Consider the following 57671-nt stretch of genomic DNA (forward strand, 5'->3'; position numbering starts at 1 on the left):
CCGCTCAAACCCGCAAAGACATGACGCCCAAAGAAGAAGCCGAACAGCAACAGAAGCAAACAACAGCGATTGCCGTTGCCGTGGGTATAGCCGTGCTTGGCGGTATATGGCTGTTTTCGCGTAGTCAGCGCTCGTATGTACCAAGTACGTACGATAAAATGAAATATCGATACAAAGCGAATAAAGCGGGCCGGACGGCGAAAAACGCGTTAGACAACGTAGCGGATTCCGTTAAAGGGTCGTACAAGCGTGCCAAAGACACCGTTGACGATGTATTGGCCTAAGCGCCTGCCTGCTACGTATTGATTTTGGTTAAAAAGCGAAACCACTGATTCCGAATCAGTGGTTTCGCTTTTTACCTATAGATGGTGAGCAGGAAACTTTTAGTAAACAGCCATTAGATATTAGGGGTGGGCGTGATAGTGAACGCATACCGCTGACAATAAGGATGAATCAGGGTGTCGACCTGGTTGCGATGAACCGTTTGGAAGGGGATGACGCACACGAACATCGGCTCCTTAGTTTGCGTATCTTTTCCTGGATGATGAATGAAATTAGGTTTGCTACCCACTTTAGCCTGAGAAAAGTCACGGCTAATTTGATCGGCTAGCGATTCGGGTAGCGCTACAGTTAGTGTTGGCATAGCTTTTGGTTGTAAACTTGAGAAAATTGGTCTATCGCATATTTGAGTTGTATACTAGTTGTGGTACGTTAAAAGTAGCTTTCCATGTAGTAAAATAAGAAAGAGTGCTTACCGAATGCCACAGCTTTTACGTAAGATTCTAATCTATACGATAAATTAAAGCGCTATAATACATATATATTATAAAATACGCAAATTTTGCCTGTAGGGTGAGCTTAATAAAAGGTATTTCACAGTAAAGGCGTGGTTGTTTAGCGCTAGTTAGTCAAAGAAATTAAGTCACAGATAGTCTCCCTTTTCTTTGCTTCCAGCCTGCAAGTCTGGTAGTGAATTCTGTTGCTCAGACTGCCTTAGACAATGTTTGATAAGCTCCTATATCTAATACTAGCATACTGCCATTCACCCCTGATTTTTACCGTTGATACAGTCTGCAAAAAGATAATAGCAAAGTACCTTGCATCACATAGTACCTTATGCTACCTTTGATGTAAGAAATTAACGAAATCCTATACACCAATGAATATTGAAAATGCTCAGGTGCAAATGCGGAAGGGAATCCTGGAGTTCTGCATCCTGCACATCATATCGAGGGGCGAAATTTATGCCTCCGATATGCTTGAAGAGCTGACCTCCGCCCGAATCATGGTTGTAGAGGGTACCTTGTACCCGCTGCTAACCCGGTTGAAAAATGCTGGTCTGCTCGATTACAAATGGGTCGAGTCAACCTCTGGGCCACCACGAAAATATTACCTCCTGACCGACCTCGGCCGTACTTCATTAGAGTCGCTAAATGAAACCTGGCAGGAGCTTGCCGAATCGGTTACCTCCATTATTGAGAAGGTTGAACTGCACAAGAAAATTGCTAATGGGGCAACACCTGTTTCATTGCCACCTACCCCAAATCCTTCTGCCAACGCTTAACCTAATCTCTTCTACATCGCCATGAAAAAGACCATCAGCATTAACATTAGTGGCGTCATCTTCCATATCGAAGAGGACGGCTACGACAAGCTTAGAAATTATCTGACAACGGTACAGCAGTACTTTTCCACCTACGAAGACAGTCAGGAAATTGTAACGGATATTGAAAACCGTATTGCCGAGAAACTGCTTGCCAAACTCAAGTCGGCCGACAAACAGGTTGTTTCCCTTGAGGACGTCAATGAACTTACCGCAGCCATGGGTACGGTAGCCGACTTCGAAGCCGTAGAGGAAGAAGAGGTGCTGGTTACCAACGGTGGCCGTAATTCGGCGCCGGGCATTGGGCAGGCGGCTAAAGCTAAAACAGGCCCTGGTACGACAGAAAACCCTCTGCCCCAGGCCCCAGGCCCCGAGCCTTTTCCACGCCGACTGGTGCGTGACCTGCGCCGGAAAACCCTCGGGGGCGTTTGTGCGGGTCTGGCTCACTATTTCAACATGGACGTAGTGTGGGTCCGGCTGATTTTTCTGGTGCTGTTCCTGGCGCTGCCGCCATTGGGTCATGAGTTTGGAGCAGGCGTGTCTGGGTTTACCTTTATACTCTACATTGCCATGTGGATTGCACTGCCTGGCACCATGGGTATTGAAGAAGATAAAACCGTTAAAAAATTCTTCCGGAATCCCGAAGACAAAGTGCTTGGGGGCGTTGCCTCGGGTATTGCGGCCTACTTTGGCGTCGATACGGGCATCATCCGGTTGTTGTTTGTGCTGGGTATAGTCTTTTTCGGGGTGGGTTTCCTCCTCTACATTGTACTCTGGATGATTGCGCCACAGGCCAATACGCTCACGGAGAAAATGGAAATGCAGGGGCAGCCCATTACGTTGACTAACATTGAAAACAGCATCAAACAGAATCTGAACATCAATGAAACGGCCAACAATGAAAGTACGCTGACCCGGGTTTTGCTGTTTCCCTTTCGTGCGATTGCTACCATTATTGGCGGGCTGGGCCGTGCGCTGGGACCGCTGCTGAATGGCGTCGTGGCATTAATTCGGGTGTTTGCCGGTGTGCTGATGTTAGTGGTGGCCTTTGCCTTAATGGTTGCGTGCTTAGCGGTTCTGGGGGCTTTCATTGGACTTGATGGCATTCAGATGGGCAACTTGCCCATCGACATGATCCGCAATGATGTTACGTTTCCAATGGTTCTGGCTGCATTCCTGACGGGTATAATTCCGGCATTCGGTCTGGCTATTTTAGGCGTCATGCTCATTATGGGACGTAGTGTGCTGAGTGGCCGTACCGCGCTGACCCTGGCAGGTGTGTGGCTTGTGAGTCTGGTTATTTTTGCCGGAACCGTTACTCCATTGATTAGTAGCTTCCAACGGCGCGGAACGGTAGAAGAAACGAAGGTGCTGAACGTGGCCGCAGCCATTCCCACCTTCGCCATGAGCGATGTGGAAAATGACGATAATTGGCGTCCATCTATTGATGTGAAAGGATACGACGGTACGTCCATAAATCTTGTCCAATCGTTCCGGGCGCAGGGCAGCACCCGTGCCGAAGCACAAGCCAACGCCCGCCAGATCAAGTATGTGTATACGGTGAAAGACTCGACGGTGAGCTTCGATGAAACGCTGGAATTAGCCCCCAAAGCTCGTTTCCGGGCGCAGGACCTGGATATGGAGCTGATGATTCCCTACGAAAAACCGTTCCGCATGACCCGGGAATTTGCTCGCTTCATCCGTAATGAGTTTGGCGAAAAAGAGTTTGATCGCATGGGCGAAAGTGTCTGGAAATTCACCAAACAGGATGGCCTGGTTTGTATCAACTTCCCCCGGGAAAAAGATCGGGATGATAATGATGAAGACAACGACGTGACCGACATTACCGACGATGTTCAGGATGCCGTAGCCAACGAACTGGGTGACGACTTCGACCATATTGGTTCGCATACCCGTCAGTTTAATGTTACGTCCTTCTCGAAAGTAGATATTTCGGGTGCATTTGTGGTACGTTTCCGCAAGGGCGATTCGTATAAAGTGGTTGCCGATGGCCGTGAAGACGACATGAGTGACATGGACGTTCGGGTCAATGGCAATATGCTCGAAGTGAAAATTGATCGTAAAGGAGGGCTGTTCAACTGGGGCAATCGCAAACGCGTCGGGCTGACCATTACGGTGCCTGGTATCGATGAACTTAAATTGTCAGGAGCCTCGAAAGCCAGCCTGGTTGGTTTTGGCAACTACAAGAAGCTGGACATCGACATGAGTGGTGCCTGCCGCACGGTGTTCGATGGGTCCGTAGAAAAGCTCTCGCTCGACTTATCGGGTGCGTCGAATGCCGTACTACGTGGACACGTAGATGAACTGGAAGCTGACCTGGGCGGTGCCAGCAAAATTGAAGCAACCGGGCTGAGCGTAGACAAAGCGTCGGTTGATGCCAGCGGTGCCAGCCATGCCAACTTCGGTCATGTTGGATCACTGGATTCCGAAACCTCCGGTGCCAGCAAAGTGACACGTCAGTAAATAAATTAATGATGAAGTATAAATGATGAATAATTTTCAACAAGATCCATTCATCATTTATACTTCATCATTCCACAATACGTTCCCCACCATGTTTCGCCTACCTCAAGTAGTAACAGTATTCCTCTTTCTCTTAACCGTGTCTACAGGGTTCGCGCAGCAGCCCGATACGTTGTGGACGCGCTTACTCAACGAAAATACATCTTCATTAAGGCCTGTCTCCAATGGTTTTGTGGGAAAAGGATGGGAACTGATTCAGGCGGGTGTACAGCAAAATCAATACGTATTGATTGGCGAAGATCATTTTATGGCCGAGATACCCTATTTTACAGAACAGGTGTTGAAAACCAGTACGTTCAATACGTTTGCCCTTGAAGTAGACCCTTATATCGCGCAGATTCTGAACCAGAAACTAGCGCAGAAAGATACCACTTCGCTAATGAAGTGGGTTTCCCAGACCGGGGCAGCTCTTTCGTTTTATGGACTTCGGGAAGAATTTCAGATGTTACAGGCCGCAAACCGAACCCACACTACGTTTATTGGGCTCGACCAGATTGCGATGATATCTGATCCACTGCTGTATGAGGAGCTTTCCCGTACGGCCACCCGAGACAGTTCGCGCAAGCAGTATGCCGCTATGGCAGAGCGAGCCAGAGCAGCCGCCGACAAGTTTACGTCGGATATGAGCCAGCCCACCTACATGCAAAGTGCTACGTTTGATCAGGACGTAGCGGAGCTGGAAAAAGGGCCGTTGTCGGCTCATGAGAAAGAGATACTGGACGCCATAAAACTGTCGGCTCGTATCTATAAAACCCAAAGCCATGCCCTGCGGGTACAACTCATGAAACATCAACTCATGATGGGCTATGAGTCGGCAATTAAAAACAAGAAGGTACTCGTCAAAATGGGGGCCATGCATTGCGCCCGTGGGGAGAGCTACTTACGCGGATACGACTGTGGAAACCTGCTCAGCAACCTGGCCGATAGCGAGTATAAAACCTCGTTTCACATCGCTATTTTTGGAAAGGATGGCGTACAGGGAAGCCCCTTCAAAAGTTTACCCGCTCAAAAACTTGATCCGTATAACGGCGATCTGAAGTTTATAAAGCCTTTTTTCGATGCCACACCCAAAGAGGAGTGGGCCGTATTCAACTTACTCCCGATACGGAAAGCGTTACAAAGCCAGAAGCTTAAAATTGACGACATCGATCTGCGCCGGACCATCCTGGGGTACGATGTACTTGTCATTTTTCCAACGGCGCATCCGTCGCATTCCATAAATTGAGGACTAGCCTCCGTAATTCAGCCTTAAGCTCATTACTCTCGAGCTTAAGGCTGAATTTTAGTATGTTACATGCGACAAATTGTTTGCCGTCAAGAGAATCACCACAAAAGTTGATTACTTTTTGCTCTGTTCGGCGGCTACTTCAACCTGTTCCTGGGCTATGGCGACTTCCTTTTCCTGCTTCTTGTTTTCGCGTTCGAATACGTCGATCAGTACAATGAAATAGGATAGGAGCAACGGGCCGACGACCAACCCCAGTATGCCGAATATCGGTACGCCTAGCACAATGCCCGCCAACGTAACGAGCGGGTGAATGTCGCCCATACGTTTGGCCAGCATGATACGTAGCAGATTGTCGATGTTGATGATAACAATAACACCGACCAGCAAAATGCCAACACCCTGACCCGTATTGCCCTGCGAAAGTTGAATCAGCCCGGCGGGTCCCCAGACCAGGGGCGTTCCCAACACTGGAATGAAGGCCATAAAGAACGCTACGGTACCCCAAAAGAGAGCATCGGGTACCCCAAAAATCCAGAGTGTCGCTCCCGTTAATATACCTTGTACTAAACTGACCAATGCTTGCCCCAGTACGTTGGCATTGACGTTATTTTTGAGGGATTCACCCAGTTCTTTTTGGGTGTCCCGCTTGAAAGGCAGGTATTTCTGTAACCCCTTTTGAAAACTTTCCTGCTGCACGAACATGAAATACAGCGTGAAGAACATCAGGCCGAGTATGACGATAAAGTCCAGTGCGCCCCCCGCTATTGATGGAAGAATCCGGCTGGCATAGGTGCCGCCCTGGCGCAGAACAGTCTGAATATTTTGCTGGCTGGTAATCTTGTAGCCGGTGAGCTCTTCGGCTTTCTTGACCAGATTCAGGATGTCTTCGGTATGCTGGCTATAATATTGAATTCGGTCGATGAGCAACAGGCTCAGCGTCAGGAACGGCATAATGATAACAACGACCGAGAAAATAATCAGGAGCGTTGTAACGAGGGATCGATTCCAGTTTCGCTTAATGGCCAGTGCCGTAAACCAGGGTCGGAAGACAACGTAGAGAATACCCGCCCCCAGAAACGCCGATATGTAGCCACTTAATCCAAATAAAATAAAACCCGCAATAATGATCAGGCTCGCAATGAGCAGAATCCGTTGTTGCTGGGGTGTGTAAATATTAGTCATAATTCAGTGCTAAATCACGGTAAGTCGTGACGTTCAATTAAAAACGGATTAATAGCACTGAATTGTTTAGAATACTTAACATTCGGTGGCGCTGAGAGCCAGTCCTGCTTCGGAAGTTTCCTTGTACTTGGTCGACATATCGCGGCCGGTGGCTTTCATCACTTTGATGACAGCATCGAGCGAAATCTTCTGGAACGAAGCCGCTCCTGATGTTGCCAGCAGATAGGCATTATAGGCTTTCACAGCGCCCATAGCGTTTCGTTCGATGCAGGGGATTTGAACGTAACCGCCAATGGGATCGCAGGTCATGCCGAGGTGGTGCTCAATACCAATTTCGGCAGCCGCTTCAATCGGGCCAATGTCGCTAACGTTCTGCGCACAGCGCGTTAAAAAAGCAGCTCCCATGGCCGAGGCCGTGCCCACTTCACCCATGCAACCCATTTCGGCCCCCGAAATACTGGCGTTATGTTTCACTAAAAAACCAATAGCCGCAGCTGCCAGCATACCCGAACGTAGCGTTGCCTTGTCGTAGTGAAAATGATGTTTGGCTAAATACGTCAATCCTGGGATGACGCCCGATGCGCCCGAGGTTGGTGCCGTTACGACAATGCCACCCGCTGCGTTTTCTTCCGAAGCGGCTAAACAGTAGGCATTCAGGAAAATCAGGAAACTGTCAGAGGACTGGCTCATGCCTTTGGCCTGCTGAAACAGAATCGGCGCTTTTCGGCTGAGTTTAATGGAGCCCGGCAGGATGCCCTTATGCTTGAGTCCGCGCCGGACGGCTTTGTGCATAAAATCTAAGATCTGGTCGAGCCGCTGATTGACTTCGGCGCGACTTCGGTTGGTCAATGCCATTTCGTTGGCCATCAATAACTCATCCAGCGAAATATTATTGAGTTTAAGATGGGCTTTCAACTCGGTCATCGACCCATACGGATAAGGCACCGACAGACTTCCGGGAACGACTTCCGGTTCACCTTTCCGAATAATGAACCCACCCCCCACAGAATAGTACTCTTCCGAATACAGTGTCTGTTCACCAAATGCGAGACGTAGCACCATCGTGTTGTGGTAAGGCGAATTATACCGGACCCGCTCAAAATGAATATGGTGTGGGCCAACGTTAATGGTTCGTTCGCCTACCGGGACGGGATAAAGCACCGACGGATCGCGCAATAAGTTCAGCATCGCGTCGGGGTCCGTCGTTTCGGGTTGCCAGCCAATCAGTCCGGCTATTACCGCCCGATCGGTGCCGTGGCCTTTGCCTGTTGCACTCAATGAGCCATATAGATGGCTGTGAATGGCATCGGCTTGTTGTTGCACGTCAACAGGCAAACCTGCCAGCCGTTGCCGAAAGTCGAAGGCCGCTTTCATCGGTCCGATCGTATGCGAACTCGATGGCCCCGGCCCAACTTTAAACAGGTCAAATACGGATGTGGTAATGGGGGAGGAAGTCATGTTGATGAAAGCGTTTTAGGTTTACAATATTCGGTTTTTGGTAGGCGGACGCAAGAGATTATAACGCCGTTCTGCCGGTCCGCCTGCCAAAAACTGAATACCGTAAACCGATAATTTATCGGTCTAGGCTCCGAATCTGAGCAAGATACTCAGTTGGTAGCAGGATCCGCTGCACGACCGATCGTAACCCCAGTCGGTTAAAGGTAGAATACAGGCCAAGGGTATAAACCAGTGGTGTTTTCCGGGGTAAACCCAATAGCTGACTCACCTTTTCCGGGACTAATATCGACTGTACCTGCCGGAGCAGATCATACCGCCAGCCACCCAATTGCTCCCGATAGCGCTGAAAGAGCTTATCTGTAAATTCACTACGTACTAAATCCCGGTTCAGGTGCGCTTCTCGATCAACTTTCCAGTCCGCATAGGTATTCGGCAGACCAGGCACGTGCATGCCTGCCCCCACTTCCCGGAAGGTACTGAATAACTCGTCCCGCTCGGGATCGGTAAGGGGGCGGTGCAGCGTTTCGTAGGCTCGTTCCGAGTAGTCGATCAGCATGTAGAGCACGTCGCGGTAGGCCCAATCAGGAATCTGGTAGCCTCGTTTTTGCTCTACACCCCCATGAATGGCGCCCATGCGGGCAATCGTTTGACGCGCCTTTTCGTCCGTGGCGAACACGATCTCCTGGGCATAACGGACGGTCGAAAACAACCGGGCAATCGGGTCGGCGGGCAATTTGCCCGTATAAAACAGCCAGTCGACGGCCCGGTTCAAGGCGAACTCAGCTGCCGATCCGGCAAACACTAGCAGAATTACATCGGCATCGCCCCAAATCTGGCGGACGATAGAGCCGGGTTTAACAAAGAAAGTCATTGGCGATTGCTGGCACGAGCCGTTGCCGCACGGGTGACCCCGTCGTGCCTTTTTAGATAGCCTGCATTCGCTGGCGTGTGTGATTCAACTATCCAGTGCGCCAGTCATTGCACAACAATAAGACAACGAATTGAACCAGTCAGTTCTTTCGAAGAGTATGTTTTTAATCGCTTAGCCGACCGCTCAAGAGTATCGGCAATGAGCTGGCAGCTTGCTGAGGAAATTCTGAATAAATCCGTTGTTCGCTGCATCTGGTGAGGACGTAAGGTATTGGGATGAATAGCCTAAGTCCTTGGGAATATTATAAAATATTGATTAATCAAGAATAAGTTGAACGGATAATAATGAGTAAATATACATTTAAAAGATTTTGGCAAACTTAATAAAGGCAATATTTATAGTAGGTAGATGGATATTTTTGGAGATAATATATTGACTTTGTCGATAATGTAATAATTTTACGGCCTTAATTAAAAATTGATTAAAGGCACTTTATCAGAAACACTTCATGAGAAAAATTTTATTCAACAGTTGGTTACTGACTATGCTGTTTTGTTTGCCTGTGCTGGCACAGGATGTGGCGGTGAGTGGCCGTGTTACGTCGTCAGAAGATGCCGCCGGATTGCCGGGTGTAAGTGTCCAGCTTAAAGGGACAACTCGTGGCACCACCACCGACGCTGATGGTAACTATCGTATTAGTGTGCCAGCCAGTGGTCATCTGGTATTTAGCTTTATCGGGTTTGCGTCGCAGGATATTGCCGTTGGTAATAAGTCGTCTATTTCTGTAAGCCTGGTGCCCGACGCAGCTAATCTGGATGAGGTGATTGTCACGACGTTTGGTACGGCCAAACGGACGTCGTTCACCGGTTCGGCGGGTACGCTCTCGCCCGAACAGATTCTAAAACGTCCGGTCAGCAACCTGGGTCAGGCGCTATCGGGCGCCATATCGGGTGTTCAGACAACGGCCGGTACGGGGCAACCTGGCGCGGCTCCGGATATTCGAATCCGGGGGTTCGGGTCAATTTCTTCAGGGAACGATCCGTTGTATGTGGTTGATGGAATTCCCTACTCGGGTAATATCTCCAACATAAGCCCCTCCGACATTGAAAGTGTCTCTGTTCTGAAAGATGCGGCTTCAACGGCGTTGTATGGCTCCCGAGCTGCGAACGGCGTGGTTGTCGTCACGACAAAGAAAGGGCAGAAAGACCGCAGCACCATTAATGTTCGCTATACAAAAGGGTTGAGCACGCGCGGTTTGCCAGAATATGACCGCGTGGGCGTAGGTGAATATTACCCGCTGATGTGGGAAATGTATCGGAACAGCATTGCGTACCGGGCCACCAATCCGGTGGCGTTGGCAACGGCTAATGCGGATGCTACCGCCCGGTTGATCAGCCTGGTAGGTTATAATGCCTATAACGTACCGGACAACCAGGTCGTCGACGTGAATGGACAGATGAATCCGAATGCTCAGTTAAGATTTTCGCCCGAGTCGCTGGACTGGGAGAAACCGATCATGCGGCAGGGCAACCGGGATGAACTGAACGTAAGCTTTGCAGGCGGACAGAACAAGTCCGATTATTTTCTGTCCCTGTCGTATCTGAACGATAAAGGGTATCTCATTCGCTCCGATTTCGAACGTATCACGGGCCGACTAAATATCAATTCGCAGTTGAAACCCTGGTTTAAAGCGGGGGCCAATCTAGCCTTAACCTTAAACAAGTCGAATCAGGCCGATGCGGGTGGTACAGGAGGAAGCACTACGTTCGTTAACCCCTTCTTTTTCTCGCGTAACATCGGGCCGATTTATCCGGTCTACGCCTACGATCCGGCCAACCCAAGTCAGTTTCTGACCTTGCCTAACGGCGACAGACGTTGGGATTACGGTAACCTGACGTCTTTAGGACTGCCCGCCCGCCCTCAGTTCGGTGGACGCCATTCGGTGGCCGAAACGGTGCTGAATCAGAATTACCTCCGACGCAATGTGGTTAGTGCCCGTGGCTACGCAGAGGTTTCGTTCCTGAAGGATTTTAAATTCACCGCGAATATTGGTACTGACCTTACGACCATTAATACGTATACCTACGGAAACCCTGAAATTGGTGATGGTGCTCCGGCTGGTCGTGCTACGCATGAATTTCAAAATATCAATAGTTACAACCTCAACCAGTTGCTGAACTACAACAAGTCGTTTGGTAAGAACAACTTTGATGTGTTGCTGGGTCATGAAAACTTCCAGGTGGGCGACAACAACCTGACGGGTTCCCGTTCGCAACAAATTGTGGATGGTAACTACGAACTGGTTAACTTCACCACCACCACAAACCTGTCTTCGGTCGCTTTCCAGCGCCGGGTAGAAGGGTATTTTGCCCGAGTAAATTACGATTACGATCAGAAATACTTTCTTTCGGGCTCGGTTCGGCGGGATGGCTCCAGTAAATTTTTTCAGGACGTACGTTGGGGGAATTTCTATTCGCTCAGTGGGGCCTGGCGCTTAGACCAGGAGGAGTTTCTGCGGTCAATTCCTACGATCAATGCGCTGAAACTGCGGGCTTCGTATGGTCAGACCGGGAACGATGGCGGTGGTAATACCGGCCAGGATGCGCAGGACAACACGATTAGCTACTACGCCTGGCAGGCACTTTACGGCCTGGGTTCCTGGAACAATGCATCGGAAGCTGGAATTTTGCAAACGAGCCTGGGTAACCGAAATCTGGCCTGGGAGTCGAGCAATGCGTTTGACGTAGCGCTTGAGTTCAGCCTGTTTAAAGGCCGTGTATCGGGTACGGTTGAGTACTTCGATCGCCGGTCCTCTAACCTGATTTTCGCTGTTCCCCTGCCGTTGTCAGATGGTATATCGACTGTTACCCGGAATATTGGAACGATGTACAACCGGGGTGTCGAGGTTGAACTGGGTATCGAGCCGATCCGTACGAAGGACTTCACCTGGCGTCTTGATCTGAATGCAACCAAGATCAAGAATAACATCACGAAGATGCCGGACGAGAATCCTGAAATCATCCCTTCTAACGACGGTACCAAGAAACTGGCAGTTGGCCGATCCATCTACGATTACTGGCTGCGGGAGTTCAGAGGAGTTAATCCCGCCAACGGTGAGGTTGAATACCGGGCAGCTAGTTATATCGCCACGAACTCCCGCATCACCGAAGCGGGCGATACGCTTACAAATAATGTCAACAACGCTCGTTACCACTACAATGGAAGCTCCGTGCCAGCTATGTCAGGTGGCTTCACCAATACGTTCCGCTACAAAGGACTGTCGCTTTCGGCGCTATTTGTATACCAGCTAGGCGGAAAAACGTATGACGCAGCCTATGCCGCCCTGATGAGTTCGGGTGGATATGGTAGCGCTAAATCGACGGACATTCTAAGACGGTGGCGGAACCCCGGTGACATCACGGATGTGCCCCGTATGGATGCCGCCCGTACTTCCGACTTTGATGCCCAGTCGGACCGATGGCTGATTGACGCCAGCTACATGAACCTTCGTTCGGTAACGCTTTCGTATACGCTCCCCAACGTACTGGCGCGTAAATTATTCCTGGAGAATGCCCAGGTTTACGTCAGTGGTGAAAACCTCCTCATCCTGTCGGGTCGTAAGGGAATGAACGTACAACAACAATTCAATGGTGTAACCGGCAACGTATTCAGTCCTGCCAAGAGTCTGGTACTGGGTGTTTCGTTTACACTTTAAGCTTTAAAGAACTCATGAAAAAAAGATATTTGTCACTAGTAATGGCGCTGGGCCTGTTGGCAACGGCCTGTGAAAAAGAATACCTGGAAACGTCGCCTACCAACAATATTGATGCCGCAGCCGCCTTTTCGACCACTAAAAATGCGGCTGCGGCTATCAACGGCATCTACCGCGCGATGGTCGTACGGTATTTAAGTTCACAAGGGCATTTCGGGCATCCTGCCATGATGATCATTCTGGATGTTCTGGGTGAGGACTTGCAGATCAATAATACCTCTAATACCTGGCATCTTCCCGAAATACGCTGGCAGGCGCACCGGTCGGAGACAGCCGTAGGCGACCAGTTGGCTTATGAACTCTATTACCGACTGATCGGGAATGCCAACATTGCGATTGCTAATATTGATGCGGCCGCTGGTGCACAGTCGGAGCGGAACCAGGTCAAAGGTGAAGCGCTGGGGATTCGGGCTTTTTCGTACTTCAACCTGGTACAACTATACGGAAAACGCTATGATGCTGCGGCCAAGCCCAATAGCCAACTCGGGGTGCCGCTTGTCTTGACGCCGACAACCGAAGGGTTACCCCGGGCAACAGTTGAGGAGGTTTATACACAGATCAATAAGGACCTGGCTGATGCGGCTGCCCTTCTGACCTCGACCCGTAGCTATAAGTCGCACATTAACCTGGAAGTGATAAAAGGATTCCAGGCGCGGGTGGCGTTAACGCAGCAGAACTGGGCGGATGCCGCCAAATTTGCCGCCGATGCACGTAAGCCCTATACGCTCATGAGTGTAGCGCAGTATCAGGAAGGATTTTCGGATATCAGCAATCCCGAATGGATGTGGGGATTCGATCACGTTGAGGATCAGTCGGAGTTTTTTGGCGCTTATCACTCCTACATCTCCAGTAATTACAACTCGACAAACATTCGCGTCGATCCGAAACAGATTAACAGCGCACTTTATGATCAGATTCCGGCTACAGATGTGCGCTCGAAGATGTGGGTTAAAACGCCAACGACAACTAACTCTGTGGTACCGACAGGAGGCATTCGGGTTCCCTATATGAACCAGAAATTCCGGCTGCCGGGTACACCGTCGACCAGTGCCATGGGCGATATTCCTTACATGCGCGCTGCTGAAATGTACCTGATTGAAGCGGAAGCGCAGGCGCGTCAGGGAAATGCAACGGCCGCGGCCACGGTGTTGTTTGATCTGGTGAGCAAGCGTGACCCATCTTACAAACTGTCGACTAAAACGGGTACGGCGCTGATCGATGAGATTATGTTCAACCGGCGTGTCGAATTATGGGGCGAAGGCGTTCGGTTTACGGACCTGAAACGACTGAATCTACCTTTGAATCGAAATAATACTAACGCTAATCCTGCTGTAGTGGTCCTCTTCGACGTACCCGCTGGCGATAAACAGTGGGAGTTTTTGATTCCACGACGGGAGCTAAACGCAAATAAGGCAATCGTCCAGAATCCGCTGTAAGTCCCGACGATTAGTTTACCAGACGCGCTCGATGGAACATTCCGTCGAGCGCGTTTTTATTGGTACTGGCGTGCGTATTTTACGCCAGCAATCCCAGATTCGTTGGCAGCCCGTCGAGGCTAACCAGGTTCTTTTCCTCTATATAATCCACCAGTCCGTCTTCGCCTTTTTTCTCGGCCCAATCGAAGTGGACATCCCGCTCGCCAACGTAGTCGAAGAACGGTACGCCAAACCCGCAGGATGTCTGAACTAACGTAATGTCGGCCACGATAAGCTGTCGGGTACTGGGATAAATCGTAAAATGGGGTGCATGCATGGACCAGTCTTCGGTATTGGGCAGCACGGTATATCCTTTGCCATATAATCGCAGAATATTTGGTGCGCCCTCAAACGAGCAGAACATGAACGTGATGCGGCCGTTTTCAAGTGTATGTGCCGATGTTTCGTTGCCGCTGCTAATCAGGTCCATGTACGCCACTTTTGTCTCCGACAGCACCCGAAAACAATCGAGTCCTTTTGGCGATACATTGACGTGACCGTCTGCACGTAACGGCGCTGTGGCAACGAAAAAGATGTGCTGTTTTTCGATGAACGTTTTGTGCGCGGGTTTGATTGAATCGTGGAATTTGCCCATGAGGTTTGAGATTATGGGGCTAAAATACAGGGTTTATTCGTTCTGTGCCGTACCGAGGGGCTGCTCTGCCTACAAAAATAAAGAAGAGAGACATAACCCGGAATTAGCGCTCCATTAACTGTACTGGTACAGGCAAACCGAAGCCTTCGCGCAGGGCAACGCGGGCTGCGTGATAGCCGCACATGCCATGCACACCTCCACCCGGTGGGGTAGATGAGGAGCAGATAAAAATGCCCGGCGCCGAGGTTTTGTAGGGAGATAAGCCAACTACAGGGCGCGTATATAGCTGCCCGATGTCGATAATGCCGCCGTTGATATCGCCCCCAATATAGTTCGGATTATAGGCTTCCATCTGTGTCGTGTTCATCGTATGACGGTCTAGAATCCGATCACGGAAACCCGGCGCAAATCGTTCAACCTGCTGCTCAATAATTTCGGTTCTATCCAGTGTCGAGCCGTTTGGTACGTGGCAATAGGCCCAGGCCGTTTGCTTGCCTTCGGGTGCCCGGGTGGCGTCGAATAAACTCTGTTGGGCCAGCAAAATGTACGGACGATCCGGATGTTTGCCGTCGGATGTAGCCTGTTCGGCGTCGGCAATTTCCTCGAACGTACCGCCCACATGAACCGTACCCGCCTGTTGAGCTTCAGGCGCGGTGAACGGAATGGGCCCGTCTAACGCCCAGTCTATTTTAAAGACACCCATCCCGTATCGGTAGTTTTCTAACTGCTTACGATAAATGGTCGAAAACCGGTCTCCGGCAATGCTAAGCAATTGTTTCGGCGTAACATCGAACAGCACCACCCGCGTCGACGGAATATCTTGCATCGATTTTACCAACGTATTGGTTTCAATTTTTCCACCAATCGACCGGAAATAAGACGTTAGTGCATTGGCAATCGACTGTGATCCGCCTGTCGGAATCGGCCAGCTGTAGAGATGTCCGGCCGTCATGAGCACCAACGCAATAGCCGCTGTGGTCAGGTTGCTCAACGGCTGGATGGCGTGCGCGGCCATACCTCCCAGTAACCCCCGCGCTTCTTTTGTCCTGAATCGCTTCACGAGTTGAGTGGCAGGCAGCAGCGCATCCAGCCCAAAACTGGCCATGTTGATTGGATGCTTCGGGAAACGTAGTGGCCCCAGAATATCCAGTGCCATCGACGGCCAGTCGCGTACTATGGGCTCCAGCAGCTTTCGATATGTCTGTTCATCAATGCCCAATGATTGAGCCGTTTCCGTTACCGACCGACGTAGCGCAGCGGCTGTCCCACCGTCGAACGGATGAGCCGCTAATATCAGTGGTTCAATAAATTCCAGCCCATGTTCAGCGAGAGGTAAGGTCCGAAAAAAAGGCGAACCAACCGCCAACGGGTGAATGGCCGAACAAATGTCGTGCACAAAGCCGGGTTGTGTGAGTTCGGCGGAGCGGAGTCCACCGCCAATGGTATCCTTCGCTTCCAGCACCAATACCGACAAACCAGCGCGTTGCATGGTGATGGCCGCACTGAGACCGTTAGGCCCGGAGCCAACGATTACCGCATCGTAATCTTGTTTGCCTTTCGTTATTTCCATGTCTCAGGTCGGTGTAGCACGCGGCCGTCGCGTTTGATTTGCCAGGCCGTTATCGGGTTCAGATGATAGCCACCCATATCGGGGCCACGCGCTTCGAGCAACTGACCAATGGTGGGTTGAATGTAACCCGTTTCATCCGTAACGCGGCTCATAATTTCGGTTTCGTCACCTTGCCACTGCCATAAATAACGAAAAGCCGTGTGTGCTTTGTCTAAAATTGGGTCCTGTAACGTAGCAGAATGCCAGGTTTTGCCCGCATCGGTACTCACGTCAACCCGGCTCACTTTTCCGCGGCCACTCCAGGCCAGCCCCCGTATCTCGATCCAGCCCGGTTGCACGGGATTGGAATAGGCCGGGAACGTAATGATCGACCGGGCGTCGATGTCGAAACTGAACTGCCTGAACTTTCCGTCTTTGATCGGCTCGGTATATTTCGACGTTTCTTCGCGGGTCATGTAGGGTTGATCCGACAATTCGAGTCGCCGGAGCCATTTCACCGACGTATTCCCTTCCCAACCCGGCAAAAATAAACGGACCGGATAGCCCTGCTCGGGACGTAGTGCCTCGCCGTTTTGGGCATAGGCGATGATGGCGTCGTCCCAGCCTTTTTTGACCGGAACGCTACGTGTCATGACGGCTGCATCGCCCCCTTCGGCCAGAAACCAGGACGCGCCCGGTTTTACGCCCACCTCCCGGAACAGCGTCGACAGCTTAACGCCCGTCCATTCGCTCTGGCTGGTCAGGCCACAAATATCCTGCGGGCTAAGTGTTTCTTTTCCGGTTCGAAAATTTCCCGAACATTCCAGAAACGCAATCCGCGATACCGATGGAAAACGCTTTAAATCGGCCAGTTTGAACACCATTGGTTTCTCCACCATCCCATGAATAAGCAACTCGTGTCTGGCTGGATCGATGGTTGGGACGCCGTTGTGATGCCGCTCAAAATGCAGGTCGGATGGCGTCAATGTACCGTAGAGATCCTGGAGAGGTGTTCGGGAGGAAATATCGGACGGTTTCTTGACAACCTTTTCAAACAACGATCTTGTACCCCGTTCGCCGGGTGGAACGCCAGGTTGTTTACTTGGATCGTCGGCCAGAAAACTAGTTTCTGAAATGCCAATCTGCACGGCTTTCGCAAATGACGTTTGGACGACAGCCACTGCAGCGGTTGCGGCTCCACCCAACAACGTCCGGCGACTGAGTTTGCCCGATGTAGACGTATTATTCTCTTGATTGTCTGTTGCTTTCATCGTTACCGGATTTCGGGACCACCGCGCCGGTCGTCGGGGAGAAATAAATTTTTGGCAGGCATCACGACCTTTGGCAGCGTTTGCGCATTGATCACGGCTTTATCGTCGATAATACGATTGGCATTGAGCAGAAACGCAGTCAGGTTGTAGACTTCCTCGTTCGTGAGCGAGCCCGGCTGGTTGAACGGCATGGCCCGCCGGATGTAATCAAACACCGTAGTGGCGTAGGGCCAATAATTGCCAATCGTTTTTTCAGGCCGTTTCCCCTGGGCCGCTAGGGTCGTCACCAACGTACCACCGGGACCACCATTACCGTCTGTACCATGACAGGCCGCGCATTTCAGGGCAAAAATGGCTTTCCCCGCCACAACTGTGCCTGATCCGGTGGGTAGTCCTTTGCCATCGGGCCGTACGTCGATATCCAGCAGCGCAATGTCGGCCTGCGTCGCAGGCCGACCCAGACCAAAACTGGTGGGCCAGGGTAACGTATCAGCTCTGCTTATAGTTGATCGCTCCTGTCCATTCGCCCGGTAACCGCTATTAAGTGTTAGCAGTAAAAACGCGCTAACAAGACAAATGCCGTATCTCGATTTCTTCATTTGTTTGTTTCTGTATTGGTTTACGGCCCGCTAGGGCCACAACAGCGTAGCGTCGGTAGGAGAACCCCCATTTTTACCATCGTTTTGGCGTGCCGTAGGTACGCAACAATAACCTAGTTGCGTACCTACGGCACGCTAAGAATCATTTTAGCAACAAATTCTACCGACGCTATGCTGTTAAGGCCCTAATGGGCCAAAACAAACCTGCTGTGTGTGACTCAAATCCCAAATTCATATCATCATAAACACCCTCTTAATGATCGCCATACCGTTTTTCACCAGCGGCAATGACCACGGCCAGTTTATTCTCTTTGGGTGGTGTTGGGCACGTAGCATAAGGCGTAAAAGCACAGGGCGGATTTGTAGCTTTGTTAAAATCCAGATGCGTATATCCGTCAGCGTCTGGGCCGGGCGCATCCAGGAATCGGCCACCGCCATAGGTTTCGTGTTTGTTGGTCTGATCGGCGAAAACGAAATGCAGGTGCTCAACGGTGCCGGTAGCATCCAGGCTGTATTCCTTGCCATTCACGGTAAACAACAATCTGCCGGGAGAATCCTGCTCACTCACGCGCCCCGTGATGTCCGTAATTGCGATTTTTTTGCCAGCCGTCGGGACGAATTTAGCTTTAATCCGCCAGTCGGTGCTGATCGGATACGTCTCAATTCCCTTGAACTCTTTCAAATACGGGCTTTCCAGATCGCGCAGACGAATAGCATATTTATCGCCCCGCTGAATGACAAACCAGCGTAACGATTTATGTTTAAGCACGATCGGTTTCCCGGTATAGGGGAAAATATCGAGCTTCGTTACCGGTTTATCTCCTTCAAAAACCGGCGCTCCGGTACTGGTTTCCAAGGTGACTTTGCCCTTATTCAGAATGAATTTTCCTAGTTGGGCATCGCTGTGATCCGATGGAAACACAATACTATTTTTGTCACTACCTCCGAACGTATTGACCCCCTCATTCAGCCAGAACAGACCTGCCAGATTAAGCCAGCCGTCTTCTTTCTTCAAGGCTTCCACTCGTTTCTCATGCCAGCTTTTGATTTCCTCCTCATATCCACTGTCTGATTTAAAGGCCAGCACGGAGCTGAACAAAATGAGGAAGAACCAGTAGTTTGAGTGCATTTTCATGAGCTTATGTTTAACTAGTTGAAACGATTTTGTTTATTCACTAAAAGTTTTTGAACACAGAGCCACAGAGAACACAGAGGTTTATATAATTAGAAATCAGCTAGTTGAAACTCTGTGGTCTTTGTGCCTCTGTGTTTGATAAATTTTTTACTACAGAGGAAACAAGTCTTTATCTCCGTGTTGGGCTATCGCCATGACGCGGGTTGCGTAGTCATTAGCTTTGGTCAGATCACCTTTTTGTTTGTAGACTGTATACAGTCCCCAGTAAGCATTGGCCGAATTGGGATGTCGTTCCAGCAGGGCGTTATAGGCTGCAATTGCCTTATCATACTTTCCCGCTTTTAAATGGGCTTCGGCCAGGCTAATCAACGCCGGACGGGCATAGGTTGGGGGTTCACTATAGCCGAGTTCATCCTCCTTTTGCTTCGCTTTTTCTAGCAGGGCAATTGCTTCGGTGTACTTATTCTCGGCGCTTTTGATAACGCCCTGTAACTCCAGCGAGGCTACGTTTAAGTCGCTAATTCGTCGGGTCGAAATCACCTCGTCCGATGACAGCTGATTGCTGTTTCGCCAGAGGGACGCGTCGAGCGCATCGGCCTGTTTTTTAGCCTCTGCCAGCTTGTTTTTACGGACGGCGTCCATGCCGGAAGCGAAATAGAAAAGCCCCTCTTTGTAAGCCATCGCTTTTGTCGAGTACAGGCTGTCTTTGTCCAGTTGAATAGCCGCCAACCGAGCGGCCGCTTTGTCATAAAACCCGAAGCATAATTCCATTTTGGCGGGTGCAATGACACCCTGATAGAAAAACCGGCCTTCGTATTTCTGCTTCCGCTCTTTGGTGGCAGGCATGTTTTTCAACTTCTCGGCGTAGTATAACGCCGTCGCATACCGACCATCTTCGGCACAGTTGGAGAGCAGATAATTGATGTTGTGGATGTAGTTCCAGGCATCTACCTCCGGAATGTGCTGCTTCTTCATATAGGCCGAATCCACTGCCAGCGAGGCCCTAAAGGCGTCATAGGCTTTTTTGTAGTCGCCCACTTTGTAATAGATATGACCGGGCATATGAACCATGTGCCCCGACGCCGGGGCCAGCTTCGGTAGGAGTTCTGAACTTTTCAGCGCCTGTTCCGGGCAGCAGTTTTCCATCAAATGAATCCAGTAGTGATGCACAGCGGCATTAGTGGGATGGGTTTTCAGCAGATCACGTAGCAGATACTCGGCGTAGAGCTGACCGTCGCGCGGATTCATGCTGGCATCGTAACCGCTCATTTTGCTCAGGGCCAGAAACAGCTTGGCGTCGACATCTTCGGGGCATTTGTAAATGATCAGTTCAAGTTTTTTCTGGTAACCCGATTTCCCGTTTTCGCTATCGGCATCACGTAGTAAAATGCCTTCAGCGTACAGTTTTTCGTGGTCAGACGCTGTGTTTTTCAGGGCTTTTAATTTTCTGATCGCCAGTTTTTTGTCGGCCTCAAAATCGGTGCCTTCAATAGCCCCAATGGCACTGTATAACCCCCAATACGGCATGATTGCCGTTGAGTCGTGCCGGATGGCTTCTTTGAACGCGCGATACGCTTCGAAATCCCAGAAGCAATGCAAGAGTGATACCCCCTGGCTAAAGAAACGCTGTGTCTGCGGTGATGTCGTCTTGATTTGCAGCTCGGACGTACCGATTCCGGGGATTAATTCGGGGGAGGGCAGATTGTGCACGAAAACCGTTTCCTTTCGATAATCCTGGATATGGTTCAGGTGATCGTGGCTCTCGCCATCGTGCGCTTCGTGCTGGTGCTCCCCTTGCCGGACACGCTGCCCCAGGGCACTACAGGCGATCAGACAGAATACTAAAAGGTGAAGTTTCATAGTAGGAAGAATCTACAAAATCAATAGAATTCAGGCAGAACTAGCTCAGCAGTAATTTATTGGTCGTGATCTCCGTATTCGGCAGTGGAAAAATGTAGTTGGCCTGCGACGGCAACACGGCGGGTGCACTGTTGGAACTGCTCGATTTGGCGGGTAGCGGCAGCAGATTACGGAGCAGATCATTGGATCGGAACCCCTCGCCGAGCAATTCGATGCGTCGCTCATTCAGAATGGTGTTGATCAGGGCGGCCTGTGTGCCGGTAGCGGTTGCCGGAAACGCATAACTGGCATCCGACCGATTTCGAACGGCTTTCAGCAGGTTGATGGCGGTTGGCAAATCGCCCGTTTGGGCTGCGGCTTCGGCATAATTCAACAACACTTCCGAGTAGCGGAGAATGGGCAGATAATCCAGAAACGGCGATGGCTTATTGTATTTTGTCAGGAATTGCACCCCCGATGCCGTGCGCGCAAATGTCCGTCTCAAATCGGTCGATTTCCATTCCGGATCGCCCCAAATGCCCGTTGGATTCAAGTTGTATTCCGAATTGGCGTTGAACACGTACGGGAAAGACGACTGCCCACCCACGTTGTCCAGCTCGGTCATTGGCACCGACAGAATCGACTCGGTGCTTGTGTAGTTGGTCGTGAAAATCTCGACGATGTTCTGTAGCTTGTGATTCACACCCGTAGCCGCCGAATAGGGCGCACTTGTCGAGACAATTTTCTTCGCTTCCTCAATTACTTTTGCCCAGTTACCGCTGTTCAAATACACACGGGTTTTTAGGGCAATTGCCGTGTTTCGGTGCGCCCGCGTCGTGTTGAGCAACGCGCTCGAATATGCAAGCGGAAGGTCGGCCTCTGCTTCGTTCAGATCTTTCAAAATCTGGGTATACACGTCGGCGACGGTGCTCCGTTTCAGGTCGTTATTTGCCGTTGTGGTTTCGGCCTGTAGACGTAGTGGCAAACCCGGCGAAGCCCCTTTGTTCTCGTTGAAAGGCCGGGCGTAGAGCGTTACGAGGCTGTAATAACTAAGCGCCCGCAGGAATTTCGCTTCGGCCGTATACTGCCTGGCCAACGTAGCGTCGACCTTCCCCGGATTGTCGGCCAGCCCTTTAATCAGGATGTTTGCGTTGTTGATGGCGGCATAACCGGCGGCCCAAAAGCCAGCCACGAAGTTCGACCCGGAGTTCAGCGTCTGATTCCAGGCTTCGTAGGCCGTGAACGTATTGCTCGTCCGGTTGATGAATTCTTCCCCGCGCGCTTCCGAATAGGTGTAGTAGTTGCCTCCGTAAAAATTGGCATTCTTGACGGCTTTATAAACGCCATTCACCAGACCCAGAATCCGGTCGGGGGTGTCGAATGCATTCGTACCACTCACGGATGTTTCGGGCGTGGGATTTAGCAATTCGGTATCGTTGCAGGCGAATAGCGATAGAAACAGGCTCAGACCGAGAAAATGGCCAAACCGACGTACTGGTATAGACGAATTAGATGGTTTCATGCTGTAATTTTTTATGATTTCGAGGATCGTTGGATGGGCTTTGCGAATGCGGAATTATGATTAAAACCCTACATTAAGACCGAACGTAATGGTTCGGGCCTGGCCAACGGAGTTCTTTTCAATGCCGGGTGTCGTGTTTGAATTACCGTTCACCGACGACTCAGGATCGGTGCCGGAGTAGGGCGTGATCAAAAAGAGATTGGACCCCTGCGCGTACACCCGAACCGAACTGAGTCCGATTTTGCTGAACAACGTAGTAGGCAGCCGGTAGCCAATCGATGCGTTTTGCAACCGTAGGAAATCGGCTTTTTCGGCGTTGGTCGATACCGGAAACGATGATCCGGTCGATAGCTGATCATTGTAAATCAGTCGCGGTACGTCCGTGATGTCGCCCGGTTTTTGCCAGCGGGTCAATACTTCGGTCGAGTTGTTGTAGGCTCGTTGGTCGAGTAGCGTCGCGCGGGTGCCGTTCATAACCAGATTACCGCCCGAATAGGTCAGATTAACACTCAGATCAAAGTTTTTGTACTTGATAGTATTGACCAGACCACCGTACCACCTGGGCAGGGCGTTGCCAATCAGATAATAATCGGCACCGGTAATGGCAGCGGCTGTTTTACCATCCAGATACGTCCACTGACTTTCGCCGGGTGCCACTACCTGGCTATACTGCACTTTCTCACCTTTGCCATTAATGAAAATCCGGCGCCCATTATCGGGGTTAACACCCGCTGTTTTAGCGCCATACAGACTGCCCACCGAATAGCCGACGCGGGTAACGTTTGTGGTTTCGTACGATACGTGTGTCGTACCCACAATGTCGGTATTTCCGTCGGCCAGCGCCGTTACTTTGTTGTTCAGATTGGTGTAGTTGAAGGCCGCATTCCACGAAAAATTACCTTTGCGCAGAATCGTTGCATTGATACCCAGCTCGATACCTCGATTGTACATCGACCCAACGTTGCCCAGAATTGAATTGCCGGGAATACCTTTCGATACGGCTTGTGGTGCGCTGAGAATCAGGCCATTTACATTGTTGTTGAAGTACGTGACGTCCACCTGAATCCGGTCGTTCAGGAAGCCCAGATCGGCCCCGACGTTGGTTTGCTCACTGGTTTCCCAACCCAGATTCTGATTGCCCGCCTGCGAAATTGCCCAGGTTGGTGCGTTGCCATACAGCGAACCGCTGTACAACTCCAGCGAGCTGTATGAATCGCTCAGGTTACCATTCCCAACGCGGCCCCAACTCGCCCGGAGTTTGATGTTGGTGAGGGTCGACGCAAGCCGGGAGTTCTTGTAAAAAGGCTCTTCACCCAGCGCCCAGCCGCCCGATACACCCCCGAAATTGCCGTATTTTTTGCCCGCTCCGAGCGCTGAATTACCATCCCGTCGGAAATTGACCGTTACGAAGTATTTTTTATTAAGGTCGTAGTTCAGCCGGGAGAAGAATGACAGGTAAGCCCGCTCACTCAGGTCATTGCCTGAGGCTGTGATAGCGCCCCAGTTGCCCTGATAATTGGTGAAAAATGGGTCGGCGGTTTGTGTGCGGGTGGCGCCCCAGGCTGAGTTATTGAACTTTTGAACATCATAGCCCGCCAGCACCGACACCGCATGTTTGGTGGTAAATGTCTCTTTGTAGGAAAGTGTATTGGTCCAGTTCCAGTTATCCCGAATGGCCGAAACATTGGTTACCGACCCTTTGGTCGAGTAGCCGTCGCCCTGAATGGCACTATTGAAGCTAACATTGTCCGTACGTAGCCGGTCGATGGCGTAGGTCGTCGCAAAGTCCAGATTCTTCAGCAGTTTTGCTGTAGCCCCGAAACTGGCTATGATACGGTCGTTTCCAGACGTGAACCGGTTCTGATCTAACAGAGCCACCGGATTGCCGAAGTTGCTAACGACCAGGTTATTACCCATGCCAATAGTATTCGGGTTCGTCTTGCTGATGTTGTAGCTGCCGTCGGCGTTGTAGGCCGGTACGTTGGGCGGAAGCGCTATGGACAGCCGGGCCGCGCCGACCAGAAAAAAGTTTGAGCCGGGCAGTGAACCCGCATACGGAGACTGGTTGTCGCTGGTGTTGTAGGAAACACTTCCCCGCAGTTTCAGCCAGGGCGTTACCTCCTGATCGATGTTAAAGCGGGCGGCTTTTCGTTTAAATTCATTCGCCACCAGGAAGCCTTTCTGATCGGTGTAATTAGCTGAAAAATAGTACGTTGTCGATTGAGTGCCGCCCGATACGCTGATGTTATGGCTTTGGGAAACGCCCGTGCGGTAGATGTAATCAGACCATCTGGTGTCTATGGCCGATCCATCCGCATTGGTATTGGGGAAAAATAACGCCGAGGCTACGTTGTCATTATTGGCATTTCCTCCCAGGATTTTCGCATTTAAAACGGCTTCATTCTTGATCGAAATGAACTGTTCGGCATTCAATAGTTTCGGCAGACGAACCACTTCCGACGCACCCACCCAAGTTTCGTACGTGATACGTGGTTTGCCCGCTTTGCCTCGTTTGGTGGTGATAAGCAGCACGCCCGCAGCCGCGCGAGAGCCGTAAATAGAAGTTGAAGCCGCATCTTTCAATACGTCAATCGACTCAATATCAGCAGGATTGATGTCGCCAAGCGGATTATTTGGTACAGCCGTACTTGCCGATACATTGCCGGTGTTGATCGGAATGCCATCAACCACGACCAGCGGGTAGGAACTCAGGGAGATCGAGTTTACGCCCCGAATCCGAATGACGGGCGGGTTGTTCAATACGCCGTTGGGTTGCGCGATACTTACGCCCGCAGCCCGACCCTGCAACGCCTGATCGAAGCTCTGGACCGGCTGTTCCTTGATGGCATCGCCGTTGACCCGTACCGCCGAACCGGTAAATTCGGCTTTGGTTTGCGTGCCATACCCAACGACCATGACTTCACTGAGTTGTCGGGTATCGGAACTGAGTGCTACGTTAAGGGTGGATTGGTTGTCGATGCTAATTTCCTGTGTCACAAACCCAATAGCGGATATCACCAGTTTTTTGGCATTCTGTGGTACCTGAATCGAGAATTTTCCATTGGCGTCGGTTTGGGCTCCCTGATTCGTTCCCTGTACGACAATGTTGACGCCGGGAACAGACTGGCCATCGTCTTTACCCGTAATGGTTCCGGTTATCACCCGATTCTGCGCAAACGCCTGCGACGTAATAAACGCCAGTAACAGCAGGGTTTTCAGTACGTTACGTACCGGAATTGTTATAGAGGTTGTATTCATTTTGTGTAGGTGGTTGTATGTAAATTGATGGTTTGTTGTCGCAGCCTGTCTCACCCCACCCCCGGCCCCTCCCCTTAGTTCAAGGGGAGGCAGACTAGCAAAAGCTCCTCCCATGTTTTCAGGGGCGGGGTTACGACGGTCGGTTGCTGCCGTGGGGTAAAGTGCCTCAATACGTTCCGGCATTGAGCGTGCTTTTCGAGAGGGCGTAAGGACGGTTTACGCGGTCCAGCACGACGTAAATGGAATCTTTGTTTTCGTTGATGCCGGTCAGCACGACCCGCGATCCATCGGTTGTTTGGTAGTTCAGAACCATATGGTTACGCTTCCCGTCTTCCTGCTTTGCTTCTGATTTGATGCCTTTACTACGACGGGTTGTCAGAGCAATGGGCTCAATTTTTGGGTATTCAGGACCGATGTTGGCGCGTGCAGCGGCTGGAATCCAGTTGGCTACTGACGCATCAGATTGCCGGTCCTGGCGGTTCTTTTGCGTTTTTTTACTGCTGGCGTCAGAGACTAAATCGGCCGATAGACGTTCTCCGCGCTCCGAAAACGGCTTGTATTTATCCTGTAAATACAGGACGTTGTTTACCGTGTCGGCATCGTAATAAAACACCCCCTGACCACCGCCTACGCCTGTCAGCTCAAAGGTTCGATTGATGTCGCGCATGGGTGAGCCGCCCCCGTTCGAGAGATCGAGTGGCACCGCACGGTTCACCTTAAACGTCAGCGTCGACCAGTTTTCAAACGTGGCTTCCTGCCACCGAACGGAATCCACGGGTGAGTAGGGAATTGATTTATTATTCAGCCTGAACTCCGTTACGTTGTAGTTACCCCGCAGTTCGCGAACCCCTTTTTGAGCGGGCTGTTTATACGGATCGTAGCGAAAATTGACGTATTGAATCCAGAATAAAAGCACTAAAAAAATGCCAATCGTTGCCGCTTTTAGGACGATTCTACTTGCCTTCTGCCAGCCTTTGGAAAACGGTGGATAGTAATACGTCGGAATCGTGAACTGCTCCCGAATCAGCAGATTGTAGAGGTCGCGGACGTAGTAAATGAGCAGAAAACCCGCGAGCAGCACAAAGTAGGAACTGTAGCCATGAACACCGCCATCGTAGGCAAAATTGACGTACACAATGTCGGCCAGCGCCCCAAAAAGCAGCACCGACCCCCAGAATGTAGTAGCTCGAAAGAAGAGAAGCGCACCCGCCAGCACCTCAACAACACCCGCAAAGACTTCGTACCAGGGTACTATTCCAACCGATAACCAGTAAATTTTCTGGGCGGTCAAATCGCCGAAGTTGGTGTTTAATAAGCCCAGCGACGGGTAAGGTAACTGGGTGGGTAGCAGCTTGGTGAAACCAAAACCAATAATGCCAATGCCCGCCCGATAGCGGACAATGACCCGTAGCCAATAGTAGAGTAAATTATAGTCCCGTGGTTCGGCCCGCCGAATTTTGATAACGGCTGTCCAGATCAGCCCACCAACGGCCGACAGAAGGAGAATAAATACCCATTCGCCATAGCCCATCCACGTTGGCCACCAGCTAACGCCCCGGCCCAGTAGGCTTGGTTGAAAGCGGGCGATGTCGTACAAATCGCGGTAGTGCAAGTGCAACCAGTCGAGCGAGAAGGTGTTTTTGTACCAACCCGCACTGGTTGGTATCGACATGGCGATGAAGAAGATAAACGCAATCCGGAAGGCAATTTTCTGAAAATCAGTCCAGGGATTTGGCGCATTTTTTGGCGTTTCTCCGTTGGTCTGTGTCTCCGCAGACCGAGTTGAGGTTCCAGAAGATTGATCACGTATAACTTGATTTTCGGTTAGTTCTTCGGGCGAAACCAGACCTAGATCCAGCCGTTCGGGATTGATGTTAGGGAGTGTCATCGTGCAGCAGAATTAAAGTTTGAGTGTACCCCGACGGCCAGCTTTGGCAGCCTCGTTCAGCAGGTATTTTTTGTCCAGTTTTTGAAGGGCCACGTAGATCGAATCGCGGGTTTCGTTCAGTCCCGAGAGAATAATGTGTTTATTGTCAGGACGTTCGTAGTGCAGTGTCAGCGTTTCCTGCTCGTCAGGATTGCGATTTTTGAGCGTCAGTCTGTGTTGAACCGAATCAAGCTGATAGCTGTAATAATGGCGTCCTGCCGAACCCGATAACTCATACCGGCGGTTGGCATCATCCGCAAGTATCTGCTCGACATTCGTGGTTTCTAGCCGTACCGGACGATTCGATTTAATGCTGATCGTGTTCCAGTTCTCAAACACTACGTCCTGCCAGCGTTTGGAATCCGTTTTCGAGTAGGGGATCGTCTCGCCAGCTAATCTAAACTCCTGGACATTGTATAGACCAGCGGCCCCGGCCAAAATTGGCTCGTCCGTTCGGGCTGATTGAGGAAACTGATACCCTCCGGCCTGATAGGCCGCGTAGGTTTTGTAGCCGTATAGAAAAACCGTAAAAACGATAAAGGCACTCTTGAGGGCCAGCCGACCGTATCGCTGCCAGCGTTCGGTCAACACGAGCCGGAATCGGTTGGGAACGGTGGGCTTTTCAAGTGAAACCAGCCGAAATAAGCGAATGGCATCGAACGCAAATAAAAACAAGGCGAAGCTCGTAAGCAGAAGACTATACACGGCTTCACCGCCTTCGTAGGCCAGATTGGATACGAAAATGTTACCCAAAAACGGAATGATAATCAACGTGCCAACGGTGGTCGTACGCCGGTTCAGCAACAATAATCCGCCGAGAATCTCGACCAGTCCAAGAAAGGATTCGTAGGAAGGAACAATGCCCAGACTGAGTGAAAATAATTTCCAGGCCGTAAAGTCGCCATAGGCCGTGTTGAGGTTGCTGATCGATGGGAGCGGGGCCTGCATGGGAAATAACTTGATGAACCCGTAGGCAATGACGCCGATAGCCAGTCGGTAACGTAGCACGACCCGTAGCCAGTAATAGAGAGTCGCATATTCGGTTTGTTTTTTGGCACGAACCGTCCAGATAATCGTCCCTACCAGTGCAATCAGCGCGACGATCACCCAGTTGATGAACATATCGTCCGGACCGAAAAAATAGGGGGCATAACGCGCCAGATTGAATAAATCGCGGTAATAAAGCGGTCCCCAATTAATCGTGAAAAGGTCGCGATAAAAATGCCAGTTGAGTGGAACGGCTTGAATAAGGAAATAGATAAAGAAAAATCGAAAGGCGATTTTCTCCGTATTTGTCCAGTCCGATGACGCTTGACTGGGTTTCATGTGTGGTTTATCTACGATGTATTTTTCATCAATATAATCCATAGATTTTATAGGTTAATAAAAATTAAAAGATGCTTTCTTGAGGAAAATGGCATCATAAGTAGTCTTCGAAATCCGTGCCACGGTTATAACCGTGGCACGGATGAATCATGGTAAAAGTCCGATTACTTAGCGAGTTCGGTTGTTCTAGGTGTCTGTGTGAGTATGACTTTACGCGCCTGTAAATCAAACTTTTGGCCTTTGCCAAGGAAGTAAAAGGGGCCGCCCGTACTGTTTTGGCCGGATGGGTATTTTGCATTGTTGGCAATCTGCCCGGCTTCGTAAATCGCTACGTACGAATTGCCGATTACCTCGAACGTATTTTGTTGCACAACTATCGCGGTGCTTTCGTCAATGGCAATGCCGAGCAATTCGGGGCGGGATTTTATGACGTCGATAAGGTCGAATTGACGGTTTCTGCGCAAAAAGTGCTGGTCAATCGTTACGTTATGAATGAAATCAAGCCCCTGCGTATGATCGCCGACCATGATTGAGTTGCCTTTAGTATCGCCCCGAACCATGAAGGAACCCTGAATGGTGGCCCCCGCCGACGTACCGCCAATGACGCCACCCCGGCTAAGTACTGCATTGAATTCCTTGTGTGCCAGTGTGTTTAGGTACGAATCGGCCAGTCGCCAGTGCCGACCACCCACGAACCAAATGCCTGTGGCTTTCCGGATCGGTGCCACGAACGATTCCTGGTTGGCGACTTTGGGATCACGCGTATGCAGGATCGTAATGTTTTTGACGCCCAGACTGACCAGTTTCTCTTTTTCACGAGGGGCGCTGCTGGCCGAGGAGTCTTCACCCGCCGTTGGAATTATGATAATGTTTGCATTGGCGGGTCCTCCGGCCAGTTCCACAAAACGGCCCCACAGTTCTGGCCCCATAGCGCCACCGCCTACAATAATCAGGGCACCTTTTTCGGGGCCTACCGTCTTGGTTTGTGCATTCGCTAACCCGGTAATTAGCGATAAAAAGAGGATGGGGAGAAAGAATTGCTTTTTCATTTAAGTAGTTTGATTTTCGTGCAATCAGACGGTTGTTGCCTGACTGGTACTAAGTTATGTCAATAGCCTGGATTTTGTGTCAGTGCTTTGTCTGCTAAAATTTCGCTGTTCGGAATAGGGAGTACATATTTATTCACATCCGTGATGCCCAATACAGCGGCCACCCGACCCGTACGAACCAGATTAAACCAGCGATCGGCTTCAAATGGAAACTCAACCTGTCGCTCGTTTTCAATAGCCAGTAGCAAGGCCTCTTTGGTAGATGCCTGTGACAGCGACACGCCAGCCCGATCACGAACGGCATTCAGGTCGGCAAGAGCCGTTGTTGTTTTCCCCAGTTGAGCACGTGCCTCCGCCCGAATCAAATACAGTTCGGCGATACGTATTACGTAGGCTGGATCGGTGCCGAGTGGCGTTCGGTAGTACAGTTTTCCATACCACAGATTGCCCGGAGGTACCGTCTTCGCGATCAGCTCGGAGCGATTTCCACCCACCGTCGGGTCGTTCAGTAACGCAACGAGCTTGTCGTTGGGCGCCCACTCACGACGTCCGCTCAGCGCTGGCGGTAACCACCAGTTGTAGTGGCCATTTTTGAATGAGTTCGTGTACGCAATTTCAAAAACCGATTCCGTTGTAGCCACGGCATTGTTGGCAAAGAAGGCGCTGTAGGGTTTCGCCAGCTTGTAGCTGGCGGCATCGTCGATGAGTTTGCTGGCGTAGGTTTCGGCCTGTTCCCATTCCTGCCGATACAAATGATACCGCGCCCGCAGCGCCCAGATGGTCTTTCGGGTGACTCTGTTCCGGTTGGTGGTGGTGCCTAGCAGGGGTTCGGCGGCAGTCAGGTCTTTCAGCACCTGCGCATACGTGGCATCCAGACTGCTACGTGTAATGCCGGTATTGTCGGATGGGGTATGGGTTGCTTTCAGAATTAGTTGCACTCCACCCCAGCCGCGCGCCAGATCAAAATACGATAGGGCGCGAAGCGCATAGGCTTCCCCCTGAATCTGGTTTTTCCGATCAGCCGTCAGTTGCGGATCGGATAACGCTGGTACGGTTTCCAGCAGGTAATTGGCTTCCAGAATCGTTTTATAGATGGCACTCCAGGCCGAACTAACGTAGCCATTATCAGCGGTTAATTTGCGGGCGGTAATCTGTTGCGGGTCCGACTGGGAGCCCGTCCACTGAATATCACCACCTGATAGGTAGGATATGGCCGGGAAATTGGAGCCATAATAGCTATCACTTCCCAGTCGATTGTATAAGCCATTGACGGCGGCCTCCGCTGTACTGGCATTCGTAATAGCCTGTGATTCATCGACCTGCAACTCAGGCTGCACATCCAGAAAACTCTGGCAACCCGTGAGCAGGAGTATAATAGGTAGTAGTTTGAAATTCTTTTTCATAAGGAATGCTAAGTAGCGGTCCGATGTGTTCAATAATCCGTAGTGAGGAGTAAATCAGAAAGTCAGGTTCAGGCCAAACTGAGCCGTGCGGGGCTGGGGGGGCGTACCCAGATCGTACCCTTGTGTAGTAGGGTTACCCGTTACGTTTACTTCGGGGTCCGGCCCCTGATAATTGCTCAATAACCACAGATTCGAGCCGCTGTAATACACCCGCGCCGATGCGATGCCCAGTTTGCGAAGGGCCGATTTGGGAATACTATAACCGAAAACAACCGAGTTCAGCCGCAGGAACGAGCCATCCTCCACAAAACGACTTGTTGGACTCAGGTTGTAATTATTCCCAATCGTCGTGACGCGGGGCACATCCGTAATGTCGCCTTCTTTCTGCCAGCGGTTCAACTGATTTTTGTTGATAGCCCGCCGGTCATCGCGCGTACCACCCGACTCCAGGAAGAAGCGGTTGTTGTTGAACACTTTGCTGCCCGAGCTGAAATTGAAGAACACCGACAGGTCGAAACCTTTGTAGGCAAACGTGTTGTTGAATCCGCCGAAGAATTTTGGCAACGCGCTCCCATAAAATTGCTTGTCGGCCACCGTGATTTGACCGTCCTTGTTCACGTCTTCATAAACCGCATTGCCCGTTTTGGGATCGACATAGAGCTGTTTGTACACATAAAACGAGTGGAACGGATAGCCCTGGGCCATGCGTTCAGTGGCATAACTGGCATCGACAGGAATCGAGAGTTTTTCAACCCGGTTGACGTTGCCGGCAATGTTAAAGCTCGTATTCCACTGGAATCCGCCTTTGTTTATGTTCTGCGAATTGATGGCAAACTCAAGGCCACGGTTACTGGTTTCACCGTTATTCTGGTAGATGCTGGCAAAGCCGGAACTTTGTGCCAGCGGCACCTGAAGCAGCAGATCGTAGGTATACTTCGAATAGGCGTTGACTTCCAGTCCAATGCGGTTGTTAAATAAACCAACGTTCAAGCCTACGTTGGTTTGGCGAGTCGTTTCCCATTTTAGTTCAGGGTTTGCCAACTGCACGGGGACCGTACCGGGATTGTCCAGATAATTGTATCCACCGCCCCATAAGCCGCGCGATGCGTAGTTGTCGATGCCATTCTGGTTGCCCGTCCAACCGACGCTGGCCCGAATTTTTAAATCATTCAGGAAGCTAACATCGCGCAGGAAGTTCTCCTGCTTGAGTTGCCAGGCCACCCCCGCCGACGGGAAATACCCCCAGCGGTGACCAACCGCAAATTTTGAGGAAGCATCGGCCCGCAGGCTGGCCTCGAAGAAGTATTTCTTGTCAAAATTGTAATCGACGCGCCCGAAAAACGAGACCAGATTGTAGCGGTTACTGGTTGATGAGGACGTCGTAACTGACGCTGACGCAATCTGCTTGAAGGCATCTGAGGGGAAGTTGGTACCCTGCGCGAGCGTTTGCGTCGCTACGTTGCCCTGGAACGTATTGCCTACCAAAGCACCGAAATTATGTCGGGTACCAAACGTTTTGCGGTACGATAAGGTCTGCTCATTGATCCAGATCGTATTCTTGCTGATACTGGACGTCGCTAGCCCTTTGCTGGCACTGCCCCGGTTGGTCAGCGTGTTCCAATATTCATATTCGTTGTAATCGTTGTAGTCAATACTCCAGCTACTGCGGAGTTTAAGGCCGCTGATAATGTCGTACTCCCCAAAGATGTTACCGATGTAGCGCGTGCTGGTCGAGTGCATATCCGTATTGTTGATCAGCACGTCCAGATTGTCGAAGCCAGCCCACTTGGCATACGTACCGTCTGTATTGAATTTAGGTAGATAGGTAGGTGTATGCAGAGCCGCCTGCAAAATTCCTCCCTGCGGCCCGTCGCCAACGCGGGCATTGGTGCGATTCGACTGCGAGAAAATGTTGCTGGTGCCGATCCGGATTTTATCGGTAATGTCCTGATCCAGATTAAGTTTAAAACTGGCTCGCGAGAAGTCATTGGTACGTAGCGTGGCTTGCTGGCTTGTATAACCGCCACCCAGATAGAAGCGGGTCTGCTTGGTTCCACCCGATACGGAGAGGTCGTAGTTCTGCAACGTACCGGTTCGGAAAATATCGTGCAGACGGTCGTAGGTTTGTTGCTCTTCGGGCAGGCCTCGCCCACCTTCCGAAACTGGCCGGAAAGGGCGCGTTGCGGCTGGCTTGCCGTCGTTTATCCAAGCCTCATTGATGATCGTCGCGTGTTCGGGGCCGGTGACCAGATCCCAGAGTTTGGGTGCCCATGCCTGCCCGACGGATGCGTTGAGCTGCACTTTTGTCTTACTATTGTATGACCCTCGTTTGGTCGTAATCAGCACCACCCCATTCGCAGCCCGCGCCCCGTAGATCGCCGTGGCTTCGGCATCTTTCAGGATCGAAATGGATTCGATGTCGGCGGGGTTGATGTCGGCCAGCGGGTTGTTGGATTGTCCCTGCGTCGTGATTTTTTGCAACGACTGATTGTTGACGAACACGCCATCCACGACGTACAAAGGATCATTGCTGGCGTTGATGGACGTAGTACCCCGGATGCGAAAGAAAATACCGTCGCCTGGTACGCCCGTGTTGGCCGCCACCTGCACACCAGCCGCCCGACCCTGCAATTGCTGGTCGAAGCTGGCTACAGGCCGGTTTTTGATTTCGTCGGCATTGACCTGGCTCACCGAACCGACCAGATTTTTGCGATCCTGTGTGCCGTAGCCAACCACGACAACCTCATTCAATTGCGAGGCCGACTCGCCTAGGAAAATATCCAGTGTAGTTTTTGCCCCGACTTTTACCTGCGTAGTTTGGTAGCCAATGGCCGAGATTACTAATTCATCGCCTTGGTGTGCATCAATGCTAAATTGCCCATTTGCATCGGTCGATGCCCCTTTTGTTTGATTTTTTAATACCACGTTTGCGCCCGGCAGTGGTTCGTCATTATCGGTCCGAACGGTGCCCGATAGTCGTGTTCCGGAGGATTGTGCCAGCAATCCTCCGCAAGAGAGTAGCCAGACTACTCCCGCAAATAAAAGTTTTTGCATTACTTTGTCTTGGTTATGTGAAAAATGAGGCCGGTCCGACGCTTCGGTTACTAGAGCCTTGTATTAGCCAGCCGGAACGGTTGCCGCCGTTTCGGCTTTTTTATTGATCTACAGACTAGTTGCCGCTGGTCTGTAGATGGGTGATTAATGAACTTTCTTACCGGATTTCCCGCACACTCACGATGCCCCGCACCGACTGTAACCGCTGTACGAGCCTACCTGTCAGCCGTTGATCTTCCCGCATCTGAACTGTCAATAATCCGTTTGCCTGCAAACCATCAGCTTCAAAGGAGAGCGCCCGGATCGTGTAACTGCCATCCTGAGGGACTGTATTGGCAATGTCGCTAACAAAATTCACCCGGTCGAAACCCGCGATTTGATACGTTACACTGGCAATGAGCCCATTGAAATCGGCATGAGCAGTCGCGTTTAAAGTGTTCATAATGATTTCAGTTTCACGAGTTAATGGGTAAAATTTGAAATATTATTTTAATCTGTAGAATAAGTAGGATAAATGAGTATTGATTAAATCATTTACTTCTGCAACTGAATTAAAAGAAAATGAATTAGGGGTATAATGCTCGAATGGCTGAGCCAGGGATCTAGTAACAGCAACAACCGAAGGCGAACGATACATCGCACATGACTATTTCCCGTAAAAGAGATTCGTCAATGTTTAAAACAGTATAAGCTGTGTGTTGAAAAGCCTTCATGGTGGTCTTGGCGGGTGAGGTCCCGACTAATCTTGTTAATTAATGGGCAAAGGTGAATAGTCGGTTCTGGAATTCCAAGAAAAATATAAAAAAATGATTATCAGCCTGTTATCTATTAGTCTATCGAGAAATACGGTTATTAGGCTGACAGGCAAAGCTAAGTCCTTGTCAGGCTTATCAGTAAGTGAAAGGTTTTTCTAATAACCACCCGGTCGATTACCTTCAATCGCCGGGTGGAAGTAAAAGAATTCAAATCACCGTTATTATTGATAGGGAGAACACCTATCTGCTACGTCTACTGTGCGGCTTTGACATTCTTGAACCGATAAATATCCAGGTTTGGCTTTAGGTCGTCGACCGTAACCTGCATGTCTTTGAGTTGTCCATCACCAAGGTCGTATACCCACCCATGCACCTTGATGTCCTGACTATCAAACAAACGCTTCTGGACGAATGACAGCTTCATCACGTTCATACACTGCTCCCGTACATTTAACTCAACCAGCCGCCGATGTCTGGCTTCGGGATCTTCGAGGGCATCAAGCTCGTCACGATACATGCGATATACGTCCTGGATGTTACGTAGCCAGGTGTTCATATAGCCAAAGTCATCGTGGGTAGTAGCTGCTTTGACGCCCCCGCAGCCGTAATGTCCGCAAACGATGACGTGTTTAACCTGTAAATTCTCAACAGCGTACTGCAACACCGCCAGCGAGCTAATGTCGTTGTTGGGTACCAGATTGGCAATGTTACGATGGATGAACACGTCCCCTGGCTTAACGCCCATAAAAGCGTCTGGCGCTACCCGACTATCCGAACAACCAATGTAAAGAAATTCAGGCGTTTGGCCTTTAGCCATGCCTGAGAAATAGGTAGGGTCAATTTGCAGTTGTTTCTGCACCCATTCTTTATTATTAGTGAATACTTTGTCGTACAAATTCATAAACTCACTTTGTTTTTAGTTAAAAAAAAAGATTTTGCTTCAATGATTATGTAAGCGTATCGCTTGTGGTATAATCAGTATGAATCACTTGGCCAGATTACCGAAAAGTAGTGTAAAAGCAGTTAAAGTACTATTTATTCAATAAAATTTATTCTATGAGCAGCCTATTCCCCGCGCCTACCTGACAAGCCTAAAAGCAAAAAAGCCAATCCGTTTCCAGATTGGCTTCTCTATCAATTGATCTTCAGCACCGCCATAAAGGCCGCCTGCGGGATTTCGACATTGCCTACCTGGCGCATTCGCTTCTTCCCTTTCTTCTGTTTTTCTAGCAGTTTGCGTTTTCGGGAAATATCACCGCCATAACACTTGGCCAGTACGTCTTTCCGGAGGGCGCTCAGGGTTTCTCTGGCAATAATTTTCTGACCAATGGCCGCCTGAATCGCGATTTCGAACTGTTGCCGGGGTATTAATTCGCGAAGCTTTTCGCATAGTTTTTTGCCCCACTCATACGCTTTGTCGCGGTGAACGATAGCGGAAAGAGCATCCACAGGTTCGCCGTTGAGCAATACGTCTAACTTCACCATGTTCGACTCTCGGTTATCAATGAATTCATAATCGAGCGAGGCATAGCCGCGTGAGATGGTTTTGAGTTTGTCGAAAAAGTCGAACACGACTTCAGCCAGTGGCATCTCGAACTGCAATTCCACCCGATCCTGAGTCAGGTAGATCTGATTCTTGAGCAGACTTCGTTTGTCCATGCACAGGCCAATGATGGCACCAACGTAATCGGCTTTAGTGATGATCTGCGCTTTGATGAATGGCTCCTCAATCCAGTCGATCAAGTTGGGGTCTGGCATTTCGGCTGGCGCGGATACCTGCAGATTTACGCCTTTGGTTGTCATGACTTCGAACCGCACCGATGGGACCGTTGTGATCACCGTCATATCAAACTCGCGTTCCAGACGTTCCTGGACAATTTCCATATGCAGCATACCCAGGAAGCCGCACCGGAATCCGAATCCTAAAGCCGCCGATGTTTCGGGTTCCCAAACGAGAGCCGCATCATTGAGCTGAAGTTTTTCCATTGCCTCGCGAAGATCTTCGAATTCGCTGGTTTCGACGGGGTAGATACCGGCGAATACCATGGGCTTCACTTCCGAAAATCCCTGAATGGCTTCTTTGGCCGGTCGGTCAAACTGCGTGATCGTATCACCAACCTTAACTTCTTTGGCCACTTTAATGCCCGAAATCAAGTACCCTACGTCACCACACTCAATCACGTCGCGCGGCACCTGCACCAGGCCCAATGTGCCCACCTCATCGGCATTATATTCTTTGCCGGTGTTCATGAACTTTACCTTGTCACCCTTGCGGATACGGCCGTTCTTAACCCGGAAGATAACCTCGATTCCCCGATAGGAATTGAAATGTGAGTCGAAAATGAGGGCCTGCAAGGCGCCGTCGGGTTCGCCTTGTGGCGCCGGAATCCGCTCGACGATAGCCGCCAGAATTTCGGGTACGCCAATACCTTCCTTACCGCTGGCCGGAATAATGTCGTCGCGTTCGCAACCGATCAGGTCAACCATTTCGTCCTTAACCTCCTCTGGCATCGCCCCTGGTAGATCAATCTTATTCAGCACCGGAATAATGACCAGATCATTATTCATCGCCAGATAGAGATTCGAAATAGTTTGGGCTTCAATACCCTGCGACGCATCGACAAGGAGTAAAGCCCCTTCGCAGGCCGCAATGGAACGTGACACTTCGTAAGAAAAATCGACGTGACCAGGGGTGTCGATCAGATTGAGCGTATAGAGCTCTCCTTTGTAGGGAAACGTCATCTGGATCGCGTGGCTCTTGATCGTGATTCCGCGCTCGCGCTCCAGGTCCATGTCGTCCAGCAACTGCGCCTGCATGTCGCGGGCCCCTACCGTTTTGGTAAATTCTAGAAGTCGGTCGGCTAACGTACTTTTGCCGTGATCAATGTGGGCAATAATGCAAAAATTACGAATGTGTTTCACGTTGGAATATCGTATCGTCGTTACGACGGGGATGTCTTTTGAATTAAGCGACAAAAATACGCAAAAAAGTCCGGCCTTGAGTTAGATACAGGATGGGCTGAAAAAAACAAACGCCGGACTCAGCGAGCCGGCGTGTTCAATTACACTTCATCAACAAACTAAAAATCAGATCGCCAACGCGATATAATGCTGTAGGAGGGGGACTCGAACCGCCCACGGTGCAGTTAGCTACAGTACAACTCTGGTGGTCAACCCCAGTCGCCACGAGGGCGGCATTATGCTGCGTTTATCCTTTATCACCACCCCCGAGACAGGAGGGCACGTCTGCCAATTTCGACATCCTACAGTGTGAGGAAACAAATATCAAGAAGACCGGCGTGTGACCCCGCTCGATCAACTTGACTTTACAAAGGTAATACAAGTGAAAATTCATTACAAATTTCACATAAAAATTTCCTGAAATTTACAATCTATTTAAAATATAGATACTTTTGTTGACACTCATCAAAAATAGGCTTAAAATGATCGAAAAAAATTTAGAAATTGATAATACCGATCTGAAAATACTGAGTTTACTAATGCAGGATGCGAATATGGCGTATACCGAAATTGGCAAGCGCATCTTCGTGTCGGGGGGGACGGTTCACGTCAGGATGAATAAAATGAAGCAGATGGGCATCGTTCGCGGTTCTCAACTGGTTATCGACCACGCAAAGCTTGGCTGGGATATCAGCGCGTTCCTGGGTATATATTTAGATAAAAGCTCTCTTTACGAAGAAGTTTCCAAACAATTAGAGAAAATCCCTGAGGTCGTCAACGTGCACTATACGACAGGAATTTATAGCATTTTTGCCAAGATCGTTTGCCGCGATACCCAGCACCTGCGCGAAGTATTACACGATAAAATTCAGAAAGTGAGTGGTATTCAACGTACTGAAACGTTTATATCCCTCGAGGAAAGCGTGAACCGGCCGATTCCATTTGCGGAGGGGCAAGGCGCATAGGGCATGAAGGACGGAGCGTGGTGTAATAAGTTTACTCGGATGGCCATGCTCCTGGCACAAGGCTCCTGGCTTTTGAACCCTAAACAGCTATCTGTACGTTATGTCCTCCAATAAACACAAGTTCATGCAACCTAAAATTCACGCAACTACCGTAGTTGGTATCCGGCACAATGGCCACGTAGCACTCGGTGCCGATGGTCAGGCTACCATGGGAAATACAGTCGCTAAAAGTAATGTTCGTAAAGTGCGCGTTCTGATGGGCGGTAAAGTACTGGCGGGCTTCGCTGGCTCCACCGCCGACGCCTTTACGCTGATCGAACGCTTCGAAGAAAAACTCAACGCCTACGGTGGTAACCTCAAACGGGCGGCCATCGAACTGGCCAAAGACTGGCGCACCGATCGGTACCTCCGCAAACTCGAAGCGATGCTGATTGTCGCGTCTAAAGACGATTTATTGCTGGTATCCGGTACTGGTGATGTGATCGAACCGGATGCAGATGTGGCCGCTATCGGCTCTGGAGGCATGTACGCCCAGTCGGCGGCATTGGCTTTAAAGAAACACGCGGCTAGCCTTTCAGCCGAAGAAATGGTACGGGAAAGCCTGCATATTGCGGCTGATGTATGTATCTATACGAACCATAATCTGGTCGTCGAAACATTATAATGTAACTGATTCCAACTTTGGTTGGTCGTAGCATTTCCGGCATTTACCTGTTCTTTTTCTATCTTTGTGATAGAGTAAGTTATTTAACGTTATGCGAATTCCCAATCGATTTGCTCCCAGACTAATGAGCCGACGCATTGCGTTGAGTTTCATTATCGCTATGGTGCTGATTGCGTCGGGTTTTGCCATATCGTTTTATAGCTACAATCGGTATGGCGAAGATATGGAGTTGATTCGGCGTACGTATCAGGTGACAGGTGCTCTTGAAAATACCCTTTCCCTCATTAAAGATGCCGAGACAGGCTCCCGTGGCTACGTTATCACCAACGACACTACGTATCTGGAGCCCTATCGGACAGCGCTACGTTTGTTGCCAGAGAAAATACGCCAATTACGGGCGCTTATTGTTGATAATAAAGTGCAGATTCAGCGCCGGGTTTTACTGGAGAAACTCATCAGCGATAAACTCGCCGTAACTCAGGTTCGGCTGGGGGTTAAAGTTGCCAGTGCCAAAAATCTGGCGATCAGTGCGGAAAGTAAGCACCGCATGGACTTGCTCCGGCGGCACGTTGCATTGATGGTTGATACGGAGCAGACCCTAATGGGCGTTCGATACCGACAGGCCGAACGTTCGTTTCGCAATACGCTCATACTTATTTTCGGCCTGTCGATGATGACGTTTCTTGTCCTGGCGCTTTCGTATCGAATGCTTGAAGAAGAATTGGCGCGACGACAGAAAAACGAAGATCAACTGCACGAATACGAAGATCAATTGAAAGGACAAATTCGACAACTGGAATCCTCGAACCAGGAACTGGAGCGCTTTGCTTTTGTGGCCAGCCACGATTTGCAGGAGCCCCTGCGTAAGATTCAGTCGTTTGCCAATCTGATTACCGATCGATATGGCAACTTGTTCGATTCGGACAGCCTCCTGTTTATGGGCAAAATCTCGCACTCCGCTGAGCGAATGTCCAAACTCATCAAAGATTTACTGAATTTTTCGCGGATTTCAACTCATCAGGATACGTTCAAAACGGTGCAGCTTAGCGAAATTGTTCAGCGCATTCTGGACGATCAGGAGTTGCGCATTAAGGGGCTGGATGTTCAGGTCGAGGTGGGTAGCCTACCCGCCATTTCGGCAGTAGCCAGCCAAATGGACCATCTGTTCAACAACCTGATCTCGAACGCACTCAAGTTCATACGGCCCGATGTCCGGCCATTGCTACGTATTCAGGCGCAAGCCGTAGACGGTGATAAGTATGACGGCCTGATTCCGGGTCGCCAATACGTTGAAATTATCATTGAGGATAACGGAATCGGATTCGAGGAGAAATACCTGGAGCATATTTTTAAAGTTTTTCAACGATTACACGGCAAAAGCTCCTTTGAAGGTACCGGTATTGGGCTGGCTATCTGCAAGCGGGTTGTCGTATATCATCATGGCTACATAACAGCCCGTAGTAGACCAAATGAGGGAGCTACTTTTGTGGTTGTTTTGCCAGAAAGTCAATCAATACAACATTATGACAGACCAACTTCAACCGAAGCCTATTCATATCCTGCTGGTTGATGACGACGAAGACGACCGTTACCTGACGCGAGAGGCTTTCCATCAACACTATCCATCCAGCCGTATTTCATTTGCGGAAGATGGAGAAGATTTACTGAATTTTTTAAACTACGAGGGGCGCTATAGTGGCGCACCCCATCCGCTGCCGGAACTCATTCTGCTGGACCTGAACATGCCCCGCAAGGATGGCCGTGAAGTCTTGCGCGAGATTAAGGCCAATGAACAATTTCGCCACATTCCAATTGTTGTGCTGACTACGTCGGATGCAAAAGAAGACATTGAAACCTCGTACTTCAATGGGGCTAACAGCTTCATTACCAAACCACCAACCTTCCAGCGGCTTAGCGAAGTCACGAAGGCCATTGGCCAGTACTGGTTTAACGTAGTGACCATCTGCGAACACGCCGATGAGGAATAAAAACGGGTTACGGTATTCGGTTTACGGCGGCCCGTCGTAAACCGAATACTGGAAACCAATTTATAATCCACGTACCCCAACCAGCGCCACAAAAATCTTTTCCAGTTCGCGGGTTACGGTGCGGTTTTGGCCGGGTGTGAATTTGTTCACCAGAAGGCAGAAACTCATCCGCTCTCCGTCGGCGGCTGTGAAATAACCCGCGTAGGCCCGGACGCCCTCAATAGATCCGCTCTTAGCCCGAATATTACCGGCTGCTGGTGTGCCGCGGGCCAGCCAGCGGACGGTGCCCGTCTGCCCCATAATCGGTATGGTTTCATAAAACGTCTGAAACACTTTTTCGCGACTTATGGCGCTCAGCAGGCTAGTCATATTGTCGGGCGTGAGCGCGCCGGTGGTCGACAGTCCGCTGCCATCCCGAATGCGGAAGCCATCTAAGGAAACGCCTTTATTTTTCCAGAATTTCACCAGCGCTTCAATGGCTGTATCGTTTGATCGAACGGATTTGTCAAGGGCTAGTGCCGTTGTACGGAGCATGGCTTCGGCGTAAAGATTGATGCTCTGGAGATTTGTCTGGAGCGCCAGCTCGGCCAGCGTTGGCGATGTATGCTGGTTGAGAACGGTACGTTTTCCGCCCGTCTCAATTGCCGCTGGTAGTCCACCGCCGATCGAGACGGGCGGGCTGTAAACAGTTATGTTATCCTGAATCAATTGGTTGTAAAGGGCATAGGCAGAGAAATAAGCCGGGTCAGGCAGGGCACCCTTTACGCTAAACTCATTCGCTGGCTCGCCCATCGGCACCTTACCGACAAGCCAATGTTGATTCAGGAAGGGCGCGCCGTAAATAGTCACCTGATCCCCCGTATTAGCCGCATCGGTCGTGACGGAATTACGAAAGGTCATGTAGGGAAGAGCCGGGTCAGTACGTAGTATACTGACGGGTGCACCAACCGACTTGCCTGGTCTGAAAAACACACGATATAAATTCTCATTGATATTTAGCGCACTCAGGCTGGCCCCATAATAGTTTCCCAAATCGCCGAATGGCCAGGTGTCGGGGGTCGTCAGGTCACTGTACAGGCTGGCGTCGCCAACGACACTGCCCTGAATTCGGCGAATGCCAGCGGTTTTTACGGCCAACGACCAGCTTTTAAGCAGCGCGGGTAAATCGTAATAATTTGGAAATCGCCAGCTACCCAGTGAAGGATCACCGGTGCCGCGTATGTATAGATTACCGGTCAGCACACTATCCTTAATGGTACCGTCGTATTCGAGTAACGTAGTATAGGTATAATTGGCACCCAGCACCGTTAAGGCCGTAGCAGTCGTAATAAGTTTGAGCGTTGACGCCGATGGTAAACTTTGGTGGGCGTTGACATTAACAATTTCTTCGCCATCGCGTACGCGCCGAACCGACAGGGCCACCGTGCCGAACCGAACTGCTGGACTAGCCTGAAAGGCGTCTATCTGCCTGATGAGGTACTGCGTAGCCAGTGAGTCGGCGGGTTGTTGGTCCTGAGAAAACGTATTTGACGGTGCACAATAGGTACACAAAAGACCAAATAAGAAGATCGATAAATAAGTCGAAAAACGGGGAGTAAAGCGCATTGGGGAACAGTTAAGCGATTCGGGCAGTATTTCGTACTTTTTAAGGGAATTATATTATTCGTCGATTACATTCAGGATTGGGGTATCGTTCCCTGATCAAGTTTGAAAAGCAATTTATAACCTACTAAATTGGTAAGATAGCTATTCATACTGGATTCTGATTAGAATTTCCAGTAGCCTATGGTCGCCTGTCTGACGTTACGAAGGAATGACTAACGGGATTAGCGGGTTCGCTAGTCGACGGTGGGCTACGCGCCCAATTACGCTATCAGCCAGAAGTGACGAAATGGATTTAGTATACTCATTGATCACTTTGTCGATAGGCGTCGGATTGATCAAGGCTGACTTACTTACCTGAGAATAAATGGGGCAACTAGTTGCGAAGTGCGTTATCATTTGACGCCCCAGCGTAGGCTTTGGGGTATCCCGCCAATGCATGCTGGTATAGTGTCCACTGCCATGTATCTTGAGTAAGTTGGTTATCAGGAATAACAGGTAAACGCGTTTTGGGATGGGGAGCCTGGTGGCTGTCGCAATTTTATAGAGGGGCCGACTAACGATCGTCACAGCGGATGCCTTCAAAGGTATAAGGGTAATTTACTACTGGTAAATCGGACGCGGGTGTGTGTGAGAAGGTATAGGGACCTTTCGAGAATGAATCCGGAGCGGGGCTGGCGCCCCGGGAGAGTTGACCTAGCCTAACTTGTATACCGCCAGATTCTTGAGGTACTACGAACGCAAAACAACTGTACTAGGATAGTATGTTTGTTAGCCGGAATGAACCTAGTGAAAACCGTTAACGTTACCTGTTTTCCCGCATCGCGCGGTCATTAGCTGATTATCTCGTAATATTGCAAACTTACAAAATACGCGCCACCCAACTTGTTTTAGAACCACCCTTCTCAAGACATCGAGTAAACGCCACTGAATCGTTAAAGTTGTACGCATGAAATTATCATTTCTGGGGGCGGCCCGGCAGGTAACAGGTAGTATGTACCTGCTGGAACTGGAGGATGATTACCGCATCCTGATTGACTGTGGGTCCGATATGGAACGGTCCGCGCCACGAGAGGCCAGTTCCAACGGGCAGACAGCCCCCGCCGTTACTCATCCGGGATTTTTTCCGTTTGAGGCTTCAAGCATAAATTTAGTGCTACTGACCCATGCCCACGTGGATCACTCGGGCAATTTGCCTAACCTGTTTCGCGAAGGTTACGAAGGGCAGATTCTGTGCACCGAGCCAACCTTCGCCCTGACCAACGTATTGCTCAAGGATGCCGCTTCTCTCAACCAGAAGCGTATTAATGAGCTGAATACGAGCAAAAAACAACGGGTAAAGGAAAGGCAGAGCCAGATGCAGAAGGACTTGTTTCTGGACAGACAAGTCCGTGAGGCTATGGAGAACGTAGTGCCCATTGCCTTCAATCGAAAGTTCAAGGTAGCTGACGGGGTCGATGTTACGTTCATTCCGGCGGGGCATTTACTGGGTGCTGCTCACATTGTCCTTAACGTAACCGAAAACGGAGAGCGCAAGAGCATCTGTTTTTCGGGGGATATTGGTCGTAAGAATTACCCCCTTTTAGTCGATCCGGCTCCCGTACCAGCCGTAGATTATCTGGTTTGCGAAAGCACCTATGGCAACCGGCTTCATGAGAATCTGATGTCGCCTGAAGATGCATTGGCTGATATTATTCAGCGGACGTGCATCGACATTCCGGGGCGGCTAATCATCCCGTCGTTCAGCGTTGGCCGAACGCAGGCGCTGCTTTATACACTCAACCGGCTCTACACCGAGCGAAATTTTCCGCCAATCAAGGTTTTTTCGGACAGTCCAATGGGCTACGAAAGTACCAAGGTGTATATGCAGCATATTAAAATGCTGAACAACGAAGCCAAGGAATTTTACAAGGAGAACGAAACCTTGTTCGATTTTCAGAATTTTCAGTTTCTGGAATCATCGAAAGCCAGTAAAGCCGTATCCAACTACGATGAGCCTTGCATTATTATTTCGTCATCAGGCATGGTGCAGGGTGGTCGGGTCGAATACCACGTTGCCGAGAATATAAGCAATCCGTATGCAACGATTTTGATTATTGGGTACTGTGCGGAAGGAACACTCGGCTGGCGCTTGTTGAATGGACAACAAACGCTCAGCATCAAGGGGAATGACCATCAAGTGCTGGCCAATATCGAAAAAATTGATGTGTTCAGCGGTCACGGTGATCGTAATGACCTGATTAATTTTGTTGAAATGCAATCGCCCGAAACACTCAAACGTATTTTCCTGGTTCATGGCGAATATGAAAGCATGGAATCGTTCAAAGCCACGCTGGCCGAAGAAGGCTTTCCGCAGGTGATTATTCCGAAAAAAGGCGAAAGCTTTGAATTATAAGTCGAAAGTCATCAGTCAATAGTCGTCAGTTTACCTGTTGACTATTGCTGATGACTTTCGACTAATGACTTCTTTTATGAGAACATACCTCGATTTTGAGAAACCAATAGCCGATCTTGAAGCGCGGCTGGAGGAAACCAAAAAACTAGCGCAGACCAGTAATGTTGATGTGAGCACAGCCGTAGACGTGCTGGAGCAGAGCATTGACAAACTTCGCCAGGAGATTTTTCGAAATCTGACCCGCTGGCAGCGTGTCCAGCTATCGCGTCATCCGGATCGCCCTTATACCCTCGACTATATTTCACTCATGTGCGACCAGTTCATTGAACTGCACGGTGACCGTACTGTTCGTGACGATCCGGCCATGGTGGGTGGGTTCTGCCAGTTAGGCGACCAGACTGTTATGATTATCGGACAGCAAAAAGGACGAAACACCAAGCAGCGTCAGTATCGGAATTTTGGAATGCCGAACCCTGAGGGCTATCGAAAAGCGCTACGTCTGATGAAGTTAGCCGAGAAGTTTAACAAGCCCATTATTACACTGATCGATACACCAGGTGCTTTCCCAGGCCTGGAGGCTGAAGAGCGTGGGCAGGGTGAAGCCATTGCCCGAAACCTGAAAGAGATGTTTATGCTAACCGTGCCGGTCATCTGCGTCGTTATTGGCGAAGGCGCATCGGGTGGCGCCCTGGGTATTGCTATTGGTGATCGGGTACTGATGTTGGAAAATACCTGGTACTCCGTTATTTCGCCTGAGAATTGCTCAACCATTCTTTGGCGTAGCTGGAATTTCAAGGAGCAAGCGGCAGAGGCTATGAAGTTGACGGCCAGAGATATGCAGTTAAATAAACTGGTCGATGGCATCGTAGAAGAGCCACTCGGCGGAGCGCATAACGATCATCAGGAAATGGCTAACCACCTCAAAGAAGTTATTCTGGAATCTCTTGCTGAACTCAGCGTTCTGGACCCACAGGAACGTATTAACCAGCGAATTGATAAATTCTGCTCAATGGGCGTCGTGGTGGAGTAGGCGTTCAGATTAGCTATTGTCAGTGCTTTCAATTGAATGAGTTGGACGCTTTGCGTATTGATCTGGCCACTGGTAAATCAATAAATTAATATAGTCTACACCGGTAATTATAGTTGTCGGTCGTTCAACTCGGTTCAAACGTATTTTTATTTTTTTTATGGTTGAAAAATTCCTGCCGCTGATTCGTTATGGATTAATTGCAGTTACTTTTTTTTTGCTTCTCTATTTTTCAATTACACTTCAAGCCAGAGGAGATGAAGGGGGCGCGTATTTGCCTGCGTTTCAACAGGCTTATGGAGTCTGGCCCGCGCTGGATATGAGCCCTTATTGGGCCATTTCGTCCTTCTATTTATGGATTATCGGTAGCCTCCAATATGCTATTGCCAGCCTGGATATTTTAGGCGATTTTATATTACCCATTGGCCGCCTTGTCTCGCTAATCTGTTGGTTCGCTTTGGTTTATCTGCACGTAGCGTCTGGTCGGTATAAAGCACTGGCTATCCTATTTAATCCGTACGTATTGATTTATGCCAGTCGTGCGCATCCCTTGTTACCTGGCATTTTACTTTTCTATATTTTTTGGAGACTAACGCTCAGGAATAAAAAGATTGGCCTTCTTTTTTTATTGTTTGCCGTTAATTTTCAGGTGTTTATTGGCGGTGCGATTGGTCTATTTACGCCTAAATTTCCCCTCCAGAAAAAAGATATTATCCGCGTCATTGTTTTAGGGGTAGTAGCTATTTCTGGCGTGCTGATTACCTGGTTTACCTGGGGTGGTGTGTATCCTGTTAAGTTTGTGAATCATTACTTTTTTCAGCATAATCACGTAAATGGAAAACCATCATTTGGCTATTTATTTACTGTATTTATGCTGGCTGGATCGACCTTGTGGCTAAGCGGAAACCGAACGATAGCTGAGATGAAACAACACAGGGACTACTCCTGGCTGGTCATTGGGTTCATGGCTCTGGCAGGCATCGTGCTATACTATATTGCTGATATTGTGGCCATTGCACGGGAAGGAAGTCATGTACTTTTGAAAGAAAATTACCAGATTGGCTGGGTTGTTTTATACGTATTGATCGGGTTAGGCTGGTTACGCGTGCACAGGGATCATTACTCGCTATTTTTCGGCTTACTGGGTGCCGCCGTATTATTAGTTACCCTTCCTTACCTTTACGAGCGGATTTCCATATTTGCCACCATAGCTCCTTGTCTGGCCTGGTGCGGTATGACAAAAAAAGAAGATCAGCAGGAAAGTCTCGTGTTGATTACAAGCTGTTTTTTTGTCGCATTCTCTGTCCTGTATCAGCTATACGGTTCGCTTTGATTAAATTCCATTTGCTCCATGAAACTATCCATATTAGTCCCTGCATACAACGAAGGAAAAACGATTGAAAGGATACTAAAAAAACTGACCGAAATACAATTAGCTTCTTCCGTTGATCGGGAAATAATAGTGGTCAATGATTGCTCAAAAGATAATACAGAGAGCGTAGTTACTAATTTTATTCGGTTAAATCCGTCCGTCGAAATTCAATACGTTGCTCATGCGGTTAACCAGGGAAAAGGAGCGGCATTACATACGGGAATTCAAAAAGCCACCGGCGATTATTTAATTGTACAGGATGCCGATCTTGAATATGATCCGGAAGAATTTAATATTTTACTGAAACCCGTTCTCGACGGATTCGCCGACGTAGTATATGGCTCAAGGTTCGTGGGTGGAAATGCTCACCGTATTCTGTTTTTCTGGCATACGATCGGCAATAAATTTCTGACGTTTATGAGTAATATGTTTACCAATCTGAACCTGACGGATATGGAAACATGCTACAAACTTTTTCGGACAGACATCATCAAAGGGATTGATCTGAAAGAAAAACGATTTGGCTTCGAACCGGAAATCACCGCAAAGATTTCCAGAATTCCGGGTATTCGTATTTATGAAGTCGGCATTTCCTATTACGGAAGAACCTATGAAGAAGGAAAAAAAATAAACTGGAAAGACGGCGTCCGGGCCATCTACTGCATTATCCGGTACGGGTTGTTTGGGTAAATTAGGGTAGTGAAGTTGCTCTATTCCTTTAAGATTTAATAGTACTAATTAGGTTTTTATTCGAATCTCTTTCGGTTATCATGAAATAGTGTTACACCTATTTCAGCAAATTCTTCAGTTTCTTCTATCAAACTAGCCCGATTGAGCGGACGGGTTTCCAAGTCAGTCAGCAAGCAAACATAGGCTTCGATTTGCGTTGACGTAAAAGCCATTTTATCTCTAAAGTATGAAATGGCTGCTTTTAATTGATTTTTTGCATCTCGGCGTAACTTCTTGCGCTGTGTCATGGATGATGTAGTTTTGATTTCGATAAAGCAAAACGTTTGTTCAGTAAATACAGCACAGTCACAACGTTTCGTCAACTCTTCATCCATTAGCAAACATTTGTCAACTGCTAGAAAATGAATAGAAAGGCCTTCGCCGTTTTCGACCGTGAAATGCTTCACTCCATTGGGGTCATTTTGTATATAACAACGTTTTTCAGTTTCGTGGTCGTAAATGTGAAATTCAACGTCGGTTAGGGTTTGTATACAGTTATTAGTTTCCGTTTGTGGGAAAGCGAATTTGAGGACATCAAGCACGGGTTACGCTACGGCTAAGGGCGAATAATTTATCTTGTTCATCGGCTAAATCGTCCGAAACATCGTCGAGTTCGTTGTCAGCAATCAGGCCAGTTTTTTCACTGATAATACTACGAACGGTGCCATTATCTACGTAGTAAGCCGCAAATTCATCGGGATTTATCCAGCACCGGGATGGAATGATTTTCTCGACTTCCACTCGCAATTCTTCACTACGTTGTGCCACTTTATAAGCCAGCATTAGTGTATTAAACGAACTTAGTACGTAAGGGCTATGCGTTGTGATTACCCACTCCGCTTCCTGATACGTAACGTCTGGTTGGAGACCGCCTATAAGGCTATAAATCAAATCTTTTTGGGCAGTAGGGTAGAGGTTAAGTTCGGGTTCTTCTATGATAAAACGACGACGGGATTGACGACGCTGGTGCTCGACAACCAAAAGTAAAGGAACAATTGATTGATAACCACTTGCACTATCAGCTAAGTCGATAAATTTTTTCTTATTATTTATGAACAGTTTGTGTGTAACTGAAGTCAAGCCATACTTAACATCTAAGAAATCAATATTTAATATCTTTATAAAATTCCTTGCTTGTTCAAATTGACGCGCAAACGATATTATTGATTTCGGAAAATCGACATTTGAATATATCAAACTCCATATTGCATCATTAAGTAAAGCTAGCAACGTCCGTTCCGCCGGTATGTAACTTGATGTTATGGAAAATATTTTCCTCTCAATCACGAATTTTGTTAATAGTTCGTTGAAAAGCTCTCTATCTTTCAATCCTTCAATAACGATTTCTTTTGTAGCACTTTTTTGTATGTCATTAAGAAAACTCTTAAACGTATTTTCACTAAAAATTGGCTTATCCTGCTCTTCCTGATAAATAAGTTCTAGCTTGGAATTTTTGCTATTGATTGTGTGAGTATCCGTGGTAAAGTCAAATTCGAAATTGTCCTCAACATAATTGTTAATAGTATATTTTTTAAGAATATCTTGATCCACATCCACATCCTTGATTATATCTCCATCCCCGCCAATCGCAATCAGCTTTGCGAGCGTGCTTTTCCCTGAACCCTGGGGACCAATAAATACTGTATGCTTTTTGACTTCTAACTCAGCCTCCCGAATCGGGCCGACATTCTTGACCGTCAACTTTGCCATCTTCTTTTCGTTCTTTGTCTGCAAATCTAACCTTATCTTTGGGTTCCGGTTCACGTAAGGCCCGAACCAAACGCTACGCATGGAGTCTACTCTCGATAAATTAACGCTTAAAAACCTCATTTTTGATCTTGGCGATGTAATCATCCCCATTGACCTCAGTGCCCCCGTTCGAAACTTCGCTATGCTGGCAAACCTGCCTGAAGAAGAGGTTCGGGCCATCTGGAAACAGCACGACCTGTTTGATCAGTACGAAACCGGGTTGATCGACGATGAGGCATTCCGGGGCCATGTCCGGCGGTTGCTCAACAATGCCGACTGGGCCGATGAAGTAATCGACACCACCTGGAACACGGTTCTACTTGATTTGCCTTTGGAACGGATCGAACGGATCAAGAAATTAAAAGCCAGCTATCGCCTGTTTTTGCTCAGTAATACCAGCCCGATTCATATCCGACGTGTTAATCAGGTGTTGGCGAATATGAACCAGCCGACGCTGGAAGAACTTTTCGAGCGCGTCTTCTATTCGTATGAGGTGCGGTTGGCTAAACCATCGCCCGAGATTTATCAGCATGTGTTGACCGAAGCTGGCTTGGTTGCTCAGGAAACAGCTTTTTTTGACGACAATGCCGCAAACATCCGGACGGCTGGGGAGTTGGGTATTCAGGCCGTACATGTACAGCCACCCATGACGATTTTAGATTACTTAAAGGATATATGAAGTATGATATAGCGTACATTTTTTCTGTACATCCTGTATCATGCTTCATATACTATACATCATAAATGAACCAACGCCTTAAAACGTACCTCCTTCATGGAGGTCTTTTTTTGATTACGCTCGTTACGACAACCATGGCGGGTGCCGAATGGATGTTTGGCCGACTGTTCATTCCGGTCGAGGGAATGAAAACGCTCGGCTGGTCGGAGTTTGTGGCCGGGTTTCAGTTTTCAGTACCATTTCTGGCCATTCTGACTGTGCACGAATTTGGCCATTACTTCACGGCTAAAGCCAACAAGGTGCGCGTTTCGTTGCCGTATTATATTCCGCTTTGGCTGGGCATTGGCCAAAGCATCGGTACGTTAGGGGCGTTTATTCGCATTCAGGATTACATCAACAGCCGTCGGAAATATTTTGATATTGGCATTGCCGGTCCGCTGGCGGGATTCGTACTGGCTCTCATTGTGCTCTGGTACGCATTCACCCACTTGCCACCCCCCGAATTCATATTTACCATTCACCCTGAATATCAGAAGTGGGGGCTTGATTATGGAAAATATGCCTATGAGCACCTGCCAGAAGGTGGCGCAGTAGGCTTGGGCGATAATCTGCTGTTTAACTTCTTTAAAACATACGTAGCAGATCCTGCCCGCGTGCCTCATCCCTATGAGATGATCCACTACCCCTACGTGCTGGCGGGTTACCTGGCTTTGTTTTTTACGTCGCTCAATTTGATTCCGATCGGGCAGTTAGACGGTGGTCATATTCTCTACGGACTCATTGGTCGCAAACAGTTTCAGTGGGTAGCCCCGACATTATTCGTCGGATTTGCCTTTTATGCGGGTTTAGGTTCGTTCAAACCAACTGATTTTGCCTTGCCAACCGACGAAGCATTTTTTAACCAACTAGGCTATTTTGGGCTATATATAGGATTCTTGTATCTGGCGTTCTCGCGTATCAGTGAGAATCGAATGACCTCACTGCTCGTAACGCTGATCGTGGTGATTGCCCAACTGGCGGTATCGTGGCTGCGGCCCGATTGGGAAGGGTATCAAAGCTCATTGGTATTTCTATTCATACTTGGTCGCTTCCTGGGTATTTATCACCCGGAAACTGAATTGGATGAGCCCCTGGATCTGAAACGGCAGATATTGGGCTGGCTGGCCCTGATTATATTCGTTCTTTGTTTTAGCTTCAAACCCTTCCTCGTTCCCTAAATCCAGGAAGCCGATTTCCTTAAATTTCCTTACCTTACCGTCGTATAATCAACACATTATGGTATGCGACCTTTTTCCCGACAGCTCTCCGACGCTGACCTGATGGTAGGTATAAAGGCGGGCGGTACGCAACGTCGGCTCTACGAAAATAAGTTATACGAGAAATACCAATATTTTATTGCAGATGGCACCCACAAGCATCGTCTGAGCGAAGATGAATGCGCCAGCGTCTATTCTGATACAATTTTAGTTTTGTTTGACCACATCAGTACGGGTCAATTTGAGGGTCGTTCGGGACTCAAGACGTATCTATATAAAATATTTAACAACAAATGTGTTGACGAAATCCGAAAAAAGACGACTAACCGAAGTAGTGTCCATGATGCCTTTTCGCTCGATGATACACTGATGCAGCTTCCGGATGAGTCCCGTTCGATCGTGCAACAGCTTATTAGTCAGAGCGATGTAGAAAACTTGCACCGGTATCTGCGTGAACTGGGGGAGAAATGCCGGACCATGATCCTGTCGTGGGGCGAAGGGTATTCAGACGATGAAATTGCGCAGGCAATGGGCTATAATTCGCCCGCTGTGGCTAAAACCAGCCGCCTGCGCTGCCTGGAAAAACTACGTGAACGTTTTCGCGAAATGCTATGAACACCGATCTGGAAACCATTGAAAACTACGTAACCGGCCAACTCAGTGCTGATGAGCGGGCCCGGTTCGAAGCCGCTCTCCGCACCGACCCGGCACTAGCCGATGCCCTGACCTTTTATATGCTCTCGAAGCACGTAGCACGGGAGGAAGCCCACGCCGTACGTAAAGCCGAACTCGATGCGCTACGTCGGCAAACGGTCCCCGCTCAACCGTTCTGGAGTGCGCCAATACGTTGGGTTGCTGCTGCCAGCATCATACTTTTATTGGGATTAGGCTGGTATTTCTTCCAGCCTGCCAATGGGCCTGTTAACTCCGAACTCGCCGTCGCGCAACTGACGGATGCCTACGTAGCGCAGCACTTTACCAACTTGTCGACCGATATGGATGGTGGGTCTTCCGGCTCAAATGCACTCGACAGCCTTAAACAGGGAATCAATCTGTACAACAAAGGGATGCTAGCCGAAGCAGACGTCATCTTTCAGAACGTACTGAAACGCCAACCCGATCTGGAGAGTGCGTTAACGTATGCGGGTATTACGGCCCTTCGCCGGGGAAATTATGATCAGGCCATTACGTTGTTTCATCGCCTGAGCCAGCGCACCGATCTGGTATCCAATCCTGGTACATTCTACGAAGCCCTTGCTTTACTGAAACGCGGTCAGCCAGCGGATAAAGGCCAAGCCGAAAGACTACTTAAGGATGTGGTTGAGAAGGGACTGGATGGGAAAAAAGAAGCAGCGGCCTTGATTGAAACGTTAAAGTAGCTCTCCCAAAGTTAAACCGTCAAAACTCCATTTTGACTTAGGCTGCTATGTTACCTAGCAAAACTTGCCCGCCTATTTTATGCGGGCTTTGTTTCCATTCACCTAGTCTGGCACGACTAACCATTACGTTGTTTCCCAGTCATGCAAACGTACCACTCCGTTAGCTGACCTCTATATGTGCTGTGAATTCTGCCTGTTTGACCCGTGGTTGACCGTTAGATAAAAGACAGCGGCCAAAGGGTTATTTAGTGGGTTGGTTATTGATAACTTGGAAGGGAAAGGCAAAGCTGACGAATCCTTAACGAATTGTAATTATTTATTCAATACGTTTATTACCATACCATTATGATTAAAGGAGGATATAACGATCATGAAGAAAGGCCTTATGGACGGGAAGACGACAATAAACCATACAGGATAGTACCGGGTCAATTATCGAATAAAGAACTGCTAAGAAATGACCGACGGGTGAAAGACCTGGCGCAACGGCTGTTCCCAATGGAGACCATTATTTCTAAGGGACGTATCATTAACCCACAGCAATTTATTGTCGCCATACCAAATGACCCCAACGTGAGTGCCAGCGCTGATGAAGCAACCTGGAAAGTAGGGAACAATCTCTGGCTGGAAAATAAAGGATCAAGAATTCAGGTTAGAATCGAAAAATCCCGGAAATGTTCGCCGACGGGAAAACGATACGTACTAATCCAGACAGTTGGTAAAGAATGGATAAACGACTTGGAAGGCCATATCGTGGGTATTTTCAATGCCCATATAGGTGGTAATAGTGTAGGGACTATTCATGGTGGTGGGTCTAATTCAAGTGGAGGCAGAGAGCATTCTGGCGGACAGTCCAACTGCTTTGGCGCGGCTCAGTTAGTAAAACCGTTGGCTAACTTCTTATCCGAAATAAATGATTCCACTAAAATTAGTCGATATAACTCTCTCGCCATAGCAGCAGAAGTTATCGTAGCTGTTCTGGATTCGGGTATCCTCACCGGGCCAGACTCGGGCGATAGGTCGGTAGCCTGTAGTGATCCAAACCAGTTTGGCTGGAATTTCGTCGCTAATAACCCCTTTACGAAAGATGATCACCTTGGTCTGCATGGTACAAAAGTTAGCACGATCATTAAGCATTATGCCCGAAATACTGAGATTCTGCCCGTTAAGGTAGCGAACGATAAGGGCGTGCTTGATTTGTATGACGTACTCTGTGGATTAGAATACGCTCGAACGCATGGCGCTAAACTGGTCAATGCCAGTTGGTCATTTTCGGGCAATAAGAACAATACGGTAGAAACCGACTTTCCCTTATTATTAGGCGCCATACGGGATCTGGATGAGTCGGGCGTTATGGTGGTGGCGGCTGCTGGTAACAGAAGTCAATACGTACCGGAAGCCGATGGCGAGATTGCCAGAAATAATGCTCCCAAAATTTATCCGGCCTGCTACAGTGCCATCCAGTGTAATGTAATCACGGTGACGACTGTCATTCATACCCGTAGTAAATTCGTTGCCTACGAAAATTATTCTTCCCAATTCGTGGATACGGGCGTATTGCCGAATACGCAACCGCCGTTGGACCCTGGTACGTTCGTTATACCTGGGTTTATTAATAGTTACGAAGGGTCATCTTTCGCTACGCCAGTTGTAGCGGCCAGAGTAGCCAATGTATTAAGTGTTCTGACTGGCTTTGCCAGCAAACGGACCATACTGCGTCGATTAGCAGGCTTTCATGAAGAAGATGATCTGGTTAATGAAATTCGCGATGGAGGCTGTTACGTTACGGAGTAGACTGCTTAGTGCTCTATTCATCTTAGTCTCGCTTTATTCTCAGGCTCAGTGCGTTAAACGTACTGAGCTTTTGGCGTTAGCAGACTCTGCTTTTTCACAACCACCTATAACCCAGATAACAATCCTTTCTTCTATTTTAACGAGATGGGAAGGTTGTTACTATCAGAAAGATTCATCGTATGTTAATCTGATGTTAGCTTACGCCAAAGCCCACTCTCTAGCGGGCGATGTTAAAATGGCTATATGGAATGTTGAGCAAACATTACAGCTTTATAACAAACCCCATTCGTATTTGAACGCTGAAGCCCATGTAAAAGCATACTATCGTTTAGGATATTATTGGAAAAAACTCAATGAATTTGAAAAAGCTATTGAAGCTTCTGAGAAAGCAGTGAAATTAGGCGAGCAATTACCCCCTAGCCAATGGGTTTCTTTTGCCTACGCTACATTAGCCTATGCCCACTATTCGGCCGGAGAATATCAGAAGGCTGTGGAAAGTGCTGAACGGGGTATGTATCAAGCGAAACAGATAAACGATACCATTGCCTACCTTGAAAACAGTGCAGAGAAGATAAAGGGGCTAATCGATTTATCCGCAGATAAAGAAGTTGAAAAAGAATTACCAGTCGCAATCGCAATTGCTCGGAAAAACTCTACTACCAGCGATTATTTAGCTTACTTTTTAGCATGTAAAGCTCATACAGAACTAAAGCAATTAAATAGAAAAAAAGCTTTAGTCTATTATAATGAAGCATTACAAATAAATATTTTAAATAAAGATGAACAGTACATAATTGATAATTATTTAGATATAGGCTATCATCTGTTTTATAAAGCAAAAGAATATGACAAAGCCTTAAAAAGCTATAATAGTGCTCTAATCATAGCTTCTGATCCTTACCTCAAATTACGTTTGTTAGATAATATTGGAATGGTGTACTGGCAGAAAAAACAGTACACAACTGCGATAAAATATTACCAACTGAGCTTGGATAATATAGCACCCGGTCTGAGTAAACTTCCGATTACTAAATTACCCGAGGCCAAACTTATCCGAATTGCTTCACAAAAAGAATATGTCTTATCGCTTATTCAGGATAAAGCCGATACCTGGCTTGATTATGCGAAAGCGACAAATAATTCCCAACGTTTCCAGTACGCACTCGATACGTATAAAGTAGCCGATCAGATGATTGATTTTATGCGCTGGGAGCACACAGGTCAACTATCGAAGCTGTACTGGCGGGAGAAAACACGTAGCATGTATGAGCGTGCCATTGAGACCTGCTACCGACTTAATGATACAGTGCAGGCGTTTCGATTCTTCGAGAAAAGCCGGGCGGTTATGCTGGCTGATAAACTCAATGAACTTGGTGCGCGTCAGAAATTGACTCAGAATCAGATTGATAAAGAGAACGAATTAAGGAAGGCTGTGAATGACCAGCAGTCCCAACTTGCGGGCCTGTCGCCGGATACTGACAGCTATAAATCAGCCCGTATGGAGTTGTTCGCTAAACAGGAGCGATTGGATGCGTTTCTGAAGCAACTGGAAATCTCGAATCCGGCCTACTATCGGTATAAATACGACACGACAATCACCGCCCTGGCCGATCTGCGGTCTCGCCTGAATACCCAGAAAGCTTCGTTCGTTACGTATTTCGTGGGCGATAGCGCGCTCTACGTATTGGGCGTAACG

The 57671-nt window shown here is 49.0% G+C and carries 44 protein-coding genes and 1 pseudogene (2 of these 45 only partly in view); 21 read left to right on the forward strand and 24 right to left on the reverse strand.

The genetic code is table 11. From position 1 onward, the window contains the following. Positions 1–284 carry the end of an SDR family NAD(P)-dependent oxidoreductase gene (locus ACYVEA_RS18740; RefSeq protein ID WP_461114961.1) on the forward strand. 763 nt of this gene lie to the left of the window's left edge, so only the last 284 of its 1047 coding nucleotides appear in the window; its start codon lies beyond the left edge, outside the window; it ends in the stop codon at positions 282–284. A gap of 113 nt (positions 285–397) precedes the next feature. On the opposite strand, the gene ACYVEA_RS18745 is transcribed toward ACYVEA_RS18740, so the two are convergent. After that, the gene (locus tag ACYVEA_RS18745) at positions 398–643 is read right to left on the reverse strand and encodes a hypothetical protein (RefSeq protein ID WP_461114962.1); all 246 of its coding nucleotides are present in this window, start codon (positions 641–643) and stop codon (positions 398–400) included. Positions 644–1159: 516 nt separating this feature from the next. Between ACYVEA_RS18745 and ACYVEA_RS18750 the strand changes: the two genes are divergently transcribed. The 3 genes from ACYVEA_RS18750 (at position 1160) to ACYVEA_RS18760 (ending at position 5372) form a co-directional block, all read left to right on the forward strand. Beyond that, a complete protein-coding gene (locus ACYVEA_RS18750; RefSeq protein WP_093831556.1) occupies positions 1160–1564 on the forward strand; it encodes a PadR family transcriptional regulator in 405 nt (134 codons plus the stop codon). 21 nt (positions 1565–1585) lie between these two features. Further along, complete coding sequence (locus ACYVEA_RS18755; protein ID WP_461114963.1) at positions 1586–4087, forward strand: PspC domain-containing protein; 2502 nt, start codon at positions 1586–1588, stop codon at positions 4085–4087. Between the two features lie 139 nt (positions 4088–4226). Continuing rightward, the gene (locus tag ACYVEA_RS18760; protein ID WP_461114964.1) at positions 4227–5372 is read left to right on the forward strand and encodes a hypothetical protein; all 1146 of its coding nucleotides are present in this window, start codon (positions 4227–4229) and stop codon (positions 5370–5372) included. Between the two features lie 114 nt (positions 5373–5486). Here ACYVEA_RS18760 and ACYVEA_RS18765 read toward each other — a convergent pair whose 3' ends face one another. The 3 genes from ACYVEA_RS18765 to ACYVEA_RS18775 form a co-directional block, all read right to left on the reverse strand. Then, positions 5487–6557 (reverse strand): AI-2E family transporter, encoded by a 1071-nt coding sequence (locus tag ACYVEA_RS18765; RefSeq protein WP_461114965.1) that lies wholly within the window; start codon positions 6555–6557, stop codon positions 5487–5489. Between the two features lie 75 nt (positions 6558–6632). After that, positions 6633–8015 (reverse strand): L-serine ammonia-lyase, encoded by a 1383-nt coding sequence (locus ACYVEA_RS18770; RefSeq protein WP_461114966.1) that lies wholly within the window; start codon positions 8013–8015, stop codon positions 6633–6635. A gap of 115 nt (positions 8016–8130) precedes the next feature. Continuing rightward, the gene (locus ACYVEA_RS18775; protein ID WP_461114967.1) at positions 8131–8886 is read right to left on the reverse strand and encodes an oxygenase MpaB family protein; all 756 of its coding nucleotides are present in this window, start codon (positions 8884–8886) and stop codon (positions 8131–8133) included. 508 nt (positions 8887–9394) lie between these two features. On the opposite strand from ACYVEA_RS18775, the gene ACYVEA_RS18780 reads away from it, so the two are divergent. Next, positions 9395–12601, forward strand: a complete 3207-nt coding sequence (locus ACYVEA_RS18780) for a SusC/RagA family TonB-linked outer membrane protein (RefSeq protein WP_461114968.1) — start codon at positions 9395–9397, stop codon at positions 12599–12601. A 14-nt stretch (positions 12602–12615) separates the two neighbouring features. Further along, entirely contained in the window at positions 12616–14094 is a 1479-nt protein-coding gene (locus ACYVEA_RS18785) for a RagB/SusD family nutrient uptake outer membrane protein (RefSeq protein ID WP_461114969.1), read from the forward strand. A gap of 79 nt (positions 14095–14173) precedes the next feature. On the opposite strand, the gene ACYVEA_RS18790 is transcribed toward ACYVEA_RS18785, so the two are convergent. The 16 genes from ACYVEA_RS18790 to lepA form a co-directional block, all read right to left on the reverse strand. Continuing rightward, positions 14174–14728, reverse strand: coding sequence for a pyridoxamine 5'-phosphate oxidase family protein (locus tag ACYVEA_RS18790; RefSeq protein WP_461114970.1), 555 nt, complete (start codon positions 14726–14728; stop codon positions 14174–14176). Between the two features lie 103 nt (positions 14729–14831). Beyond that, entirely contained in the window at positions 14832–16298 is a 1467-nt protein-coding gene (locus ACYVEA_RS18795) for a phytoene desaturase family protein (protein WP_461114971.1), read from the reverse strand. Beyond that, positions 16289–17548: a sulfite dehydrogenase gene (gene soxC, locus ACYVEA_RS18800; RefSeq protein WP_461114972.1), complete on the reverse strand. Its 1260-nt coding sequence runs from the start codon at positions 17546–17548 to the stop codon at positions 16289–16291. The genes ACYVEA_RS18795 and soxC overlap by 10 nt, the downstream gene beginning before the upstream one ends. Before the next feature lie 2 nt (positions 17549–17550). Next, entirely contained in the window at positions 17551–18147 is a 597-nt protein-coding gene (locus tag ACYVEA_RS18805; RefSeq protein ID WP_461114973.1) for a c-type cytochrome, read from the reverse strand. 253 nt (positions 18148–18400) lie between these two features. After that, entirely contained in the window at positions 18401–19282 is an 882-nt protein-coding gene (locus ACYVEA_RS18810) for a DUF1684 domain-containing protein (protein ID WP_461114974.1), read from the reverse strand. 150 nt (positions 19283–19432) lie between these two features. Further along, positions 19433–21142, reverse strand: a complete 1710-nt coding sequence (locus tag ACYVEA_RS18815) for a tetratricopeptide repeat protein (RefSeq protein ID WP_461114975.1) — start codon at positions 21140–21142, stop codon at positions 19433–19435. 40 nt (positions 21143–21182) lie between these two features. Further along, entirely contained in the window at positions 21183–22643 is a 1461-nt protein-coding gene (locus ACYVEA_RS18820; RefSeq protein ID WP_461114976.1) for a RagB/SusD family nutrient uptake outer membrane protein, read from the reverse strand. Positions 22644–22703: 60 nt separating this feature from the next. Beyond that, entirely contained in the window at positions 22704–25901 is a 3198-nt protein-coding gene (locus ACYVEA_RS18825; protein WP_461114977.1) for a SusC/RagA family TonB-linked outer membrane protein, read from the reverse strand. Between the two features lie 166 nt (positions 25902–26067). Next, a complete protein-coding gene (locus tag ACYVEA_RS18830; RefSeq protein ID WP_461114978.1) occupies positions 26068–27789 on the reverse strand; it encodes a hypothetical protein in 1722 nt (573 codons plus the stop codon). 12 nt (positions 27790–27801) lie between these two features. Next, positions 27802–29196 (reverse strand): DoxX family protein, encoded by a 1395-nt coding sequence (locus ACYVEA_RS18835; RefSeq protein ID WP_461114979.1) that lies wholly within the window; start codon positions 29194–29196, stop codon positions 27802–27804. A gap of 122 nt (positions 29197–29318) precedes the next feature. Continuing rightward, the gene (locus ACYVEA_RS18840; protein ID WP_461114980.1) at positions 29319–30203 is read right to left on the reverse strand and encodes a cyanophycinase; all 885 of its coding nucleotides are present in this window, start codon (positions 30201–30203) and stop codon (positions 29319–29321) included. A 59-nt stretch (positions 30204–30262) separates the two neighbouring features. Continuing rightward, a complete protein-coding gene (locus ACYVEA_RS18845) occupies positions 30263–31606 on the reverse strand; it encodes a RagB/SusD family nutrient uptake outer membrane protein (RefSeq protein WP_461114981.1) in 1344 nt (447 codons plus the stop codon). 54 nt (positions 31607–31660) lie between these two features. After that, complete coding sequence (locus ACYVEA_RS18850) at positions 31661–34660, reverse strand: SusC/RagA family TonB-linked outer membrane protein (protein ID WP_461114982.1); 3000 nt, start codon at positions 34658–34660, stop codon at positions 31661–31663. Between the two features lie 157 nt (positions 34661–34817). Continuing rightward, positions 34818–35102 (reverse strand): hypothetical protein, encoded by a 285-nt coding sequence (locus tag ACYVEA_RS18855; RefSeq protein WP_461114983.1) that lies wholly within the window; start codon positions 35100–35102, stop codon positions 34818–34820. A 566-nt stretch (positions 35103–35668) separates the two neighbouring features. Further along, entirely contained in the window at positions 35669–36316 is a 648-nt protein-coding gene (locus ACYVEA_RS18860) for a carbonic anhydrase (protein ID WP_461114984.1), read from the reverse strand. Between the two features lie 233 nt (positions 36317–36549). Further along, the gene (gene lepA, locus ACYVEA_RS18865; RefSeq protein ID WP_461114985.1) at positions 36550–38337 is read right to left on the reverse strand and encodes a translation elongation factor 4; all 1788 of its coding nucleotides are present in this window, start codon (positions 38335–38337) and stop codon (positions 36550–36552) included. Positions 38338–38858: 521 nt separating this feature from the next. On the opposite strand from lepA, the gene ACYVEA_RS18870 reads away from it, so the two are divergent. From ACYVEA_RS18870 to ACYVEA_RS18885, 4 genes are all read left to right on the forward strand, one after another. After that, positions 38859–39341 carry an Lrp/AsnC ligand binding domain-containing protein gene (locus tag ACYVEA_RS18870; protein ID WP_461114986.1) on the forward strand — a complete coding sequence of 161 codons (483 nt, stop codon included), beginning with the start codon at positions 38859–38861 and terminating at the stop codon, positions 39339–39341. A 124-nt stretch (positions 39342–39465) separates the two neighbouring features. After that, positions 39466–40005, forward strand: coding sequence for an ATP-dependent protease subunit HslV (gene hslV, locus ACYVEA_RS18875; RefSeq protein WP_461114987.1), 540 nt, complete (start codon positions 39466–39468; stop codon positions 40003–40005). 91 nt (positions 40006–40096) lie between these two features. Next, entirely contained in the window at positions 40097–41575 is a 1479-nt protein-coding gene (locus ACYVEA_RS18880) for a sensor histidine kinase (RefSeq protein ID WP_461114988.1), read from the forward strand. Further along, positions 41529–41993 (forward strand): response regulator, encoded by a 465-nt coding sequence (locus ACYVEA_RS18885; RefSeq protein ID WP_461114989.1) that lies wholly within the window; start codon positions 41529–41531, stop codon positions 41991–41993. Before ACYVEA_RS18880 ends, ACYVEA_RS18885 begins: the two co-directional genes overlap by 47 nt. Before the next feature lie 60 nt (positions 41994–42053). Here ACYVEA_RS18885 and dacB read toward each other — a convergent pair whose 3' ends face one another. Both dacB and ACYVEA_RS18895 read right to left on the reverse strand, forming a co-directional pair. Further along, on the reverse strand, positions 42054–43598 hold the full coding sequence (gene dacB, locus ACYVEA_RS18890) for a D-alanyl-D-alanine carboxypeptidase/D-alanyl-D-alanine endopeptidase (RefSeq protein WP_461114990.1): 1545 nt from the start codon (positions 43596–43598) through the stop codon (positions 42054–42056). A gap of 198 nt (positions 43599–43796) precedes the next feature. Further along, positions 43797–44180, reverse strand: a complete 384-nt coding sequence (locus tag ACYVEA_RS18895) for a hypothetical protein (RefSeq protein ID WP_461114991.1) — start codon at positions 44178–44180, stop codon at positions 43797–43799. Between the two features lie 364 nt (positions 44181–44544). Here ACYVEA_RS18895 and ACYVEA_RS18900 point away from each other — a divergent pair, with 364 nt between their 5' ends. The 4 genes from ACYVEA_RS18900 to ACYVEA_RS18915 all read left to right on the forward strand — a co-directional run bounded on the left by ACYVEA_RS18900 (position 44545) and on the right by ACYVEA_RS18915 (position 49079). Beyond that, complete coding sequence (locus ACYVEA_RS18900; RefSeq protein WP_461114992.1) at positions 44545–45990, forward strand: MBL fold metallo-hydrolase RNA specificity domain-containing protein; 1446 nt, start codon at positions 44545–44547, stop codon at positions 45988–45990. Positions 45991–46066: 76 nt separating this feature from the next. Continuing rightward, entirely contained in the window at positions 46067–47020 is a 954-nt protein-coding gene (locus tag ACYVEA_RS18905) for an acetyl-CoA carboxylase carboxyltransferase subunit alpha (protein ID WP_461114993.1), read from the forward strand. A 157-nt stretch (positions 47021–47177) separates the two neighbouring features. Further along, complete coding sequence (locus ACYVEA_RS18910; protein ID WP_461114994.1) at positions 47178–48350, forward strand: hypothetical protein; 1173 nt, start codon at positions 47178–47180, stop codon at positions 48348–48350. Positions 48351–48368: 18 nt separating this feature from the next. After that, complete coding sequence (locus tag ACYVEA_RS18915; RefSeq protein WP_093831616.1) at positions 48369–49079, forward strand: glycosyltransferase family 2 protein; 711 nt, start codon at positions 48369–48371, stop codon at positions 49077–49079. 56 nt (positions 49080–49135) lie between these two features. On the opposite strand, the gene ACYVEA_RS18920 is transcribed toward ACYVEA_RS18915, so the two are convergent. Together ACYVEA_RS18920 and ACYVEA_RS18925 are read right to left on the reverse strand one after the other, a co-directional pair. Further along, positions 49136–49660, reverse strand: a complete 525-nt coding sequence (locus ACYVEA_RS18920) for a hypothetical protein (RefSeq protein WP_461114995.1) — start codon at positions 49658–49660, stop codon at positions 49136–49138. Further along, on the reverse strand, positions 49653–50828 hold the full coding sequence (locus ACYVEA_RS18925; protein ID WP_461114996.1) for an AAA family ATPase: 1176 nt from the start codon (positions 50826–50828) through the stop codon (positions 49653–49655). The genes ACYVEA_RS18920 and ACYVEA_RS18925 overlap by 8 nt, the downstream gene beginning before the upstream one ends. 79 nt (positions 50829–50907) lie before the next feature. On the opposite strand from ACYVEA_RS18925, the gene ACYVEA_RS18930 reads away from it, so the two are divergent. The 7 genes and pseudogenes from ACYVEA_RS18930 to ACYVEA_RS18960 all read left to right on the forward strand — a co-directional run. Further along, a complete protein-coding gene (locus ACYVEA_RS18930) occupies positions 50908–51546 on the forward strand; it encodes an HAD family hydrolase (RefSeq protein ID WP_461114997.1) in 639 nt (212 codons plus the stop codon). Between the two features lie 65 nt (positions 51547–51611). Then, positions 51612–52763, forward strand: coding sequence for a site-2 protease family protein (locus tag ACYVEA_RS18935; protein ID WP_461114998.1), 1152 nt, complete (start codon positions 51612–51614; stop codon positions 52761–52763). 63 nt (positions 52764–52826) lie between these two features. Continuing rightward, a complete protein-coding gene (locus ACYVEA_RS18940; protein ID WP_461114999.1) occupies positions 52827–53417 on the forward strand; it encodes an RNA polymerase sigma factor in 591 nt (196 codons plus the stop codon). Further along, positions 53414–54181 carry a tetratricopeptide repeat protein gene (locus tag ACYVEA_RS18945; RefSeq protein WP_461115000.1) on the forward strand — a complete coding sequence of 256 codons (768 nt, stop codon included), beginning with the start codon at positions 53414–53416 and terminating at the stop codon, positions 54179–54181. The genes ACYVEA_RS18940 and ACYVEA_RS18945 overlap by 4 nt, the downstream gene beginning before the upstream one ends. Positions 54182–54526: 345 nt before the next feature. Next, the gene (locus ACYVEA_RS18950) at positions 54527–55975 is read left to right on the forward strand and encodes a S8 family peptidase (protein WP_461115001.1); all 1449 of its coding nucleotides are present in this window, start codon (positions 54527–54529) and stop codon (positions 55973–55975) included. A gap of 235 nt (positions 55976–56210) precedes the next feature. After that, positions 56211–56363, forward strand: a pseudogene (locus ACYVEA_RS18955) (hypothetical protein); the annotation flags it as partial. Positions 56364–56888: 525 nt separating this feature from the next. Then, positions 56889–57671, forward strand: partial view of a CHAT domain-containing protein gene (locus ACYVEA_RS18960; RefSeq protein WP_461115098.1) — the start only. 1074 nt of this gene lie beyond the right edge of the window; the window shows 783 of its 1857 coding nt (coding positions 1–783); it begins with the start codon at positions 56889–56891; the stop codon falls past the right edge of the window.

Source organism: Spirosoma jeollabukense (assembly GCF_054777855.1).

Bases quoted from the DNA above. Each gene is read 5' to 3' on its own strand.
- ACYVEA_RS18940 (WP_461114999.1), top strand. From the start codon at position 52,827: ATGCGACCTTTTTCCCGACAGCTCTCCGACGCTGACCTGATGGTAGGT.
- ACYVEA_RS18780 (WP_461114968.1), top strand. From the start codon at position 9,395: ATGAGAAAAATTTTATTCAACAGTTGGTTACTGACTATGCTGTTTTGT.
- ACYVEA_RS18950 (WP_461115001.1), top strand. From the start codon at position 54,527: ATGATTAAAGGAGGATATAACGATCATGAAGAAAGGCCTTATGGACGG.
- ACYVEA_RS18845 (WP_461114981.1), bottom strand. From the start codon at position 31,606: ATGAAAAAGAATTTCAAACTACTACCTATTATACTCCTGCTCACGGGT.
- ACYVEA_RS18750 (WP_093831556.1), top strand. From the start codon at position 1,160: ATGAATATTGAAAATGCTCAGGTGCAAATGCGGAAGGGAATCCTGGAG.
- ACYVEA_RS18785 (WP_461114969.1), top strand. From the start codon at position 12,616: ATGAAAAAAAGATATTTGTCACTAGTAATGGCGCTGGGCCTGTTGGCA.
- ACYVEA_RS18855 (WP_461114983.1), bottom strand. From the start codon at position 35,102: ATGAACACTTTAAACGCGACTGCTCATGCCGATTTCAATGGGCTCATT.
- ACYVEA_RS18770 (WP_461114966.1), bottom strand. From the start codon at position 8,015: ATGACTTCCTCCCCCATTACCACATCCGTATTTGACCTGTTTAAAGTT.
- ACYVEA_RS18935 (WP_461114998.1), top strand. From the start codon at position 51,612: ATGAACCAACGCCTTAAAACGTACCTCCTTCATGGAGGTCTTTTTTTG.
- ACYVEA_RS18910 (WP_461114994.1), top strand. From the start codon at position 47,178: ATGGTTGAAAAATTCCTGCCGCTGATTCGTTATGGATTAATTGCAGTT.
- ACYVEA_RS18840 (WP_461114980.1), bottom strand. From the start codon at position 30,203: ATGAAAAAGCAATTCTTTCTCCCCATCCTCTTTTTATCGCTAATTACC.
- ACYVEA_RS18765 (WP_461114965.1), bottom strand. From the start codon at position 6,557: ATGACTAATATTTACACACCCCAGCAACAACGGATTCTGCTCATTGCG.
- ACYVEA_RS18915 (WP_093831616.1), top strand. From the start codon at position 48,369: ATGAAACTATCCATATTAGTCCCTGCATACAACGAAGGAAAAACGATT.
- ACYVEA_RS18805 (WP_461114973.1), bottom strand. From the start codon at position 18,147: ATGAAGAAATCGAGATACGGCATTTGTCTTGTTAGCGCGTTTTTACTG.
- ACYVEA_RS18820 (WP_461114976.1), bottom strand. From the start codon at position 22,643: ATGAAACCATCTAATTCGTCTATACCAGTACGTCGGTTTGGCCATTTT.
- ACYVEA_RS18925 (WP_461114996.1), bottom strand. From the start codon at position 50,828: ATGGCAAAGTTGACGGTCAAGAATGTCGGCCCGATTCGGGAGGCTGAG.
- ACYVEA_RS18905 (WP_461114993.1), top strand. From the start codon at position 46,067: ATGAGAACATACCTCGATTTTGAGAAACCAATAGCCGATCTTGAAGCG.
- soxC (WP_461114972.1), bottom strand. From the start codon at position 17,548: ATGAAAGCAACAGACAATCAAGAGAATAATACGTCTACATCGGGCAAA.
- ACYVEA_RS18775 (WP_461114967.1), bottom strand. From the start codon at position 8,886: ATGACTTTCTTTGTTAAACCCGGCTCTATCGTCCGCCAGATTTGGGGC.
- ACYVEA_RS18930 (WP_461114997.1), top strand. From the start codon at position 50,908: ATGGAGTCTACTCTCGATAAATTAACGCTTAAAAACCTCATTTTTGAT.
- ACYVEA_RS18850 (WP_461114982.1), bottom strand. From the start codon at position 34,660: ATGCAAAAACTTTTATTTGCGGGAGTAGTCTGGCTACTCTCTTGCGGA.
- ACYVEA_RS18900 (WP_461114992.1), top strand. From the start codon at position 44,545: ATGAAATTATCATTTCTGGGGGCGGCCCGGCAGGTAACAGGTAGTATG.
- ACYVEA_RS18795 (WP_461114971.1), bottom strand. From the start codon at position 16,298: ATGGAAATAACGAAAGGCAAACAAGATTACGATGCGGTAATCGTTGGC.
- ACYVEA_RS18815 (WP_461114975.1), bottom strand. From the start codon at position 21,142: ATGAAACTTCACCTTTTAGTATTCTGTCTGATCGCCTGTAGTGCCCTG.
- ACYVEA_RS18885 (WP_461114989.1), top strand. From the start codon at position 41,529: ATGACAGACCAACTTCAACCGAAGCCTATTCATATCCTGCTGGTTGAT.
- ACYVEA_RS18790 (WP_461114970.1), bottom strand. From the start codon at position 14,728: ATGGGCAAATTCCACGATTCAATCAAACCCGCGCACAAAACGTTCATC.
- hslV (WP_461114987.1), top strand. From the start codon at position 39,466: ATGCAACCTAAAATTCACGCAACTACCGTAGTTGGTATCCGGCACAAT.
- ACYVEA_RS18860 (WP_461114984.1), bottom strand. From the start codon at position 36,316: ATGAATTTGTACGACAAAGTATTCACTAATAATAAAGAATGGGTGCAG.
- ACYVEA_RS18755 (WP_461114963.1), top strand. From the start codon at position 1,586: ATGAAAAAGACCATCAGCATTAACATTAGTGGCGTCATCTTCCATATC.
- ACYVEA_RS18945 (WP_461115000.1), top strand. From the start codon at position 53,414: ATGAACACCGATCTGGAAACCATTGAAAACTACGTAACCGGCCAACTC.
- ACYVEA_RS18880 (WP_461114988.1), top strand. From the start codon at position 40,097: ATGCGAATTCCCAATCGATTTGCTCCCAGACTAATGAGCCGACGCATT.
- ACYVEA_RS18870 (WP_461114986.1), top strand. From the start codon at position 38,859: ATGATCGAAAAAAATTTAGAAATTGATAATACCGATCTGAAAATACTG.
- ACYVEA_RS18745 (WP_461114962.1), bottom strand. From the start codon at position 643: ATGCCAACACTAACTGTAGCGCTACCCGAATCGCTAGCCGATCAAATT.
- dacB (WP_461114990.1), bottom strand. From the start codon at position 43,598: ATGCGCTTTACTCCCCGTTTTTCGACTTATTTATCGATCTTCTTATTT.
- ACYVEA_RS18835 (WP_461114979.1), bottom strand. From the start codon at position 29,196: ATGGATTATATTGATGAAAAATACATCGTAGATAAACCACACATGAAA.
- ACYVEA_RS18810 (WP_461114974.1), bottom strand. From the start codon at position 19,282: ATGAAAATGCACTCAAACTACTGGTTCTTCCTCATTTTGTTCAGCTCC.
- ACYVEA_RS18830 (WP_461114978.1), bottom strand. From the start codon at position 27,789: ATGACACTCCCTAACATCAATCCCGAACGGCTGGATCTAGGTCTGGTT.
- ACYVEA_RS18825 (WP_461114977.1), bottom strand. From the start codon at position 25,901: ATGAATACAACCTCTATAACAATTCCGGTACGTAACGTACTGAAAACC.